48 protein-coding genes, 2 tRNA genes and 1 pseudogene (2 of these 51 running past the window's edge) are annotated in these 57,671 nt (G+C 65.2%); 33 read left to right on the top strand and 18 right to left on the bottom strand.

Annotated features, from left to right (window positions below):
• On the top strand, positions 1-744 hold the 3' portion of the coding sequence (gene phoR / locus C5F75_RS12525; RefSeq protein WP_059573863.1) for a phosphate regulon sensor histidine kinase PhoR. Its footprint begins 576 nt before the window's first position; 744 of the gene's 1,320 nt are visible here — the last part of the coding sequence; its start codon lies beyond the left edge, outside the window; the stop codon is at positions 742-744.
• Between the two features lie 88 nt (positions 745-832).
• On the opposite strand, the gene ppk1 is transcribed toward phoR, so the two are convergent.
• Positions 833-2,896 carry a polyphosphate kinase 1 gene (gene ppk1 / locus C5F75_RS12520; protein WP_059573862.1) on the bottom strand — a complete coding sequence of 688 codons (2,064 nt, stop codon included), beginning with the start codon at positions 2,894-2,896 and terminating at the stop codon, positions 833-835.
• A 278-nt stretch (positions 2,897-3,174) separates the two neighbouring features.
• On the opposite strand from ppk1, the gene ppx reads away from it, so the two are divergent.
• The gene (ppx, locus tag C5F75_RS12515) at positions 3,175-4,689 is read left to right on the top strand and encodes an exopolyphosphatase (RefSeq protein WP_060011517.1); all 1,515 of its coding nucleotides are present in this window, start codon (positions 3,175-3,177) and stop codon (positions 4,687-4,689) included.
• Positions 4,690-4,792: 103 nt separating this feature from the next.
• On the opposite strand, the gene C5F75_RS12510 is transcribed toward ppx, so the two are convergent.
• Positions 4,793-5,230 (bottom strand): hypothetical protein, encoded by a 438-nt coding sequence (locus C5F75_RS12510; RefSeq protein ID WP_060011519.1) that lies wholly within the window; start codon positions 5,228-5,230, stop codon positions 4,793-4,795.
• 923 nt (positions 5,231-6,153) lie between these two features.
• Here C5F75_RS12510 and C5F75_RS12505 point away from each other — a divergent pair.
• From C5F75_RS12505 to C5F75_RS12465, 10 genes and pseudogenes are all read left to right on the top strand, one after another.
• On the top strand, positions 6,154-8,919 hold the full coding sequence (locus C5F75_RS12505; RefSeq protein WP_059573860.1) for a type VI secretion system Vgr family protein: 2,766 nt from the start codon (positions 6,154-6,156) through the stop codon (positions 8,917-8,919).
• A gap of 28 nt (positions 8,920-8,947) precedes the next feature.
• Positions 8,948-10,663, top strand: a complete 1,716-nt coding sequence (locus tag C5F75_RS12500) for a glycoside hydrolase family protein (protein ID WP_059573859.1) — start codon at positions 8,948-8,950, stop codon at positions 10,661-10,663.
• 19 nt (positions 10,664-10,682) lie between these two features.
• A complete protein-coding gene (locus C5F75_RS12495) occupies positions 10,683-11,486 on the top strand; it encodes a lysozyme inhibitor LprI family protein (protein ID WP_230951118.1) in 804 nt (267 codons plus the stop codon).
• Between the two features lie 63 nt (positions 11,487-11,549).
• A complete protein-coding gene (locus tag C5F75_RS12490) occupies positions 11,550-11,831 on the top strand; it encodes a PAAR domain-containing protein (protein ID WP_081066583.1) in 282 nt (93 codons plus the stop codon).
• Between the two features lie 330 nt (positions 11,832-12,161).
• Positions 12,162-13,085, top strand: a pseudogene (gene tnpC, locus C5F75_RS12485) (IS66 family transposase); the annotation flags it as partial.
• Between the two features lie 38 nt (positions 13,086-13,123).
• On the top strand, positions 13,124-13,720 hold the full coding sequence (locus C5F75_RS12480) for a plasmid pRiA4b ORF-3 family protein (protein WP_060011521.1): 597 nt from the start codon (positions 13,124-13,126) through the stop codon (positions 13,718-13,720).
• A gap of 39 nt (positions 13,721-13,759) precedes the next feature.
• Positions 13,760-14,050 carry a lysozyme family protein gene (locus C5F75_RS36285; RefSeq protein ID WP_146075202.1) on the top strand — a complete coding sequence of 97 codons (291 nt, stop codon included), beginning with the start codon at positions 13,760-13,762 and terminating at the stop codon, positions 14,048-14,050.
• A gap of 10 nt (positions 14,051-14,060) precedes the next feature.
• Positions 14,061-14,588 carry a hypothetical protein gene (locus C5F75_RS12475; protein WP_230971915.1) on the top strand — a complete coding sequence of 176 codons (528 nt, stop codon included), beginning with the start codon at positions 14,061-14,063 and terminating at the stop codon, positions 14,586-14,588.
• A gap of 28 nt (positions 14,589-14,616) precedes the next feature.
• Positions 14,617-14,868 carry a PAAR domain-containing protein gene (locus C5F75_RS12470; protein ID WP_081066582.1) on the top strand — a complete coding sequence of 84 codons (252 nt, stop codon included), beginning with the start codon at positions 14,617-14,619 and terminating at the stop codon, positions 14,866-14,868.
• A 160-nt stretch (positions 14,869-15,028) separates the two neighbouring features.
• Positions 15,029-15,517: a hypothetical protein gene (locus C5F75_RS12465; RefSeq protein ID WP_060011523.1), complete on the top strand. Its 489-nt coding sequence runs from the start codon at positions 15,029-15,031 to the stop codon at positions 15,515-15,517.
• Positions 15,518-15,589: 72 nt separating this feature from the next.
• Here the strand turns inward: C5F75_RS12465 and C5F75_RS12460 are convergent.
• Positions 15,590-15,666 (bottom strand) — tRNA-Pro (locus C5F75_RS12460).
• Between the two features lie 161 nt (positions 15,667-15,827).
• On the opposite strand from C5F75_RS12460, the gene sixA reads away from it, so the two are divergent.
• Entirely contained in the window at positions 15,828-16,289 is a 462-nt protein-coding gene (gene sixA, locus C5F75_RS12455; protein ID WP_060011526.1) for a phosphohistidine phosphatase SixA, read from the top strand.
• Between the two features lie 170 nt (positions 16,290-16,459).
• Positions 16,460-17,266 carry a GNAT family N-acetyltransferase gene (locus C5F75_RS12450; protein WP_059573855.1) on the top strand — a complete coding sequence of 269 codons (807 nt, stop codon included), beginning with the start codon at positions 16,460-16,462 and terminating at the stop codon, positions 17,264-17,266.
• A 201-nt stretch (positions 17,267-17,467) separates the two neighbouring features.
• On the opposite strand, the gene C5F75_RS12445 is transcribed toward C5F75_RS12450, so the two are convergent.
• Positions 17,468-17,638, bottom strand: a complete 171-nt coding sequence (locus C5F75_RS12445; RefSeq protein WP_167351607.1) for a hypothetical protein — start codon at positions 17,636-17,638, stop codon at positions 17,468-17,470.
• A 136-nt stretch (positions 17,639-17,774) separates the two neighbouring features.
• Here C5F75_RS12445 and C5F75_RS36745 point away from each other — a divergent pair, with 136 nt between their 5' ends.
• Positions 17,775-17,951 carry a hypothetical protein gene (locus tag C5F75_RS36745; protein WP_181035414.1) on the top strand — a complete coding sequence of 59 codons (177 nt, stop codon included), beginning with the start codon at positions 17,775-17,777 and terminating at the stop codon, positions 17,949-17,951.
• Between the two features lie 18 nt (positions 17,952-17,969).
• On the opposite strand, the gene C5F75_RS12440 is transcribed toward C5F75_RS36745, so the two are convergent.
• From C5F75_RS12440 to C5F75_RS12420, 5 genes are all read right to left on the bottom strand, one after another.
• Positions 17,970-19,349 carry an MATE family efflux transporter gene (locus C5F75_RS12440; RefSeq protein WP_104012304.1) on the bottom strand — a complete coding sequence of 460 codons (1,380 nt, stop codon included), beginning with the start codon at positions 19,347-19,349 and terminating at the stop codon, positions 17,970-17,972.
• A gap of 10 nt (positions 19,350-19,359) precedes the next feature.
• Positions 19,360-19,683 (bottom strand): DUF2288 domain-containing protein, encoded by a 324-nt coding sequence (locus C5F75_RS12435; protein WP_059573853.1) that lies wholly within the window; start codon positions 19,681-19,683, stop codon positions 19,360-19,362.
• 72 nt (positions 19,684-19,755) lie between these two features.
• Entirely contained in the window at positions 19,756-21,375 is a 1,620-nt protein-coding gene (locus tag C5F75_RS12430) for an acyl-CoA synthetase (RefSeq protein ID WP_060011527.1), read from the bottom strand.
• 368 nt (positions 21,376-21,743) lie between these two features.
• Positions 21,744-22,445: a peptidoglycan DD-metalloendopeptidase family protein gene (locus C5F75_RS12425; protein WP_104012303.1), complete on the bottom strand. Its 702-nt coding sequence runs from the start codon at positions 22,443-22,445 to the stop codon at positions 21,744-21,746.
• Between the two features lie 133 nt (positions 22,446-22,578).
• Positions 22,579-23,490 carry an aldose epimerase family protein gene (locus C5F75_RS12420; RefSeq protein ID WP_060011531.1) on the bottom strand — a complete coding sequence of 304 codons (912 nt, stop codon included), beginning with the start codon at positions 23,488-23,490 and terminating at the stop codon, positions 22,579-22,581.
• A gap of 479 nt (positions 23,491-23,969) precedes the next feature.
• Between C5F75_RS12420 and C5F75_RS12415 the strand changes: the two genes are divergently transcribed.
• The 18 genes from C5F75_RS12415 (at position 23,970) to C5F75_RS12325 (ending at position 45,622) form a co-directional block, all read left to right on the top strand.
• A complete protein-coding gene (locus C5F75_RS12415) occupies positions 23,970-24,800 on the top strand; it encodes an undecaprenyl-diphosphate phosphatase (RefSeq protein WP_059644280.1) in 831 nt (276 codons plus the stop codon).
• Between the two features lie 191 nt (positions 24,801-24,991).
• Positions 24,992-25,068 (top strand) — tRNA-Arg (locus C5F75_RS12410).
• A gap of 629 nt (positions 25,069-25,697) precedes the next feature.
• Positions 25,698-26,060, top strand: a complete 363-nt coding sequence (locus C5F75_RS12400) for an aegerolysin family protein (RefSeq protein WP_059574313.1) — start codon at positions 25,698-25,700, stop codon at positions 26,058-26,060.
• 788 nt (positions 26,061-26,848) lie between these two features.
• Positions 26,849-28,084 (top strand): ABC transporter substrate-binding protein, encoded by a 1,236-nt coding sequence (locus C5F75_RS12395; RefSeq protein WP_059573847.1) that lies wholly within the window; start codon positions 26,849-26,851, stop codon positions 28,082-28,084.
• 42 nt (positions 28,085-28,126) lie between these two features.
• Entirely contained in the window at positions 28,127-31,828 is a 3,702-nt protein-coding gene (locus C5F75_RS12390; protein ID WP_104012302.1) for a response regulator, read from the top strand.
• A gap of 56 nt (positions 31,829-31,884) precedes the next feature.
• On the top strand, positions 31,885-34,464 hold the full coding sequence (locus C5F75_RS12385; RefSeq protein ID WP_104012313.1) for an EAL domain-containing protein: 2,580 nt from the start codon (positions 31,885-31,887) through the stop codon (positions 34,462-34,464).
• Between the two features lie 617 nt (positions 34,465-35,081).
• Positions 35,082-35,264, top strand: a complete 183-nt coding sequence (locus tag C5F75_RS12380; RefSeq protein ID WP_059573845.1) for a Flp family type IVb pilin — start codon at positions 35,082-35,084, stop codon at positions 35,262-35,264.
• A gap of 89 nt (positions 35,265-35,353) precedes the next feature.
• The gene (locus tag C5F75_RS12375) at positions 35,354-35,836 is read left to right on the top strand and encodes an A24 family peptidase (RefSeq protein WP_104012301.1); all 483 of its coding nucleotides are present in this window, start codon (positions 35,354-35,356) and stop codon (positions 35,834-35,836) included.
• A gap of 17 nt (positions 35,837-35,853) precedes the next feature.
• A complete protein-coding gene (cpaB, locus tag C5F75_RS12370; protein WP_104012300.1) occupies positions 35,854-36,891 on the top strand; it encodes a Flp pilus assembly protein CpaB in 1,038 nt (345 codons plus the stop codon).
• A gap of 63 nt (positions 36,892-36,954) precedes the next feature.
• The gene (locus C5F75_RS12365; protein ID WP_104012299.1) at positions 36,955-38,337 is read left to right on the top strand and encodes a type II and III secretion system protein family protein; all 1,383 of its coding nucleotides are present in this window, start codon (positions 36,955-36,957) and stop codon (positions 38,335-38,337) included.
• A 14-nt stretch (positions 38,338-38,351) separates the two neighbouring features.
• Complete coding sequence (locus C5F75_RS12360; RefSeq protein ID WP_099316278.1) at positions 38,352-38,735, top strand: CpaD family pilus assembly lipoprotein; 384 nt, start codon at positions 38,352-38,354, stop codon at positions 38,733-38,735.
• Between the two features lie 21 nt (positions 38,736-38,756).
• Positions 38,757-39,980, top strand: a complete 1,224-nt coding sequence (locus C5F75_RS12355) for an AAA family ATPase (protein ID WP_104012298.1) — start codon at positions 38,757-38,759, stop codon at positions 39,978-39,980.
• Positions 39,977-41,395, top strand: a complete 1,419-nt coding sequence (locus C5F75_RS12350; protein ID WP_059574311.1) for a CpaF family protein — start codon at positions 39,977-39,979, stop codon at positions 41,393-41,395. The genes C5F75_RS12355 and C5F75_RS12350 overlap by 4 nt, the downstream gene beginning before the upstream one ends.
• Positions 41,392-42,369 (top strand): type II secretion system F family protein, encoded by a 978-nt coding sequence (locus tag C5F75_RS12345; RefSeq protein WP_059573839.1) that lies wholly within the window; start codon positions 41,392-41,394, stop codon positions 42,367-42,369. Before C5F75_RS12350 ends, C5F75_RS12345 begins: the two co-directional genes overlap by 4 nt.
• The gene (locus tag C5F75_RS12340) at positions 42,366-43,310 is read left to right on the top strand and encodes a type II secretion system F family protein (RefSeq protein ID WP_059573838.1); all 945 of its coding nucleotides are present in this window, start codon (positions 42,366-42,368) and stop codon (positions 43,308-43,310) included. The genes C5F75_RS12345 and C5F75_RS12340 overlap by 4 nt, the downstream gene beginning before the upstream one ends.
• Positions 43,307-44,164: a tetratricopeptide repeat protein gene (locus C5F75_RS12335; RefSeq protein WP_059573837.1), complete on the top strand. Its 858-nt coding sequence runs from the start codon at positions 43,307-43,309 to the stop codon at positions 44,162-44,164. Before C5F75_RS12340 ends, C5F75_RS12335 begins: the two co-directional genes overlap by 4 nt.
• Entirely contained in the window at positions 44,161-44,589 is a 429-nt protein-coding gene (locus C5F75_RS12330) for a TadE/TadG family type IV pilus assembly protein (RefSeq protein WP_059573836.1), read from the top strand. Before C5F75_RS12335 ends, C5F75_RS12330 begins: the two co-directional genes overlap by 4 nt.
• On the top strand, positions 44,582-45,622 hold the full coding sequence (locus C5F75_RS12325; protein WP_104012297.1) for a TadG family pilus assembly protein: 1,041 nt from the start codon (positions 44,582-44,584) through the stop codon (positions 45,620-45,622). Before C5F75_RS12330 ends, C5F75_RS12325 begins: the two co-directional genes overlap by 8 nt.
• Here the strand turns inward: C5F75_RS12325 and C5F75_RS12320 are convergent.
• The 9 genes from C5F75_RS12320 to C5F75_RS12280 all read right to left on the bottom strand — a co-directional run.
• Positions 45,586-46,860, bottom strand: coding sequence for a glycosyltransferase family 87 protein (locus tag C5F75_RS12320; RefSeq protein WP_407641348.1), 1,275 nt, complete (start codon positions 46,858-46,860; stop codon positions 45,586-45,588). The two genes, C5F75_RS12325 and C5F75_RS12320, sit on opposite strands and share 37 nt — an antisense overlap.
• 16 nt (positions 46,861-46,876) lie before the next feature.
• Positions 46,877-47,953 (bottom strand): glycosyltransferase family 2 protein, encoded by a 1,077-nt coding sequence (locus C5F75_RS12315; RefSeq protein ID WP_104012296.1) that lies wholly within the window; start codon positions 47,951-47,953, stop codon positions 46,877-46,879.
• Positions 47,954-48,209: 256 nt separating this feature from the next.
• Positions 48,210-50,027, bottom strand: coding sequence for a glutamine--fructose-6-phosphate transaminase (isomerizing) (gene glmS, locus C5F75_RS12310; RefSeq protein WP_104012295.1), 1,818 nt, complete (start codon positions 50,025-50,027; stop codon positions 48,210-48,212).
• 49 nt (positions 50,028-50,076) lie between these two features.
• The gene (locus C5F75_RS12305; RefSeq protein ID WP_104012294.1) at positions 50,077-51,165 is read right to left on the bottom strand and encodes a hypothetical protein; all 1,089 of its coding nucleotides are present in this window, start codon (positions 51,163-51,165) and stop codon (positions 50,077-50,079) included.
• Between the two features lie 92 nt (positions 51,166-51,257).
• Positions 51,258-53,396: a polysaccharide deacetylase family protein gene (locus tag C5F75_RS12300; RefSeq protein ID WP_104012293.1), complete on the bottom strand. Its 2,139-nt coding sequence runs from the start codon at positions 53,394-53,396 to the stop codon at positions 51,258-51,260.
• A 332-nt stretch (positions 53,397-53,728) separates the two neighbouring features.
• Positions 53,729-54,499, bottom strand: a complete 771-nt coding sequence (locus tag C5F75_RS12295; RefSeq protein WP_104012292.1) for a hypothetical protein — start codon at positions 54,497-54,499, stop codon at positions 53,729-53,731.
• Between the two features lie 13 nt (positions 54,500-54,512).
• Positions 54,513-55,517 carry a YaiO family outer membrane beta-barrel protein gene (locus C5F75_RS12290; protein ID WP_104012291.1) on the bottom strand — a complete coding sequence of 335 codons (1,005 nt, stop codon included), beginning with the start codon at positions 55,515-55,517 and terminating at the stop codon, positions 54,513-54,515.
• On the bottom strand, positions 55,510-56,523 hold the full coding sequence (locus C5F75_RS37520) for a bactofilin family protein (protein ID WP_104012290.1): 1,014 nt from the start codon (positions 56,521-56,523) through the stop codon (positions 55,510-55,512). Before C5F75_RS37520 ends, C5F75_RS12290 begins: the two co-directional genes overlap by 8 nt.
• A 3-nt stretch (positions 56,524-56,526) precedes the next feature.
• Positions 56,527-57,671 carry the 3' portion of a glycosyltransferase family 2 protein gene (locus tag C5F75_RS12280; protein ID WP_099316285.1) on the bottom strand. Its footprint extends 424 nt past the window's final position, so 1,145 of the gene's 1,569 nt are visible here — the last part of the coding sequence; the start codon falls outside the window, past its right edge; its stop codon occupies positions 56,527-56,529.

Genomic DNA, 57,671 nt, shown 5'->3' with positions numbered 1-57,671 from the left:
CTCACGCAGGACATCACCGAGCTCGAGCGCACCGACGCGATGCGGCGCGACTTCGTCGCGAACGTGTCGCACGAGCTGAAGACGCCGCTTACCGTGCTGTCGGGCTTTCTGGAGACGATGCGCGAGCTGCCGCTGAACGAGGAGGATCGCGCGCGCTATCTCGACATGATGGAGCAGCAGGCGTCGCGGATGCGGCACATCGTGACCGACTTGCTGGTGCTCGCGAAGCTCGAAGGCGAGAGCAAGCCGCCGGTCGATCGCGCGATCGACATGCGGGCGGTGTTCGACCATCTGAAGGAAGATGCGAACACGCTGTCGAACGGGCATCACGACATCACGTTCTCGATCGACGAGACGCTCGGGGTCACCGGTGCGCAGACGGAGCTGTTCAGCGCGTTCGCGAATCTCGTCACGAACGCGATCCGCTATACGCCGGACGGGGGCAAGATCGCCGTGTCGTGGCGGCGCGACGGCGCGCAGGGCGTGTTTTCCGTCACGGACAGCGGCTTCGGGATCCCGGCCGCCGACCTGCCGCGGCTCACCGAGCGCTTCTACCGGGTCGATCGCAGCCGTTCGCGCGACACGGGCGGCACGGGCCTCGGGCTCGCGATCGTCAAGCACGTGCTGCAGCGGCACGACGCGCATCTGTACGTGCAGAGCGAGGAAGGGCGCGGCAGTACGTTCACCGCGCGGTTCCCGGGCTCGCGCGTCATCGCGATCCGGCCGGCCGCTTACGAAGCATGATCGCGTAGCGGCCCGGCGTTGAAAAAAGCAGCCCGCGGGCTGCTTTTTTCATTCCGACGCGACGCGCGACCCGCATCGCGCCGGCGGCTCACGAACAGAACTTCGCGAGCAATCCGAGCTGCGCGTTGCGGATCGTCTTGCCGGTGCGGCGGCGGCGATAGTGACCGTCGCTGTGCATCTGCCAGGCCGACTGGTTGTCGCCGAGGCACACCGACAGCCCTTCGGCGATCACGCGACGCTTCAGCCTGCGATCGCGGATCGGGAACGCGACTTCGACGCGGCGGAACAGGTTGCGGTCCATCCAGTCGGCGCTCGACAGATAGACGTCCTCGGCGCCGCCCGCGTGGAAATAGTAGATGCGGTGGTGCTCGAGGAAGCGGCCGACGATCGAGCGCACCGTGATGTTTTCCGACAGCCCCGGCACACCAGGCTTCAGCGCGCAGACGCCGCGCACGATCAGGTCGACCTTGACGCCGGCCTGCGACGCTTCGTACAGCGCGGCGATCACCGACGGCTCCAGTAGCGCGTTCATTTTCGCGACGATCCGCGCGCGCTTGCCGGCCTGCGCATTGTCGATCTCCGCGCGGATCGAATCGATGATGCGCGGATGCAGCGTAAACGGCGACTGCCACAGTTCGTGCAGCGTCAGTTCGCCGCCGATCCCGGTCAGTTGCTGGAATACGTGATGAACGTCCTCGCAGATCTTCTGGTCGGCCGTCATCAGCCCGAAGTCGGTGTACAGGCGTGCGGTGCGCGGATGGTAGTTGCCGGTGCCGAGGTGCACGTAGCGGCGCAGCGATGCCTTGCCGCCCTCGACGACGCGGCGCACGATCAGCATCATCTTCGCGTGGCACTTGTGACCGACCACGCCGTATACGACGTGCGCGCCGACGGCTTCGAGCTGCGATGCCCAGTTGATGTTGGTTTCCTCGTCGAAGCGCGCGAGCAGCTCGACGACGACGGTCACTTCCTTGCCGTTGCGCGCGGCTTCCATCAGCGCGTCCATCAGCGGCGAGTCGGTACCGGTGCGGTAGATCGTCTGCTTGATCGCGACGACGCTCGGGTCTCTCGCGGCCTGCTGCAGCAGTTCGAGCACGGGCTGGAAGCTCTCGTACGGGTGGTGCAGCAGGATGTCGCCGGCGTCGATCGCGTCGAACATCGTCGGCGCGTTGGCGATTGCCGCGGGGGTCGACGCGGTGAACGGCGTGAACTTCAGGTCGGGACGATCGACGAGGTCGGGAATCTGCATCAGGCGCACGAGATTCACGGATCCCGCCACGCGATAGCAGTCCTTGTCGCCGAGCTCGCTTTCGTCGAGCAGGCGCCGCACGATGTGCGCCGGCGTGTCGGCCGACACTTCGAGGCGCACCGCATTGCCGAGGTGGCGTGCGGGCAATTCGCCCTGCAACGCGACACGCAGGTTCGTGATTTCGTCTTCGTCGACGAACAGCTCGCTGTTGCGCGTGATGCGGAACTGATTGCAGCTCTTCACGACGAGTTGCGGGAAGAGTTCGCCGACGAAGCGCTGCATGAACGAGCTCAGCAGCACGAAGCCGTGCTCGAAACCCGACAGCGCGTGCGGCATGCGCACGACGCGCGGCAGCGCGCGCGGCGCCTGCACGATGCCCATCACGGCCTGGCGGCCGAACGCGTCGCGGCCTTCGAGCTCGACGACGAAGTTCAGGCTCTTGTTCAGCACGCGCGGGAACGGGTGGGCCGGATCGAGGCCGATCGGCGTCAGCACGGGCAGCAGTTCGTCGAGGAAGTAGCGCCGCGCCCATTCGAGCTGCTCGTCGTTCCACGTGTCGCTCGCGTGGAAGTAGATGCCTTCCTGTTCGAGCGCTGGCAGCACGGTTTCGTGCAGCATCGTGTACTGTCGATGGACGAGCCGCTGGGCGCGCTCGACGACGAGATCGTAAGCGTGCTGCAACGACATGCCGTCGGGCGTCAGCGCGCCGGGGTTGTCGCGAATCTGCTCCTGCAGGCCGGCCATCCGGACTTCGAAGAATTCGTCGAGATTGCTGCTGGTGATGCAGATGAAACGCAGGCGCTCGAGCAACGGGACATGCGGGTCGGCCGCCTGGGCCAGCACGCGCTCGTTGAAACCGAGGATGCCGAGTTCACGATTGAGAAGCGGGTAACGGACGGACATCGGCAGGGTAGAGGGTAATTCAGGCGATGATTCGAACAGACGCTCGGAAACTCTCACGGTACGATGACGTGCTGATGACAATAATGCCTTTATATCCGGAAATTCTACGCCGTAACCCTTTCGTCGCATAAATGTTTCGGCTATATGGAATCGAGCGGCGTGCATGCCCGTCAAGCGTGGCAACGGCAAGCGTTCCACGCTTAAAATGTCGCCTTTGATTGACCGCCCTCGGTTGCCGGAACGGCTGCCGCGGAAGAACGCGCACGGAGCCCCTTCTGATGGTTACAACTCCCCACTTGCTGGCTGCCGTGGATCTCGGCTCGAACAGCTTCCGGCTGATCGTCGGGCGCGTCGAGGAAACGCCGGCCGGCAGCCAGATCTACCCCGTCGATGCGCTGCGCGAGCCGGTTCGGCTGGCCGCGGGGCTGTCGAGCGACAAGATGCTCGACCGCGCGTCGCAGGAGCGTGGCTGGGAGGCGCTTAAGCGGTTCGGCGAGCGCCTGCGCGATTTCCATCCCGACCATGTGCGCGCGGTGGCGACCAACACGCTGCGCGTCGCGAAGAACGCCGCCGAATTTCTCGGCGAGGCCGAGGCGGCGCTCGGTTTCCCGATCGAAGTGATCGCGGGCCGCGAAGAAGCGCGCCTCATCTATGCGGGCGCCGCGCACTCGGTGCCGGCGAGCGCCGGCAAGCGGCTCGTCGTCGATATCGGCGGCGGCTCGACCGAATTCATCATCGGCTCGCACTACACGCCGATCGTGATGGAAAGCCTCTATATCGGCTGCGTGAGCCATAGCCGCACGTTCTTCCCGGCCGGCAACGTCGACGAATACACGATGCGGCAGGCCGAGCTCGCGGCCAAGCGCGAGATCCAGATCATTTCGAGCGAGTACAAGAAGGCCGGCTGGGACCAGGCGATCGGCTCGTCCGGCACCGCGCGCGCGCTCGCGGAGCTCGTCGAGGCGAACGGCTTCAACGATCCGGGTATCACGCACGGCATTTCGCGCGGCGGCCTCGAGCGGCTCAAGCGTGCGCTGATCAAGGCGGAGAACGTCAACCGGCTGAAGCTGATCGCGCTGAAGCCCGACCGCGTGCCGGTGCTCGCGGGCGGCCTCGCGATCATGCTGGCGGTGTTCGAGGAACTGGGTGTCGACTACGTCGATACGACCGACGGCGCGCTGCGCCTCGGCGTGCTGTACGACCTGCTGGGCCGGACGCAGCACGAGGACATGCGGGCGGTGACCGTCGAGGGTTTCACGCGCCGCTACGGCGTCGATCGCGCGCAGGCCGAGCGGATCGGTGCGCTCGCCGTGCGTTTCTACGACGAGCTCGAGGAAGGTGACGAGGAAGCGCGCGAGGAAGGGCGGATGTTCCTCGGCTGGGCGGCCGCGTTGCACGAAATCGGCCTGTCGATTTCGCACAGCGCGTATCACAAGCATTCGGCCTATATCGCGAGCAATGCGGACATGCCGGGTTTTTCGCGTACCGACCAGGCGCGGCTCGCGGCGCTCGTGCTCGGCCATGCAGGCAAGCTCGGCAAGCTGTCGCAGGCGCGCGAGGTCGAGTGGCCGCTGCTGTTCTGTCTGCGGCTCGCGGCGCTGCTGTGCCGGCGCCGGACCGATGCGGGGCTGCCCGACATCTCGGTTTCGCAGATGAAGAAGGGCGGGTACGAGGTGCGTTTGCCGAACGCATGGGTCGAGCAGAACCCGTTGACCGACTATAGCCTCAGCCAGGAGGCGGCGGAGTGGGAGAAGGTCGGTATTCCGTATCGGGTGGTGTATACCGGCGCGTGAGGGGGCGATAGCGGGCCTCGGAAGGCGCTCGAGGCCCGGTGGTCGTGGGTGATCCGCGGCGGCGCTCGTCAGGCGCGCGGGCGGGGTCGTGCTGCCGATTTGCTCAATCCGACGAGCAGACGATCGCTGTCAGGAACGGGAACGCCTGCTTGACGGTTGCGTCGCTGCCGGCCTTGCGTACGGCTTCCTCCACGGAACCCTTCGTGCCGCGTACGACGACGCCGTAGGCCCAGTCGCCGATCGGCGTGCCGTCGCCCGGACGGAAGATCGGGTCGTTCGCCTGATAGCCGAGCACGACATAGACGCCGAAGCCGTACGCCGTCAGCGGGTGGTTCGTGCGGAATGCATTGACCGAATTCGACTCGACGTGCATCGGCTCCGACTGGATGTCGCCGGCGGCGAGCAGCGGCGCGACGAACTTGTGCCCGGTCGAATGGCAGTCGAGCGCGTCGTCGAGCGCTTTCGCCGACGCAGTGCCGGCGGTGGTCGCAAGCACGAGTAGCGACGCACACAGGGAGGTTTCCAGAATGTTGTTTTTCATGCGCGGTTGCGGGTTGTTCACACGTATTATCGCGTGTTCCAGCAAGTTCCGTGCGCGGGCCTGGGTGGGGAGGCGCGGGCGCGTCGATGCGGCGGGTGGTCCGTGCCGGGCCGTACTGCCGCGGACACGGAAAACGGGTGTGCGATTCGAGGGCCAGGAAAAAAGCGCCCGTAAACGTAAATGGGGCTACAGCCGAAACCCCTTGATTCCTTGGTCGGAGCGAAAGGGTTCGAACCTGTGGCTCTCTGATTCCGAGTCGAACGATGAGCGATAGCGAGAAAAAGCAGCGGGCGGGCAAGGACGCTAGTTGTCGCCCCGCCAGTGCAGCCACGGGCCGTTTATCGGTAGCGGCGAGCGGCGACCGAGTCGCATTGCGGGTCAAGCGCCACGGCATCGATCGGTGTCCGGTGCGCGTGTCCCAAGATAATCGGACGCGCCCATATTCGCGCCTTCGCGTACAGGGCGTGGCGTGCCGCGACGGATACGATTGGCATATTCCGCGATGAGCAATTACTGAATTCCCCGCCCTACGTTATTGCTGATGCTCAAGCGCGACTCAGAGAATTTCTCACTAACGATTTACTGTCGCCGATTGCGTCTAAACGCGAGCCCCCGCATCACTAGCATCTGTCCGGTGCGGCCGCCGGAATCATGATTGCACGGACACTCGACTACACCGCGATTTGGAAATGTATATGAAAGGAAATTGTGTTGAATGAGTAATAAATGGCGGCGCTACGCGCATTAAGCCTGGCCTCTCGCAGACGAGTGTATGAATTTTTGTCAGATCATATTGTTTTCACGGTCAAGATACATTCTCAAGGCCTGTCGGTATCGCTAAAATTGCGGCGACATAACGGGAAGCCGTTCCTGTGAGAGCGCAGGCCATTGGGGCTTGCAAAAAACAACAAGATGGATAACGCATGAACATGACCGAAGTGGCTCAGGCAATTCGTGGCGGCCTGATCCAGCAAGATCGCCTGCTCAAGACGAGCATCCCATCGCTGCCGGAGAATGCGCTTGTCCCGCGTCGGGCGGTGACTTACTCCGAGCTTGGCCGTGACTTCGGTGTCACGCTCGACATGGTATCCACAGCAGGTGATATTGAGCTCAAAACGTTGATTGCTCAGCCGATGACCCTTTGGTTGCAGCAAGCGAACAAGTCTTATTTACCGATCAACGGATACATTCATACAGCTCGCAGACTCGGTGCTGACGGAAGCCTTTCAAGCTATCAGTTGGCCTTCGCTTCATGGATGCATTTCCTAAAGTTCCGCAGCGATATGCGGTACTGGCAGGACCAGAGCGTTGACGCCATCCTCACCGATGTATTCAATGCGCATCCACAAGCGCGGGGACAATTCGAATTCGCCTTGCTGAAGACGTTACCCTCGCGCTCGTACTGCCGTCAGAGTGAAACCGATTGGAATTTTGTCCATCGATTGATGGAAGAAGAAGGCTTGTTCGGTTTTTGGCGCCAGGACAACGAGGGGAAGTCACACAGGCTCATCGTAACCGATGACATTTACTCGCTTGATGAGGTATCTCCCAATCCAGTCGAGTTCTCCAAATCGGGCGCGACTGGCGAAACGGATGCTTTTACGCGATGGGCAGGCTCGCGGACGTTGCAGAGTACCGTACATACGACGCGTACGTTTGACTACAAGGCACCATCGTCTATTGCCAACCCGAAAGGTACGATGCTGCCGACGATGGCCGGTCAGGGAAATTTGCCGGAACAGACGGAAGTCTACGAATATACCGGCGCCTACACGTATCTGAACCGGGATCGCGGTGAACATCTCTCGAAGATTCATCTAGAGGAATGGGAATCGAGAGCGAAGAGATTTCTTGGTATGGGGGGCGTTCGGGCCATTGATGCCGGCCGCCGTTTCGTACTGACTGGCCATCCTGAGCACGATCGTGATCAAGCCGGGCACCGAGAATTCGCATCGATCAAAGTGCGTCGGTACGTCGAAAACAATCTGCCGCTATCGAATCACGAAGCGAGCTTTCCATATAGCTTGCAGAGCGAACTAGCACAGGCAAAGTTTGAGCAATCGGGTGAGATCGTCACTCATGAAGATGGCTCGGCCGGTTTTTATCTGGTCGAAGTCGAGGCGCAGCGTGTCACAGTTCCGTATCGGAGTCCCTTCGAACACAAGAAGCCGACGATGGAGTTGGAGACGGCAATCGTCGTCGGGCCGCAGGGCGAAGAGGTGTATACGGACGCATTGAACCGCGTCAAAGTCATGTTCGTGTGGGACCGCCAAAGTTCGGGGGGCGCGAATGCCTCGTGCTGGGTGAGAGTCGCACAATCGGATACGGGCGGTGGTTACGGGAGCGTACACGTTCCGAGAGTCGGAGAGGAAGTGCTGGTTGGCTATGTCGGAGGTGACTGTGACAGACCCATCGTGCTGCATCGCGTTTACAACGGGAGCGTTCAGCCGCAATGGCACAGCAATGGCATCCTGTCGGGCTACCGATCGAAAGAGTATGCAGGTGCTGGCTACAACGAGATGGTCTTGGACGACGCTACTGCGCAGAATCGTGTTCGGCTGTTCAGCAGCAGTTCGAACACGCTTCTCCACCTCGGCTATCTCATCGATCAGGATGGTAACACCCGCGGCCCCTATCTCGGCAGCGGTTTCGATTTGAAATCGGACGCTCACGGCGCAATTCGTGCGGCGCAGGGGCTTTTCGTCTCAAGCTACGACGCATCGGTCAAACAGCCCATGGATGCGCGTCACGCGACCAGCCAGCTCGTCAATGCGGAAAGCGTTGTCCAGTCGCTTTCTGATGCAAGTGCAGGGCATCGCGCTGAGAGTCTCAGCGCAGGCTATGATGCGTTGCGTGCATTTACCGACGCGACGCAGGCAAGTGTTGCCGGCACTTCTACCGGAGGTCGCACCGCCGGTGGCGGTACCGGCAGTGCGAACGGTTTCAAGGCCCCGATCATGTTGTTCGCGAGCCCGGCCGGTATCGCGACATCAACGCAACAGTCGACGCAGATCACGGCTGACCAGCATGTAAATATCGTCAGCGGTGAAAGCACGCATCTGGCTGCAGGGAAATCATTGATCGCAAGCGTGGCCGAAAAAGTCAGCCTATTCGTTAAGAATGCGGGGATGAAGCTATTCGCAGCAAAGGGTAAGGTAGAAATCCAGGCGCAGTCGGATAATGTCGAAATAATCGCCGATCAGGTTCTGAAACTGATCAGCGCAAAGCGTCGGATCGAGATCACCGCCGCCGAGGAAATCCTGCTCAACGCGCGCGGTAGCTATATCCGAATCAGCGGTGCAGGAATCGAGCATGGTACGCCCGCGCAATGGACCGCCTATGCAGGCAACCATGCGCTGCCGGGCCCGAAGTCGCTACCTGTCGTCGTACCCGGTTTTGACATGCCCAAAGCATTCAGCAACCGACTCGATGTCTATGATATCTACTGGCAGAGAGAATTCGGCGAGGTCGAATATACGGCGCGACGGGAGAATGGTGAGGTGGTCGCTCAGGGTACTCTCGATGAGCATGGTCGCACGCCACGCTTGACGACCGACCAACCCGAGACCCTCCAGGTACTCGTCGGCACTCAAGGGTCCTGGCTAGTCGAATCGGTAGCCCCATCGTCCAGCGATTCCGGCGAAGCTACTCCAGACGATCCGGACCATTACGTCAATCACAGCGCCTGAACGCCATTCGAGCCAATCCGGAAAATTCATGACCGCCCCGAATACCAACACTGATCCTCTGTCCGCCGTAACGGTCTATTTCAAGGATCACTTTGGCCGACCGATCCAGGATTTGAAAATCGAGATCAAGGGTATGGAAGACCGCGCGAATCAGGTCTATCACGCCGCATCGACAAATGCGGAGGGTGCCATCCGGTTCTCGGTTCAAATGGGCACTGCGCTATCTGTGCATGTGAAGCGTTGGACTAGCGATACGATGAAGGAAGTCGCGCGTTTGAACGCGTCTCTGTCCCAGGCCTACTTCAATCTGACCAGTCCGAAGACCAAGCATGAGTTGCCGACCAAAGTCGACGATACGGCGAAAGGCAATTACTGGCGCGGCACTTACGTTGTCAAGTCGCACGACAATCTGACGACAATCGCGAAGAAATATCATACGAGCGTTGATTTGCTCAAGCGGGTGAACGGACTGAAATCAGACCTCATCGTCGTAGGCCAAAAATTGAAGGTCCCCCCGGCCGAGACTCGGAAATCGGATGAGCCGACGCCAAAGAAACCAAATCCACCGGGTAGCCCACCGCAGAACGATCATCCGAACAACGATAGCGGAGCGCCGACTTCGGTACCTCGTCAGGGCGCTGCACCTATAATTTTTCCGATACAAACCCGCCCGCTAAATGACGAGGGTGGCGTATACGGAACGACGTCGTCGGACTATACATGGACCAAACCTTTACATGGCGGTGGTCATGATCAAGCAAGATTTGGTGCGAATCGCGCTGGCGGTCGGAAGCATGCGGCCCGCGACCTTTACGTGCAGGCACACACTCCGATCGTAGCGATTGCACCGGGTGTTGTTATCAAATGCGAATTTTTCTATTGCCAAACTTGGCAAATCAGTATTCATCACAAGACCTCTGATGGCCGAGAGTTTATCGCTTTGTACGGCGAAGTCGATCCATCGTCCACAAAGGTGAAAATCGGAGACACAGTAAGCCAGGGGCAAGTTCTTGCTAACAGCGGAGTGCTGTTGAAGGGCAACGGTACCCCGCTGCATGTCGTCGGAAGCGAAAATGTGTCGATGCTCCATTTCGAGACGTATTCGGGCGCTCTCGGATTCGATCCCCACTCGAAACTGAACGGATCATCGTTGGCCGCTCCGTTCCAGCGTCGCAGCGACTTGATCGATTCGCTTGCGATTCTGCAGGAGGGCTACAAGGCGACATTTCTCGATGCCCCTCCGCTCAAGCCTACTGGTCAACGGATCCCGATAGCGCAATTGAAAATTTCGGATCAAGGCAAGGCATTTATCAAGGGGTGGGAGGGTGTGCACTATGACACTGCGAAGGCAAATACTTACTATTACAACGACAGTAAGGGCTACTGCACGGTTGGCTGGGGTCACCTGATTGCCGAAAGCAGTTGTGCGGCGAACGGGTACATTGCAATGTCGAGCAAGATAACCGTTGCTGAGGCTCAGACACTTTTTGACAACGATGTCGCGGTGATCGAAGGTCGTGTCAAGAATGCGATCAGTGTACCCCTCTACCAGCACGAGTACGATGCACTGGTCTCGCTCGCCTTTAACATGGGCAGTCTGAGCAAAGCGCCAAGTCTGTGTCGTAAACTGAACAACGGTGACTACACTGGAGCACCTGTCGAATTCCTGGATATCGAAAACAAGACGCGCCGCGAACGAGAGCACGACATGTTTTGCCTTGGCACTTACAATTCAAACCATTAAACGAACGATTTCTTTTTTTATGAAGAAAATCACACTGAGCTTAATCCTCCTGATGTCGGTGGTCTTTGGGCCGGCGCATGCATCGGCCGAGGAAATATATCGAATGATAGGTGCAGCGCAGTTCGAACAAGGACATGACACACACCAGTTGCCCTTTCCGGTCAATCCCCAGACCGCAGCTTTTCTCACTTTCGATGACAGTGCGTTTGCACTTCATTACACCGGGCACAGTTGCAACGTAAAGATCGACAAGAAAATGAACTTCTATGTCGACCCGGTCATCTCTCACTCGTTCGGTTCCAGAGACAAATTCAATGCCTTTCTGAGCGCGAAGTTCCATGCGAAAGGCGCGGCGCTGACTGATACCTATATTCTGGGTGATGTCGACGCACCGCTCTGCTCGGGCCTCCGATCCGCGATGATCTATCGATCGCAGGACGAGATGGTGTTGCTCGACGGTTCTTGGGCGTACGCCTTCGCGCGTCAGACCCATGCGCCAGCAAATGCGGAGCAAAGTTTCGACTGCAGTAAAGCCGCAACGAATGTCGAACACCTTATATGCAAGAATCCAGATCTGATTAAACTCGATGCGACCGTCAATCGTGGCTACGTTGCGATGATGCTGACCAATTCGAAAGAAATTTCATACCAAGATCCAGTGAGACTGAATCAAATCAACTGGATCAGGACAGTACGGAATTCCTGTAGTGATAACGCTTGTTTGATGAAAGCATATAACGGCCGCATAGCCTACATCAAAGGTAGGATAGCAAACGCCTACCCGTCTTATCCCGACGAGGAATCCAATCAAGAAGGTGATTGATGCACGCGCACCTCTGTCCAGACAACACGCAGAAACTCGTTCTCAACTTTGTTGAGGTGCAAAATGGCACTAGCTATCATCGTGGTCGGAGATATGACATCGCATGGGGGGCGCGTGATCAGCGGCTCGGATATCCATACGATTGGAGGTAAGGCGATTGCTCGTCTGCATGATCTCGTTGACTGCCCAGAGAAATATCCCGATGGCAAATCGCACGGCATTAACAAGATCATTGAAGCACATCCAACATTGACAATTGGCGGCGAGCGTGTGGCGCTACATGGCCACCACACCGAATGCGGTTGCATGTTGATTGGCAGCACCGCTACGCAGGTCGGAGACTAGTGTCACCTCGGTGATCGACTTAGCTCGGATTTACATGCCGGATTGTGGACCGTGAGCAGGCGTGCGAGCCCGATCCGGTGTGGCGTCCGGTCTGCAGTAAGCGAGTCTCCAGCACCGTCTCGACGGCCTGACCAGAAATTGCCAAAGTAGTCCCCACCACTTCAAGTAGCGGGGACTACTTTGACAACAGAAGCACCAAAGAGGATTGGCCGCAAAGGCATCCCGAATCACCCGCTCGAATTCCGGCGCGAGATGGCCAGGCTGGCATGCGAGCCCGGCGTGTCGGTCGCGCGCCTGGCAATGGAGCACGGCCTGAATGCGAATCTGGTCCGAGAAGGCGTGGAACTGGATCGCTCGTTGCTGGCGAAATGGGTGGGGCACAGTGCCAAGCTACTGCAACCGCTGGTCGATGCGCTGCGCCTGCATGTAATGGCAGCCACGAAGCTGCACGCCGACGATACGCCCGTTCCGGTGCTCGCGCCGGGCAATGGCAAGACGAAAACCGGGCGGCTGTGGGTCTATGTGCGCGATGACCGATACTCGGGCGACAAGGCGCCACCGGCAGTCTGGTTCGCCTACACCCCTGATCGCAAAGGCGAGCATCCGCAACAGCATCTGGCCAAGTTCAAGGGGACGCTGCAGGCCGATGCCTATGGCGGCTATCAGAAGATCTACGAGACCGGCAAGGTACTTGAGGCGGCTTGCTGGGCGCATGCCCGGCGCAAGTTCTACGATCTGTACGCGGCGCGGCCCAACGCGCTGAACAAGGAAGCGCTGGAACGCATCGGCGCGCTCTACGAGGTCGAAGAAGCGATCCGGGGCAAACTGCCAGACGAGCGGCAAGCGCACCGGCAGACGAACGCCAAACCATTACTCGAACAGTTCCATGTGTGGCTAAACGCCGCGCTGGCAACACTCTCGCGCAAATCGGACACGAGTCAGGCCATCCTCTATGTCCTGAACCGGTGGGAAGCATTGACTCGCTACTGTGACGACGGACAATTGGAAATCGACAATCTGCCGGTCGAACGGGCACTGCGCGGCGTTGCCCTGGGCCGACGAAACTACCTGTTCGCCGGCGCGGATTCCGGCGGCGAACGTGCGGCCGCGATTTACAGCCTGATCGGCACGGCCAAGCTCAATGGTATCGATCCCGAGGCGTACCTGCGTCATGTCCTGGCGCGCATCGCCGCTCACCCGATCAACCGAATCGACGAACTGCTGCCCTGGACGGTGACCCCTCCCACGCCGTGAAGGGATAATGCCACTGATGCCCAGACCTCGGAGATCAGATGGCCAAGTCGTTCCAGCGCTATACCTTGCACGTGCAATTACTGTATATCCAACCGCCTATCTGGCGCCGGATCACAGTCGAAGGACCCGACTCGCTGCGCAAGTTACACCACATTCTGCAAGCAGCCTTCGGATGGGAAAGCACACACATGCACGACTTCCTGATCGACGGCAAAACCTACGCCATGTTCGATGTCGATGCGGCACTAGAGTTCATGGATCGATCGAAGACATTCGACGACCGGAAAACCAAACTGAACAAAGTCCTGCGACCTGACTCGCGCATTCTCTACCGCTATGACTTCGGAGACGGCTGGGATCACCAGATCGTGGTCGAAAGCGTTGAGACGATTGCAGACGAGTCGTGGGGCGAGTCCAGGGTGATCGATGGTGCTCGCGCTTGCCCACCGGAAGACGTCGGCGGTGCGCCAGGGTATGAAACGTTCCTGACCACGTTGCGCGACAGTCCTGACAGCGAAGAAGCGGATAACTATCGTCAATGGGTCGGCCCAGGATTCGACCCGGAGCTATTCGATTTGCGTGCTGCCAACGCCGCGTTGATGCGACTCGCGACCAATCGATGGGGTAATCGATAACTCCGTCACGACGGTGCTGGTGACGCGCTTACCAGAAGATTGGCAAAGGTTAAAGATTTCTCTCCAATTTCTCAAGATAGATATATTGTTGCGATCATGAAATACAAAAGAAATTGTCTTGATGACGTGAAAAATGCTGATTTGGAGCGAGCAATCTTCACGCATCATGCTAATAACGAGTGGGCCAGCCTGCCAGGCGATCAGTATGGTCAAGGCGGCGTCAACATCAAATCAGTGAAGGAGCATTTTGAAAAATATGTGGCGGACGAGCTAGCGGGAAATAGTGATCTTGCAGTTCCTGTTGGTGGTCTTGATGATTTGATTAAATAAAAAACGAACAATGAAGAGCGATATTTTACTGAAATTTGCCATTGTAGTTGCAGCAATGAGCCATGCCTTGTGCTGGGGGCAGGATGTCGATTTCGCAAATCATCCTTCCACTCTTTATCGAGGTGCCCTCCATATACCGAAGTATTACAAAAAAACCGATTCCGGCTGGCGGGATGATGATGGCAAGCTAGTGGGGCCTCCAGTAATAAATTTCGCGGGAAAATATCACATCGGGGTCCATAGTTGCGGCATGGAGTGTCGTTACTACACTTTATCAGACCTTTCGACGGGAAGGGATTTAAACTCCCTGGATATGTTTTCGTCAAACGGCAAAGCGCCGAACAAAACCCAGGATGGCAGATCATATATCGCCGAATTGCTAAGCAAGGCAGAGAGTAAGATGCTTGTCGCAAAATACTATATCGACGCATCAAACGGAAAGCCTACCGAGTGCCGGCAGCGGAAATTCATTGTCGACGACAATATTAAGATAGTCGCCATCCCAAATTCATTCTCCTCTTGCAAAACAGAAAATTAGAGTCATTTATTCGTCACGACGAAATATCATGATAAATTTAATCCGCCTTCACGATGACACTGATCACGAAGGCAAGGTCATTACAGCCTCTTCGACAATGTCTTTTGACGGCCGTTACGTCGCGCGAAAAGGCGACTATGTGTCGTGCCCTCGGCATCCTGACGTATCACCCAACGTCATCGAAGAGGGTGGCGGATCGATGATGGATGACGGCCTTCCAATCGCGCGTCACGGTCATCGCGCCACGTGTGGCTGCCATCTGATATCGAGTCTCGTATGACCGCTACTGAACAAGGCACGGATCATTGGAGGTATCTCCGGGATGTGCGCGAACTAGGTAGCGCCGGGCGAGGATCCGGGCCAGAGCGATCAAGATCGACAGTTTTCGGGATCTGTACCACTGGACGCCGTGGAAGCCGCAGATCCGTCAGGACTACGACGTGCCGATCGTCGGCTACGTAGACGACCAGTTCAAGCCGCTGATCGCCAACTTCGGCTTCCTGCCGCGCGCGATCCAGAAGGAGCGGATTGAAGCGGCCAGGGCGGCCGGCAAGACGCCAGGCGTCATGCGCACCGTGATGAACGTGCGGGACGACAACGTGGGGAAGTCGCGGCTATTCGCTCCAGCGTGGCGAGCCGGGGGCCGTTGTTTAATCCCAGCCAAATACGTCGGCGAGCCGTCGTATCCGCAGGCATGTCAAGACGAGGATGGCGAAGGGGCGCTCGGGCCATGCGTGTGGCGGCACATCGGCATGATCTGCGGTCAGTATCTTTGGCGTCGCAGCCCCGGACTGCACTCTGGTGGCAATCGGAGTTTCCGGCCCCATAAACGCTGGAATCGCATCGAAAACTTGGCTGGATCGTTCCGAGAGGAGGAGAGCAGGGAGGAAATTGGCCGGGCCGAAATGGATCAATGTAGATTGACCTAGGCTGGATCGGGTTACCTAGCGTGGACCGAGTAAAGAAAAAGGGGTTAGCATCAGCTAACCCCTTGATTCCCTTGGTCGGAGCGAAAGGATTCGAACCTTCGACCCTCTGATCCCAAATCAGATGCGCTACCAGGCTGCGCTACGCTCCGACGAGCCAGAGATAATAACGTTGAACGACCTATTCGGTCAATCACGATATGCGGGTAAATGCCGCGGCGGCGAATCTGCCACGATTTGCGACAATTCCCTTGATGATCGGCCGCCCCTCACGCATTCGCGCGCGGCCGCCTGCCGATGCAAGGAGAACATCATGATGAACCTGATCCTGTGGCGCCACGCCGAAGCCGAAGACTACGCGACGAGCGATCTCGCGCGCCAGTTGACCGTGCGCGGCCGCAAGGACGCGCAGGCGATGGCCAAATGGCTGCGCGGCCGCCTCGAGACGAATACCGTGATTCTCGCGAGCCCGGCGGCGCGCACCGTGCAGACCGTCGAGGCGCTGACCGACCAGTACCGGACCGTCGACGCGCTCGCGCCGGGCGGCAGCGTCGACGACGTGCTCACGGCGGCCGGCTGGCCGGAAGGCATCGCGCCGACGGTCGTGATCGTCGGCCACCAGCCGACGCTCGGCAGCGTCGCCGCGCAGCTCGTCGCCGGCGGCGGCGACGGCTGGAGCGTCAGGAAGGGCGGAATCGTGTGGCTGGCGAGCCGCACGCGCGACGGCAGCCCGCAGGCCGTGCTGCGGGCGGTACTGACGCCCGAACTGGTGTAAAGCCCGACTGAGCAGGTTTGAAGGGATTGGTCATACGGTTTTGCAAGCTTTCTGCTAAAGTCAATTCGGCGACACGTCATTGAAAGGACACGGTCGTGCCACATAACGGTCACGGCCGGTTACTACATTGGCGGGCATGTCGTCCTATTCCTTACGATCAGGAAAGCCTAATGCGAGAACTGCCGACGCCTACGCTCCCTTTTGCCTCGCTGCCCCTGGACACGTCGCGGCGCCATCTGCCGCGCGCCAGTGAAACCGTCACATCGGAGTATCGCCTGCGCGCCGCATGGGCGCGTACGGAAGACGAATTGCGCGAAGCCCAGCGCCTTCGCTACAGCGTGTTCGCCGAAGAGATGGGCGCGCAGGTCAGCGGACCGTCCGGTCTCGACGTCGATCCGTTCGACGCGTATTGCGATCATCTGCTGGTCCGCGATCTCGACACGCTGAAAGTCGTCGGCACGTACCGCGTGCTGCCGCCGCACCAGGCGGCCCGTGTCGGCCGTTTGTACGCGGAAGGCGAATTCGACCTGTCGCGCCTCACGCATCTGCGCGGCAAGATGGTCGAGGTCGGCCGCTCGTGCGTGCACAGCGACTACCGGAGCGGCGCCGTTATCATGGCGCTGTGGGGCGGCCTGGGCGCGTACATGATGCAGAACGGCTACGAGACGATGCTCGGCTGCGCGAGCGTGTCGATGGCCGATGGCGGCCACTATGCGGCGAACCTGTACCAGTCGCTGTCGGCAGGCGCGCTGACGGCACCCGAGTATCGCGCGTTCCCGCACACGGCGTTGCCGGTCGACGAACTGCAGACGGGCACCGTCGTCGCGCCGCCGCCGCTGATCAAGGGTTATCTGCGTCTCGGCGCGAAGATCTGCGGCGCCCCGGCCTGGGATCCCGACTTCAACTGCGCGGATTTCCTGACGCTGTTCCGTCTGTCGGACATCAACGCGCGCTACGCCCGCCACTTCCTGGGCTGAACGGTCCGAATCGCGTCGCGCCGGTCAGGTGCGGCGCCCGCAAGCGAACGCCGTCGCACGCTAGCCGCGCGACGGCGTTCGTGTGTCCGGCCCATGCATGCATGTCCGGCCCTGATAATTTCCGCGGCACGCAACGATCGCCGTGCCGCAGAGCGGCACGTTCGCGACGGCCCGAGGCGGGACCGAGCGGCAGCGGCGCGCTCAGTGCTTGCGCCGCCAGTCGAGCAGGTGGTGTTCCGTCATCCAGTGATGGATCATCCCTTCGCCTCCGTGGCTGCGCTTGTATTCGCGCGACTCGAAGTACGACAAGGCAACCAGCACCATCAGACCGATGATCAGGCCGATCAGGCCCGCAATTTCCTCAGACGACATGGCAGCCTCCTTTCGACGGCACAGCGCCATGCGTACATAGTAGGACATGCGCGGCGCAACCCCGAAACCGGATTTCCGCTAGACTCGGCGCGGTTCCGGCGCGCGATGGGCGCGCCGTTTTCCGGAGCCCTCCCTGATGACCCGTTTCCTGCTGGCCGTGCTGGCCGCATCCCTCCTTGCCGCGTGCAGCAGCGATCCGCGCCAGGCGCGCCGTGGCCACCCGCCGGAAGACCCGGCCGACTATCACGGCGTCCCGACCGACATGACGCCGCCGTCGATGCTCGACGCGCCGTCACCGAAGCCGGTGCAGTAACGGCCGGCGGCCCCGCCGTCACGCACGGGCCGCGGAAGCGACCGGCGGGTCGGCGCCAATGCGCCGCACCAGCGCCGGCAGGTGGCGCGCGAGCGTCGCACCGCGCGCCGCCATGAACAACAGTAGCGCGAACCACAGGCCGTGATTGCCGAACGGGCCGACGGCGGCGAGCGTGGCCACGATGAAGATCGACAAGGACACGACCATCGCGCGCATCAGCGATTGCGTCTGCGTGGCCCCGATGAACACGCCGTCGAGCAGGAAGCCCCAGACCGACACGATCGGCGAGATCGCGGCCCACGGCAGGTAGCGCAGCGCGACGGCGCGGATCTCGGCCTGATCGGTCAGGCGCGCGACGATCCAGCCACCCGCCGCCCAGTAAACGAGCGCGAACAGCAGCGCGCCGAGTGCCGACCAGAACAGTGTGACGCGTACGGCTTGCCGAAATGCGCGGCGGTCGCGCGCGCCGGCCGCCGCGCCGACGAGCGCCTCGGCCGCATGCGCGAAGCCGTCGAGGCCATACGCCATGAACGTCTGGAAATTCAGCAGCAGCGCGTTCGCGGCGAGCGTCGCGTCGCCCTGTTTCGCGCCGAGATGCGCGAACCACCCGAAGGCGCCGAGCAGGCACAGCGTGCGCAGGAAGATGTCGCGGTTGAGCGCGATCAGCCGCTTGAGCGCGACGCGGTCGGCAAGCGCGCGCATCGCGAGCGGCGCAAGGCCGCTCGGCCGCAGCCGCCACAGCATCCACGCGCCGAGCGCGAAGCCGCATGCGTCCGCGGTGGCGGTCGCGGCGCCGATGCCGGCGATACCCCAGCCGAAACCGTACACGTAGAGCAGCACGGCGCCGATGTTCACCGCGTTGATGAACACCTGCGCGACGAGCGCGAGCCGCACGCGCTGCACGCCGAGCAGGTAGCCGAGCACCACGTAATTCGCGAGCGCGAACGGCGCGCTCCAGATCCGCGCGTGGCTGTATGCGAGCGCCGTCGTGCGGACGGCATCGCTGCCGCCGAGCGCGGACAGCGCGAACGACAGCAGCGGCACCTGCAGCGCCAGCACCGCGGCGCCGAGCGCGAACGCGACGATCAGCGCGCGCAGCAGGTTCAGGCGGATCCCGGCGGCGTCGCCGGCGCCATGCGCCTGCGCGACGAGCCCGGTCGTCCCCATCCGCAGGAAGCCGAAGCCCCAGAACACGAAATTGAAGAAGAGCCCGCCGAGCGCGACGCCGCCGAGATACTGCGCGCCGTCGAGGTGGCCGGCGACGGCCGTGTCGACGGCGCCGAGGATCGGCTGGGTCAGGTTCGCGACGACGATCGGGAACGCGAGTGCGAGGACGCGCCGATGCGTGACTGCGGCCGACGCGCTGCCGGCCCCGTGCGGTACCGCGGATCCGGACATGGCGGACGCGTCAGGCGCGTTCCTGCACGCACACCCACGGCGAGACGACGACCGCCCACAGCTCCGGATTGCGCGCGGCGTAGTCGGCAGCCGTTTCGGCCGGCATGCGCGCGACGAGGCCGGATGACAGCCAGCGCGTGACCTGTTCGGCATCGTCGTTGGCGACTGCTTCGGCGACGCTCACGAGATCGAGGTCGCGCGCGATCGACAGCAGCTTGCCCTGCGCGAAGAAGCGTTCGAGATCGCACCAGTCGATCTTGGCGGTTTCGCCGAGGAGTTTGGCGTAGAGCGGGCTGTGCGACGCGCCCGCGGCGGGGTGTTGATCAGAGGACATCGGTTTCTTGGAAAGACTGCGTGGCGCCACTATAAACCATCCGGTCGGGAGGGCCGAGCGCGGGCGGGCGGCTCATGCGTCGCGCAGCGCGCGGCGCACGATCTTGCCGGTCGCGGTCATCGGCAGGCTGTCGACGAACGCGATCGCGCGCGGATACTCGTGCGCGGCGAGCCGCGTGCGCACATGTGCCTGCAGCGCGCTCACGAGGGCGTCGTCGCCGACGTGGCCGGGGTTCAGCACGACGAACGCCTTGACGATCTCGGTACGCGTCGCGTCGGGCACGCCGACGACGGCCGCCATCCGCACCGCCGGATGCGTGAGCAGGCAGTCCTCGATCGGCCCCGGGCCGATCCGGTAACCGGCGCTCGTGATCACGTCGTCGTCGCGGCCAACGAAGCGCACGAAACCGTCGGCGTCGATGGTGCCCGTATCGCCGGTGAGCAGGTAGTCGCCCGCGAACTTGTCGCGCGTCGCGGCGGGGTTGCGCCAGTATTCGAGAAACATCACCGGGTCGGGGCGGCGCACCGCGATGCGGCCCTCGACACCCGGCGGCAGCGGCGTGCCGTCCGCATCGACGATCGCGACCGTGTGACCGGGCACCGCCTTGCCGATCGCGCCGGGCTGCGCATCGAACAGCGCCGCGCACGACGACAGCACCATGTTGCACTCGGTTTGCCCGTAGAACTCGTTGATCGTCACGCCGAGCGCGTCGCGGCCCCACGCCGTCAGTTCGGTGCCGAGCGATTCGCCGCCGCTTGCGACCGATTTCAGCGACAGCGCGTAGCGTTCGCGCGGCGCCGCGACGGTGCGCATCAGCTTCAGCGCGGTGGGCGGCAGGAACGCATGGGTGACACCGTGCCGCGCCATCAGCGCGAACGCCGCTTCGCCGTCGAATTTCTCGAAGCGACGTGCGAGCACCGGCACGCCGTGATGCCATGACGGCAGCAGCACGTCGAGCAGCCCGCCGATCCATGCCCAGTCGGCGGGCGTCCAGAACAGGCGTGCGTCGCACGGGAAGCACTGCTGCGACATCTCGACGCCCGGCAAGTGGCCGAGCAGCACGCGATGCGCGTGCAGCGCGCCTTTCGGTTTGCCGGTCGTGCCGGACGTGTAGATGATCACGGCCGGATCGTCGGCGGCCGTATCCGCCGGCACGAAATCCGGCGCTTCGGCGGCGAGCGCCGCGTCGTAGCGGAGCACGCCGGGCGTGTCGGGCGCGTCGTCGCCGATGCAGTAGACGGTATGCAGCGCCGGCAGCTGCGCGCGCAGCGGCGCGATCTTCGCGTAGCCGGCCGCGTCGGTGACGAGCGCGGCCGCCTCGCTGTTCGCGAGCCGGTACTCCAGCGCGTCGACGCCGAACAGCGTGAAGAGCGGTACCGCGATCGCGCCGAACTTGTACGCGGCGAGATGGGCGACGGCCGTTTCAGGGCCTTGCGCGAGAAAGATGCCGATCCGGTCGCCGCGCCGCAGGCCCGCGCGCGCAAAGCTGTTCGCGAGCCGATTAGAAGCATGCTTCAGTTCGTCGAACGTGATGCGGGAAACGTCGCCTTGCGCCGTTTCGTGGATCAGCGCCATGCGTCCGCTGCCGTCGGCCCATTTGTCGCACACGTCCACGCCGATGTTGTAGCGCGCCGGAATGTCCCAGCGGAAGCGGGAGAGGAGCAGGTCGTAGCGGTCGGCGGCGGGCAGCATCGCATGGTCTCCTGGGTGTCGAACGTGGCGCTGGGTGAACGGCTTACATCAGGATTTCACTCGGACGCATCCACAATGGTGTTTGCTGATAGGGAATGTTCGGACTCGTCCAATAGGCGGGGCTCAGTGCACGATTCCACAATGACGCATAAGATCAAGACAAAACAGTGGTGTGATCATGGATTTGCTTCTGATAGCTGCGGGGTTCAGCCTGATTGGAATCGGCGGGCTGGTGGCGTTTGCCCGCCACGTCGATCCGTTGTCCGGCCGTTTCACCGGACGTCTGCGCAAGCGCTGACTCGATTTTTTCCGTTTTCGCCGTGACGACACGCGATGCGCACCGGCATCGTGTGTCGTCTGTCGTGCGCTCAACGCGGCGGCAGGTAGCGTGACGGATCGATCGAGCGGCCGCCATAGCGCAGTTCGAAATGCAGCGCGACGCGATCGCTGTCGCTGTTGCCCATCTCCGCGATCGATTGCCCTTGCGTGACCGACTGGCCTTCCTTCACCAGCAGCGCGCGGTTGTGCGCGTAGGCCGTCAGGTAGTCGGCGTTGTGCTTCAGGATGATCAGGTTGCCGTAGCCGCGCAGCCCGTTACCGGCGTAGACCACGACGCCCGGCGCGGCCGCCACCACCGGCGTGCCCGGCGAGTTCGCGATGTCGATGCCCTTCGATTTCGAGCCATCGAGCGTACGCACCACGTTGCCGGCTGCCGGCCAGATCAGCGCAATGCTCGTGGCCGGCTTCACCGCCGATTCGACCGGCGCGGACGGAGCCGGCCGCGCGCGACCCGCGCTGCCCGTGCCGGTGGTCGACGGCGTCGATGCGGTGGCCGAGCCGGGCGGCGGCGCGACGCGCAGCACCTGCCCGACTTCGATCGCATCGGGGTTCGTCATCTGGTTCCAGCGCACGATGCTCTGGACCGACGTGCGGTTCGCGCGCGCGATCTTGTACAGCGTGTCGCCACGCTCGACGCGATAGAACCCGGGGCCGACGGGTGCGGAGCCGCACGCGACGAGCAGGGCGGCGCAGGCGGCTGCGAAGAGTCGCTTCGTTGTTGTTCCGAACATTGAACCTCGCAAAACCCTGCCGCGCGTGACGCGGCAGGCAACACAAAACGTCCGATTTTAACGGGTTCGACCCGCACGCCGCAGTTTCGGCTGCGGGCGCGGCCGTAGCGGCCCCGGTCCGATGCGTGTCGAATCAGCCGGCGAACGGGATCACGCGGATCCGCAGCGTCGCCGTTTCCGTCGCGCCCGGCGCGAGCATGCGCAGCCCGCGGCCGTTGTGGATCGCATCGGGCAGACCGAGCCACGGCTCGACGCAATAGAAGTCCGAATCCGGCTTTTCGGTCCACGTCGTGACTGCGTACCACGGGATCGAGCCCGGCACGTCCAGCGCGATCTCGACCGTGCGGCGGCGGCCCGGCATCACGAGGCGCACCGGCGTGGACGGTTCGCCGTCGAGGCAGTGGAAGCGGTCGAGGATGTCCGCATCGTCGAGACGGTAACGGGCCTCGCCCGGTTCGAGCGGGCTGATCGAGCCGTCGGCACGCTGGTGGCAACGGTGGGTGGGCGGCAATTCGAGGAGGGTATCGGCCCGCTCGCCGTGCGGCAGCGCAAAGTAGAAATGGTGGCCGGCGTAGTAAGGCAGCGGCGTGTCGCCGCGATTGGTCGTCGCCAGCGCGACGTCGAGCGTATGCGCGTCGGCCAGCCGGTAGGTCGTTTCGAACCGGAAATCGAACGGGTAGCTCGCGCGCAGCGCGTCGTTCGCGTCGAGCGTCATCGACAGCGCGGCGCCGTCGGCCGACGGGTGTGCATCGAACGGCAGATCGCGGGCGAAACCGTGCATCGGCAGGTCGCGGACCACGCCGGCGGCATCGCGCCAGCGGCCGATTTCACCGTCGACGCGGTGGCGGCCGAGGAACGGGAACAGCAGCGGATTGCCGCCGCGCACGCGGGCGAGATTGCTCCAGTCGGCGGTTTCCGGCCAGAAGATCACCGGTTCGCCATCGACGTGCCAGGACAGCAGGCGGCCGCCGAATTGTGGGGCGACCCGGACGAGCGACGGGCCGGCATGAAGTTCGTGAATGTCGTGTTGCTGGAAGATCGGCATGGCGAATCGGGTTGGGCGGGTGAGGGGAGCAACGTGCATTCCATTATCGGGCCGCGGGCGGTCCGGGAAAACCCTTCTCGGGAAATTGCGAGTTTTTAACGCTGTCAACCGTCGGGATAATGCCTCTAAACCGGTGATGTTGCCGGGTCATGACACTTCGTGGAGGGGGCCATGGATCTGGCAATGGCAATGGGAATCGCACTGTTCGGCATGTTTACCGGCAGCACGGTACTATTTTTCTATCAGCTCGGCCGCTGACGGCAATTTCTGCCGAAACCGACAGGCCCGCCATGCAAATGGCGGGCTTTTTGCTTTCTGAGTGCTTACAAATTGCAAGCGTTTGTGTGCATTGCCGCAATATCCTGCCAAATGCCTTGGCGCGGTAATCCTGGCTCGGCATAATCGGGGCGCGTTTTTCAGGACGCGCATCGCGTCGTCCGCCTTCCTTCCCGCTTAATCTTCACTGAAAGGACCGACGCGTGAGCCTCTGGTTTCTGGTATTCCTGAGCGTCCTGCAGGGCGTCACCGAACTCTTCCCCGTCAGCAGCCTCGGCCATACGCTGCTCGTGCCGGCGCTGTTCGGCATGCACATCGACAAGCATGCGCCGCAGCTGTTGCCATTCCTCGTCGCGCTCCACCTCGGTACCGCGTTGGCGTTGCTGTGGTACTTCCGCGCGCGGTGGATCGCGCTGATCGGCGGTTTCTTCGCGCAGCTCGGCGGTCGCAAGAACGACGACGGGCACCTGATGTGGGCGCTGATCATCGGCACGATCCCGACCGGCATCGTGGGGCTGCTGCTCGAGAAGCGCATCGAACGCGTGTTTCACGACCTGCGGATCGTTGCGATCGCGCTGATCGTCAACGGCGTGTTGCTGTGGCTCGGCGATCGCATCCAGCGTAGCCGCGCGCACCAGCCGCCCGAGAAGATGACGTTCAAGCAGGCGTTCTTCGTCGGGCTCGCGCAGATCGGCGCGCTGATTCCAGGCTTCTCGCGCAGCGGGCTGACGATGATCGCCGGCAACGCGGCCGGGCTGACGGCGGAGAAGGCGGCGGAATTCTCGTTCCTGCTCGGCACGCCGATCATCTTTGCCGCGGGCGTGCTCGAACTGCCGAAGCTGTTCCATGCGCGCGACCAGCTCGCCGATGCGCTGCTCGGCGGTGTGCTGACGGCGATCGCCGCGTACCTCAGCGTGCGGTTCCTGATGCGCTATTTCGAAGGGCGCGGCCGGCTCGCGTCGTTCGGCGTGTATTGCGTGATCGCCGGGGTAGTCTGCCTCGGCTGGTTCATGCTGCATCCGCAGCCGGTTTGATGCGGCGGGCGCCGGTATCGCGTGATCCGGCGCGATGATCGGGTATAATTTCGGGCTCGGCTTCGTGCCGGGCCCGTTTTGGTTTCGGGATTTGAGTTGTCGTGGGGCAGTGGGCGGTGTTGCTGCTGCTTCGTTACTCAGAGCCCGATGCCGAATGCCGGTCCGTGTCCGGCCGTGTCTTTTCTCCCCGACCGCCCTTAGCTCAGTTGGATAGAGCAACGGCCTTCTAAGCCGTAGGTCACACGTTCGAATCGTGTAGGGCGGGCCAATGAAATCAGCGCGTTGGCTGATGGCTTTCAAATTTCCCATCGTCGTCTGTCGGTATGCTCTTGTAGGCAGCGTGTAGATGTTTGCAGTCAGTCCGGAACACAACAAATCCATGTGAGACCGGAAGTTTTCACTGAAAAATGCTTATTTTGATGGCGCCGTACGCCGCAATGTCGAGCCGGTCGCACGACACCACCAAGACAGGGCCGCAGATTTCGTATCCACAGGGCGGGATTGTCACGAAAGTGGAGCTGGGCCAGCCACAAGCGCTTGCCAGTGCCCATTCACGGTTGGTCTCCCGCAGCGAACCGTTTGACACCTGAAGTGCCATGCTCTCAACGCGGCGCGGTGTCGTTGTCATGAAACCGTGGTGTTTCGTGCGATTTTTAAGGAAGCAATGCGGTTAATTTTGCGAATCAAATGCTGCTCGATTCTATTTTTGTGGTTTTTGCGTTGTGATTTTTGATGTCACAATTGTTTGAATAATTTCTTCAACTATTCCATAAAATTCGACTGTCATAAGTATCAGCTTTCGGTGCCGATGTTCGCGTTCTATGTTTGAAATGCATTGCGGGGTATGCATTCAAAAACGGCTGCGATGCGTAATCACACTTTATTGTGGAGAACGAAATGTCCGCACGAAGCACTGTTGTGAAGCTGCAAAACAACTCGGGCAGCACGTTGTTTCTGGACTCGGCATCGATCAATCTGCTGCATGGCGAATGGGTCACGTACCCGCCGGAGAAGATCCCGAATGGACAAACGGGGGAATGGGAGAGCGATTCCGACGGCTTCATGACCGGAACCGAGGGGAAGCTTCAATATCAATTTGCCGACGGTGGCGGTATCGAAAACTTGCGGATCTACTGGGACAACCCGTATTACGGCGGAAACGGATACTCGATAACCGTGAGCGCTGCCGGTTACAAAGTCGGTTACGACGGAGGCTCAGGAGACAATGCGACGGTCACTTTCTACATCAAGCAGGCCTGACTTGGTGTGATCGGCTCGCGCCCATTCCGATGGGCGCGAATGACGGCCAGGAGTCTGTATCCCAGGAGTAGGCTGACGGAGTGCGGGGGAAGCCGATGATCAGTATTAAGCGGAGCGCGCGGCCTCTGAAACTTGACGCACGAGTTGAAGGATCACGGCTTGAGAGCGGGAGATTGCATCGGAAACCGATGTCATATCCAAGGTAGATGGACTCTATTGCTACCGTCGTGCCGGAAATCATCCCATCGGTCGATAGACACCGCACGGACGAACCGCATCAGCCTCGTCCATTTGTTTTGCATTCCTTTGCTTATTCCAACTGGACCGAATCGCGGCAGTCAACCCGAAACGCTGGCGCGTATTCATCCATCGTCACGGATACGGCACAGCGCACTAGTTGTCGAGGACATCGACATCGAACCGGGCGCCCCCGAAATCCGCTTGCCGCTCGGGCGGTCCGGACACGACAAGGCCACGACGTTCACGATGCTCGCAACGCGCGAGATGATCGCCGCGCCGTGCCCTGGCGCATCGATTTCCGCAACAAATCACCGCACTGACGACTGTATCGAAATGCTGGAAGGCGATCCCGCCCGACCGCGTCCACCCGCATTCCGTCGCCCCAGCGAAACGATCTCGACAAACGGCGTCGATCCGCTCCTCTGGCTTGCAGTCGCAAGGGATGCCACCTATATATATGACTAATTGACTCGTACCACGGCAGCGGTGCGGCATGCGGCGGGGCGCACCATCGAATCAGAACAACCGGTGCCGAACGGGAGCCCAACATGGACGAGGGTGTGTCAGTCGCACGGATGTGTTCCGGCATCTGGTTCTCGAACGTACTGCACGCGCTCGCGTGTCCCGGCGGCCGGCGCGTGCTGGTGCTGTTCGCGTGCTGCACCGCACTGAGCGGCCAGGGCGCGGGCTTTGCATCGGAACCCGGCGTGACCGACGACACGATCCGCCTGGGCATGGTCAACGCGCAGTCGGGCAATTCCGCCGGCCTCGGGCGCGGGCTGTTGATCGGTGCGCAAGCCGTATTCGACGACGCGAACGCTCACGGCGGCGTGCACGGGCGGAAAATCGATCTCGTCGTCGCCGACGACCGCTACGAACCCGACCGGACGGTGGACAACACGCTGGAAATGATCGAGCGGGGCAACGTCCTCGCGCTGTTCGGCTACGTCGGCACGCCGACAACCACCGCGGTGCTGCCGATGATCCGGGACGCCGGCATCCCGCTCGTCGGTACATTCAGCGGCGCGATGGCGCTGCGCAGGCCGGTGATTCCGGAGGTCTTCAACATCCGGGCGAGCTATGACGACGAAACGCGCGCGCTGGTCGATCATTTGATCGCGCACGACCGCGCAAAGCGTTTCGCGGTGTTCTACCAGGACGACGGCTTCGGGCTCGCGGTGCTGGCCGGCACGCAACTGGCCCTGCGTCGCCATGGCCTCGACGTGGTCGCCACCGGCACGTTTCGCCGCGGCACGACGGCGGTCGACACGGGGCTCGCTGCCGTACTCGACGCGCGGCCCGACGTCGTCGTCATGGTCGGCCCGTATACGCCGGTCGCCGCATTCATTCGCGCGGCGCACCGCGAAGGCTTCGCGGCCCGTCTCGCGGCGGTGTCGTTCGTCGGCACCGACGACCTGTTGCGCCTGATCGGCGACGAAGCGAACGGCACGGTGATCTCGCAGGTCGTGCCGCTGCCGCAGAGCGAGCGCCCCGTGATCCGGGACTGTGCACGGCTGATCGCGCGGCGCTTTCCGGACGAGCACATCGGCGTGGTGCACATCGAGGGTTGTCTCGACGCGAAGGTCGCGCTGATCGGGCTGGAACGCGCGGGGCCGGCACCCACCCGGGCGACGCTGAAGCAGGCGCTCGAGTCGATCCGGCATCTCGATCTCGGCGGTCTGGTGGCCAATCTGAGCACCGACGATCACCAGGCGCTGAACGACGTGTTCCTCACCGAAATCGCGCACGGCCGCGTCACGCCGCTCGTCGTGCCGGCGCAATGAGCGGACGGATGGCCGCCGAGCCATCCCGATCCTGGAGGCTGCATGGACATCAAGGCGAAACTCGTCACCAGCACCAGCCTGATGCTGCTGGGGGCGGTGGCGATTTCGGTGACCAGCCTGATCGCGGTGCACGGCATCGCGTCCGGCGTGCGCACGCTGACGACGGAATCGCTGCCGCTGCAGATGCGCAGCAACGAACTCCAGCGCGCCTATGCGGAACTTGCGGTGGAGTTCGGCCGGCTCCAGCACGCGCAGGATGCGTCGGAGCGACAGCAGTCGTCGTCGGAGATCGAAACGCAATTGCAGCGGATTGCCGGCATCACGGCCGCCGTGCGCGCGATCGACGGGCACGGCATCGCCGAACCGTCCACCGACCTGCGGACGATGTTCCGTTCGATGAACGAAGGGATCGACAAGCGCCTGCGCGGCGATGCGCAGCTCGTCGCCGAGCGCCGGCTGATCGAAGGCCTGCAGGCACGGGGCGCCACGCTGCTGACCGAGATCGGCAAGGAAATCGAGCGGCTGGACGACGATGCCGATGCGGCGGTGAGCGGCGCGCTCGCGGCCAACACCGCCTACAACCGGACGATTCATGCACTGGATCAGGTTCGCACGAACGTCAAGGACATCATGACGATCGCCGGCCGCGTCGACGTCGCGCCGAACCGGTACCGGCTCGCGCCGCTGCGCGAGCGCATGCAGGCGTCGCTCGACGGCGCACGCAATGCGCTCGCGATCGCGGCGCCGAACCTCGATGCCGCAACCGCACAGGGGGTGACGAGCGCGCTGGGGCGCGCGGCGGCCGACATCCTCGACGGCCAGGACGGCCTCGTCGCGCTGCGCGGCGCCCTGTTCGCCGAATCCGCCGTCGCGCCCCGCTACCGCGCGAAGGAGGACAGGGTGCTGCAGTCGCTCGATGCGCTGGACGCGAAGCTCGCGGAGATCGCGGACCCGTTCGCGTTGCAGATCGTCAAGGCGCGATGGCGCCTCGACGACGCGATCGAATTCCGGCGGCGAGCCGCGCGGGTTGCGTCGCTGTCGGCGGTCGTGAGCGGCGGCATCAACGCATTGGCGTTCGACCTGCGCATGATCGCGCAAAGCGACAGCGCCGACCGTCTGAAGCGCGCCGACGACGAACTGCGCAAGAGTATCGGCGCGCTGACCGCATCCGCCGGCGCGCTGCGCGATGCGCTCGCCGCGGACGGCCCGGGCAACGCGAAGCGCGCGCAGGATGTCGTCGGGCTGACCACGGCGCTCGGTGGATCCGCGCGCCGCATCCTCGCCGTGAAGTCCGACATGCTGTCCAACGACGTGGCCATGCAGCGCATCGTCGCGGACGTCGACACGACGGCCAATCGCCTCGCGGCCTACACGGAGCAGGAAGCCGTGCGTGTCGATCTTCAGCAGCGCGGCATCGTATCGGACGTCTACCGGGCCGTGGCGACCGCGATTCTGATGATCGTGGGGGTATCGTTCCTGCTCGCGATCGGCGGGCTGGTGATCAGCCATCGGCTCGGCACGTCGATCTCGCGGCCGCTGTCGAACCTGACGCGCACGATGGCCCGCATTCGCAGCGGCAGCGACTTGTCGTTGCGCATGACGCACAAAGGCAGCGACGAAGTCGCCGTGCTGATTGCCGGCTTCAACATGATGCTCGACGAAATCGAGCGCCGCGACGTCGCGTTGCAGGCGGCGATCGCCACGGCCGAAGCCGCGAATTCGGCGAAATCGGAGTTTCTCGCGCGGATGAGTCACGAGATCCGCACGCCGATGAACGGCGTGCTCGGCATGACCGAACTGCTGCAGCGCACGCGGCTGACGTCGAAGCAGCGCAAGTTCGTCGACACCGTGTATCGATCGGGCCAGACGCTGCTCGTCCTCATCGACGACATTCTGGATTTCTCGAAGATCGAGGCGGGCAAGCTGACGCTGGAGCGCATCGATTTCAATCTGCATCAATTGCTCGACGATGTCGTCGCGCTGCTGGAGCCCAACGCGCAGCGCAAGGCGCTTGCGCTCGAGTTCCGGCGCGGCGACACCGTTCCGGAGTGGATGCGCGGCGACCCGGTGCGGTTGCGCCAGGTGCTCACGAACCTGCTGGGCAACGCGATCAAGTTCACCGAGCACGGGCACGTCGCGCTCGGCGCATCGTATTCGGACGATGGCCGCATCGTGTTCACGATCGCCGACAGCGGCATCGGCATCGCGCCCGAGGTGGCCGCGCAGTTGTTCCGGCCGTTCCAGCAGGCCGACAACTCGATCGCGCGCAAATACGGCGGAACCGGGCTCGGTCTGGTGATTTCCCGCCAGCTGGCCGAGATGATGGGCGGCGAGCTCACGCTCGAATCGACGCCCGGCAAGGGTTCGGTGTTTACCGTGACGACCCGGTTCGAGCCGGCATCCGGCGAGGTCGGCGTAGCAGCCGATGCGCGGCCGTCGCTCGCGGGCCTGAAGGTGCTGATCGTGGACGACAGCGAGACCGATCGCAGCGTGCTGCTCGAACACGCGATCGAATGGCAGCTGTGCGTCGCCACGGCGATCGGCGGCGACGACGCACTATCGCAGTTGCGCGCGGCGGTCGCCGACGGCGCGCCGTTCGATCTGGCGATCGTCGACGTGCGGATGCCGGGCATGGATGGCATCTCGCTCGTGCAGCACATCCGCCGCGATCCGTCGTTGCATGCGCTCAGGATCATCACGCTGACCGCGTTCGAGATGATGGACAGCGTCCTGGTCGCGCACGAGCTCGACATCGCCGCCCGGCTGACGAAGCCGCTTCGTGGCGCCGCTCTCCATACGGCCATCGCGTCGGCGATGCACGTGATGCCGCCGCGGCTGAATTCGCCGGAACCGCTATCCGACGACGCCGGCGCCGACGCCGGCGCCGGCCCGGGCCGGCCGCTCGATGCGATTTCGGCGCGCGTGCTGCTGGTGGAGGACAACGTCGTGAATCAGCAGATCGCGCTCGCGATGCTGGAGGACACCGCCTATCAGGTGGCGGTGGCCGACGACGGCGAGCAGGCGTTGAATCGGCTGGCCGACGACGTATTCGACGTCGTGCTGATGGACTGCCAGATGCCGCGGCTCGACGGCTTCGAGGCGACGCGGCAGTTGCGCCGTCGCGAAGCCGAAGCCGGCGCGCCGCGCATGCCGGTCATCGCGTTGACGGCCAATGCGCTCAGCGGCGACCGCGAGCGCTGTCTGGCCGCCGGCATGGACGACTATCTCGGCAAGCCGTTTCGCCGCGATGCGTTGCTGCAGATGCTCGCGCGCCATGTCGGCGGCGCGGCGTGCGCGCCGGCTACCGGAACCGATGCGGCAACGACGGGCGGCGGCGTCGAAGCGAAGCCGGAAGCGACGGGGGGCGCCGCCATCGATCCGGATGACGAAGCAAGCGTGATCGACCATAAGGCGCTCGATGCGTTGCGCGCGCTGCAGCGGCCGGGCCGCCCCGATGTCCTGACGCGGATCATCGATCAATTCACGGCGGATGCGCCACGGCTGATCCGCGACATGCAGGCGGCGGTCGAAGCGGGCGACGCCGATGCGCTGAAGCTGGCCGCTCATACGCTGAAATCGAGCAGCGCGAACGTCGGCGCGCACTTGCTGTCGGCGCGTTGTCGCGAGATCGAGCGGCTCGCGCGCGCCGCCGACGTGGACGCGGCGGTGGAACTGGTCGCCGGCACGGAAGCGGAGTTCGGGCACGCGCATGCGGCGTTGATCGCGGAGCGCGTGGACGGTTGAAGGGACGCCGGCCGATCGCCATGACGATCGCGCGGCAGTACAACAGGAGGACGGTCGTGAACGACGAGCATGCCGATGTACCGACGATTCTGATCATCGACGACGATGCAATGACGCGCCTGCTGGTCGTGGAAACGCTCGAACCGGAAGGCTTTCGCGTCGAGGAAGCGACGGGTCCGCAGGCGGGTATCGATGCGTTCCTGCGTCATCGTCCGGTCGTCGTGCTGCTCGACGTCGAAATGCCCGGCGGCGACGGATTCGACTGTTGCCGGGCGCTGCGCGCGTTGCCCGAGGGCCGCCGCGTGCCGATCGTCATGCTCACGGGCAACGACGACGACGCGTCGATCGCCAGCGCGTTCGACGCCGGCGCGACCGACTTCGTGTCCAAGCCTATGCGGTGGAAACTGCTCGGCTATCGGGTCCGTTATCTGTTGCGCGCGGCCGCGGCGGTCGAAAAGCTGGCGACGACCGAAGTCAGCCTCACGCATGCGCAGGCGCTCGCGCACCTCGGCAACTGGGAATACCAGGCGGGGCGGACCGACGGCTACTGGTCGCCGGAGCTGTACCGGATTCTCGGGCTCGACGCCGCCCACACGCCGCCGACGTTCGAACGCCTCGTGCAGGCCGTTCCGCCCGACGAGCAGCCGCTCCTCGTGCAGTCCTACGCGAGCCTGCGCACCGAAGGCGTCGCGTTCTCGATCGAGCATCGGCTGATCCATGCGGACGGCACCGAGCGCTACGTGCTGCATCAGGCGGAGTCCGGCCGCGATCCGAATCACGCGATCATCCTGCGCGGCATCGTCCAGGACATCACCGAGCGCAAGATGCAGCAGGGCCGCATCGAATACCTCGCCAATCACGACGCGCTGACCGGCCTGCCGAACCGCAACCTGCTCGGCGACCGGATGGAGCAGGCGATGTCGCAGGCGCGGCGCACCGGGCAACTGATCGCGGTGATGGTGCTCGACCTGGACCGCTTCAAGCACATCAACGACAGCTTCGGCCACTCGGCGGGCGACGGGCTGCTGCGGGTCGTCGCCGCGCGGCTCAAGAGTTCGGTGCGCGACGGCGACACGGTCGCGCGGCTTGGCGGCGACGAGTTCGTCGTGATGCTGGTCAACCTGTCGACGGCGTCGGACGCGGACGCGATCGCCCGCAAGATCCTGGACACCTTCGTCGCGCCGTTCGTGCTCGACGGCCACGACCTGCACGTGACGACGAGCGTCGGCGTCAGCCTTTACCCGACCGACGGCACCGACGCGGAGACGCTGCTGAAGACGGCCGATGCCGCGCTGTATTGCGCGAAGGAACACGGACGCAACTGCTACAGCTTCTATACGCGCGAACTGGGCGCGCGCGTCGAGGAGCACGCCATCCTCGAAAACGCGCTGCACCAGGCCGTGTCGAATGGCGAACTCGAGCTGTACTATCAGCCGAAGGTCGATCTCAAGACCGGCCAGATCAGCGGCGTCGAAGCGCTGATTCGCTGGCGACGTCCGGGAATCGGCGTGATTCCGCCCGACCGCTTCATCCCGATCGCCGAAGAAACCGGGCTGATTCTGCCGATCGGAGAATGGGTGTTGCGCACCGCGTGCGCCCAGGCCGTCGCGTGGCGCCGGGAAGGGCATCCGCCGATCCGGATTGCCGTCAACCTGTCCGCGCGCCAGTTCCGGCAGCAGGACGTGGCCCACCTGGTGCGCACCGCGCTCGCGGAAACCGGTCTCGAGCCGGACTCGCTCGAACTGGAACTGACCGAAAGCGTGTTGATGGAGGACTCCAATGCGATCGCCCATACGCTGCGCGAACTGAAGGCGCTCGGCGTCGTGCTGTCGCTGGACGATTTCGGCACCGGCTATTCGAGCCTGTCCTACCTGAAGGAATTGCCGATCGACGTCGTCAAGATCGATCGTTCGTTCCTCAGCGACGTCACCACCAGCGCGGAAGGCGCGTCGTTGACGCGCTCGATCATCGCGATGGCCGAGTCGCTGCACATGGAGACGGTGGCCGAGGGCGTGGAGACGGAAGCCCAGCTGTCGTTCCTGAACCGGCATCGCTGCCATGCGATGCAGGGCTACTACTTCAGCCATCCGGTCACCGGCGACGAGATCGCCGACATGCTGTCCGCCGGCTCGGAGCTGCCCGAGCACTGCCGGCAGCGCGAACTGCTGCACCGCACGCTGCTGCTGGTGGACGACGACCGCGCGGTGCTGCAGATGCTCCGGCAGGCGCTCGGCCGCGACGGCTACGAGATTCTCGACACCACCGATCCCGACGAAGCGCTCGACCTGCTGGCCCAGCATCGCGTCGGCGTGATCGTGTCGGACTTCCGGATGTCGAGCGTGTCCGGGCTCGACCTGCTGCAGCGGGTCAAGGCGCTGTACCCGGACATCGTGCGCATCCTGCTGTCCAGCTACGGCGACGGCGCGTCGATCGCCGACGCGTCCGGCAACGGGTCCGTTCAGAAGCTGCTGATCAAGCCATGGGACGTCGCGCTGCTGCGCAAGCACATTGCCGAGTCGTTCCAGCGGTTCGAGCACACGTCGCTGAGCGGCGGGGATCTCGGGGTGGCGCGTCTCGGCATTCGCCGGTCTCCGCCGCGGTCTCTCGACGTGGCGGAACCGCGCAATCGCCCTTGACCGGAAGGCGCCGCCGCGCGTTATTGTCCGCAGTCGTGACGGCACGTGAATGGACCTGGACAGTGCAATCGTGGATCACGCCGTGCGACGCCGATCGAGCAGCACGTGGTGCCCGGATCGATCGCCAAGGATCGATACCCAGGTAATAAGGAGGATTGCGCGGCGGTCAAAAATTGAACAAATGCGTAAATTGTTCCCGGTTCCGGAAATCGCCCATACGAAGCAGTAAGGATTCTTAATCGGGCTCACGATGACATCATGGAGGGCGCAGTAATTACCCCGCGCGTCGAGTTCCGGATTCACTTGTGCACGGGCATTTTCATAAATACATTTCGACGCTAAATTATTGGAAAACGCCGAAAAAATTGTCTATACCCTAGACGAATCAGGCTGATCCGCATCATGCCGATGCGGGCACGCAACAAGCGGGCGCGGGCAATGGCCGACGCCAGCAACCGCGCGTTGCAGCGATCGAATGGATTCCGGGGGATGCGAACGGCCCGTTGCCCGGGCTGCCGCATGAGTCGTGAATGGGCGAACGCAGTGCGCGCCACCGAAGCAACACCGCGTCTTTACATTCAACGGTCGATCAACGACCCCGTCACACGGAGGTTGTCATGCTGCACTACGTCAAATCCCTGCTGCGTGATGAACGCGGCGTCAGCTCGCTCGAATACGCGGTACTCGCCGGCATCGTGGTCGTCGCGCTGGCGGCGGTCGGGGTGATCCTGAGCAGCAACACCGGTGGCCTGCCGGCCGTGTTCACGTCGCTGATGAACAAGGTCACCGCGCTGATCTGACCTCCCTGAACCCGCGCGCCGCCGACGAATACACGGATCCGCAGCGGTACGACGTATCCAGCCGGGGCGCGCCGACGGACGGCTCTCCGATGCTCCATCTCGTACAGTCGGCGGCGACGCTCGTGCTGATGTCGCTCGTGCTGCAGGACGTGCGCACGCGGCGCCTGTCGAACCGCGCGGTGCTCGCGTTCGCGATGCTGTATTTCGTCGCGGCCGCGCTCGCGCGCGAAGGGCTCGCGCAGCTCGCGGCTCACGTGGGGACCGCGGCTGCGATGCTGCTGCTGTTCGCCGGACTGCGTCACGCCGGCTGGATCGGCGGCGGCGACGTGAAGCTGGCGGCGGCCGTCTTCCTGTGGGCCGGGCCGGGCCTCGCGCTGCCGGTGCTGACGATCGTCGGCGCGAGCGGCGCGGCGTGCGGTCTCGCCGTGCTCGCGGCCGTCGCATGGCAGCGCTGGCGCATCGCACCGGCGCGCACGATCGACACGCGCGGCGTGCCGTACGGCGTCGCGCTTTCGCTCGGCGGCGCACTGGCCGTCTGGGCGCCGTTTCCACACGCGGTTTCGCTCACCTAGCGGGGACGCACGCCGCCATGCCCAAACCTCTGAGAATGGCCGTGCTGATCATCGCTGCCGCCGTCGGTGCGTTCGTCCTGCGCCAGCTCTATGTCGCCGCGTCGACGCAGGCGGCGCCCGGCGCGGCGAGCGACGTCAACGTGCGCGTCGCGGCGGCCGACCTGCCCGAAGGGCTGCTGCTGCGCGACAACGATCTCGCGTGGAAGCGCATCCCGAGCGCGCAGGTGCCGGCCGGTGCATTCGTCGAGTCCCAGCCGGGCGCGGAGCTCAAAGGTGCGCTGCTGCGCAACCGCGTCGACGCCGGTACGCCGATCCGCGCGGACAACGTGATTCCGGCCGGCGCGCCGGACTTTCTCGCGGCCGCGCTGCAACCGGGCATGCGCGCGATCTCGGTGCCGGTCGACGACGTGTCGGGCAACGCAGGGCTGATCCAGCCGGGCGACTTCGTCGACGTCGTGCTCACGCAGCAGATCGGGGGTTCCGCGACGACACCCGGCACGTTCGAAGCGGAGACGGTCGTGCGCCGTGCTCGCGTGCTCGCCGTCGGCTCGGAATTCCAGCGCGCGAAGGCGCCCGCGAGCGCGCCCGATGCGCCGGTGCGCGCGCGCACGGTCACGCTCGAGGTCGCGCCGCGCACGGCGCAGGTCGTGCTGGTCGCGACGCGCCTCGGTTCGCTGTCGCTCGCGCTGCGCAGCTTCGCGACGAGCGACCGCCGCGATGCGGCGGGCGGCGCCGAACAGGAGCCCGATACGCCGCCGGTGTGGGCCGGAGACGTATCGCGCGCGTTCCGCGACGCGGCGCGCTCGCCGTCCGCGAAAGCCGACACGGGCGCGCGGCCGGCACCGCAGGGCAATACGGTGGTGATCTATCGCGGTTCGTCGGTGGATGACGGCTCGCGTGGCGGCGGCGGTGGTGTGGGTACGCCGGGCCTTCCGCCGCTGCCATCCGGCTGGCCGGGCACGCCGGTTGCGCCGGTTGTGCCGGCCGCGCCCGCAGCGGGCACTGCCGCCGCCGACGCGACGGCGCAGGTGCCGCGGGCGGCGGTCGCGCAGTGACGCGATGACGAGGTGTCGATTCGGAACCGGCCGCCCGGCGGCCGGCATTTGACGGGAACACGAATGGTGCGCACGGTTCGTTGGATCGCTTTCTGGTGCGTGGCCTGCGTCGTCGCGCCGGAGGCCGCGCTCGCGCAGCGCGCGCAGGCGGCGGACGCCGGCGCGGCGCTGTCGATCGCGACCGGCAAGGGCGAGATGCTGTCGTTGCCGGAACCGGCGACCGCGATGTTCGTCGCGGACCCGAGCATCGCGGACATCCAGGTGCCGTCGCCGCGCACCGTGTTCGTGTTCGGCAAGAAGGCCGGCACGACCTCGCTGATCGCGCTCGGCGCGAATCATCGGCCGATCCTGCGCCGGACCGTGATCGTGCAGGTCGATACCGCATCGCTGCAGACGGTGCTCGACAGCCGCTTCCCGCAATTGAAGCTGTCGGTGTCCGGCGCGCCCGGCTCGCTGATGGTGTCGGGCAAGGTGCCGAGCGCGGCCGACGCGGACGCCGTGATGCAGTCGCTCGCGCCTTATGTGAGCGACAAGGAAAAGATCGTCAACCGGCTCACGCTGTCGCGCCCGATCCAGGTGAACCTGCGCGTGCGCGTGACGGAAGTGAGCCGCAACATCACGCAGCAGCTCGGCATCAACTGGAGTTCGCTCGGCGCGGCAGGCAACTTCGTCGGCGGGCTGTTCAACGGACGCACGCTGTTCGATCCGACGAACAAGCTGTTCAACCTGTCGCCGAGCGGCGCATATTCGGTGCTTGGCGGCTTCCATACGGGGCGCTGGTCGATCGACGTCGTGCTCGATGCGCTCGACCAGGAAGGGCTGATCACGATGCTCGCGGAGCCGAACCTTACCGCGATGTCCGGGCAGACCGCGAGCTTCCTCGCGGGCGGCGAGATTCCGATTCCGGTCGCGCAGGCCGGCAACACGACCGGCGCGATCACGGTCGAGTACAAGCCGTTCGGCGTGTCGCTCGACTTCACGCCGACCGTGCTCGCCGACAACCGGATCAGCCTGAAGGTGCGCCCGGAAGTGAGCGAGGTCGATACGAGCAACAGCGTGACGACTGGCAGCATCACGGTGCCGGGGCTCTCCGTGCGGCGCGTGGAGACGACGGTCGAGCTGTCGAGCGGGCAGAGCTTCGCGATCGGCGGCCTGCTGCAGAGCCAGACCGCGGATACCGTGTCGCAGGTCCCGGGGCTCGGCCGGCTGCCGATCATCGGCCGGCTGTTTTCATCGAAGAACTTCCAGGACCACAAGACCGAGGTCGTCGTGATCGTGACGCCGTACATCGTGCAGCCGACCGGGCCGGGCCAGCTCGAGCAGGCGCTCGACACCGTCGCGCGGCCGAGCAGCGACCTCGAGTTCGCGATCCAGCGCAATCTCGGGCTGGACCTGTTGTCGGGCGACACGCCGCGTCTCGTCGGCGCCGCGGGCTTCGTGTACTGAGCCAAGGAGCGCGCATGCGAGTTCGAACCCTGTTCACCGCACCGTTGCCGCTGGCGCTCGCGGCCTGCCTGTCGGCGCCGCCGCCGATCAACCTGCCCGATGCGCGCGCGATCGGCTTCGACGGCGTGCGCGCGGTGCCGCCCGACTGCGCGAAGCTGATGCAGCCGTCGCATCTCGTCGATGCAGGGTTCGGGCGGCCCGGCGTGCCGTTCGGCTGCGCGACCTACACGAATCTCGCGACGATGCTCGCGCGGCCGGAAGACCTCGTCGCGCCCGTGCCGTACGGCGGCGCCGATGCGCAAGTGGCGGCCGACGCGGTGCGCCGCTACGTCGAGGACCGCGTGAAGCAGCCCGCGCCGGGCAAGACGCTGACGACGACCGGCTCGTCCGGTCATTGACCCACTGACGATGCGATCGCGATGCCGCCCATGAACGTCCTCGACCGCCAGAACGCCAAGCGCGCCGCCTCCGCCGGAGCGGCGGATCTCCTCGCGGTCGTGTCCGATGCCGGCAGCGAGGACGTGATCCGCCGCGTCGCGCAGGATCTGTCGATCGCGCGCGCCCACGTGCACCCGGGCGACTGCGACGACGCGATCCGGTTGCTGCAGCAGCAAGAGCGTTCGCCGCGCCAGTTGATCGTCGACGTGTCGGATTCGGTGCTGCCGGTGTCGGACCTGATGCGGCTCGCGGACGTGTGCGATCCGTCGGTGCGGGTCGTCGCGATCGGCACGCAGAACGACGTCGGGCTGTTCCGCAACCTGCTCGGCATCGGCGTGCAGGACTACATCGTCAAGCCGCTGACCGTCGAGCTGATGCGGCGCGCGCTGACCACGACGGAGTCGGTCGTGCAGGTGCGTACCGGCAAGATCGTGAGCTTCGTCGGCGCGCGCGGCGGCGTCGGCGCGACGACGATCGCGGTCAGCCTCGCGCGCTGCCTGGCGGGGGAGAAGCGTCGGCGCGTCGCGTACGTCGACCTGAACCTGCATGGCGGCGGCGCGAACTCGATGCTCGGGCTGTCGAGCAACAACGGGCTGATCGAATTGCTGAACATGGAGCTGCGCCCCGACGACGCGCTGTTCGACCGCATGTTCGTCACGAAGGGCGACCGCCTGCACGTGCTGTCGGCCGAACTCGCATACGGCGAAGACGCGCTGCTGCGCGACGATGCGATCGCGCAGCTCGTCGACATGCTGAAGGACCGCTTCCATTACGTGCTGTTCGACGTCGGCTACCGCGCCGGCAAGCTGTTCGAGGATGCGCTGACGGCGTCCGATCTCGTCTATATCGTCGCCGACCGGTCGGTGCACGCCGCGTACGAGGCCGCACGGCTTGCGCGCTTCGTGAAGGAAATGCCGGGCGAGCGGCTGCTGTCGATGGTGCTGAACAATCCGCTCGAGCCGGTCAAGGGGCGCGTCGCGCAGTCGGATTTCGAGGATGCGTTCGGCGGTGTGCAATTGCGCGAGCTGCCGCACGAGGCGCAGTCGCTCGCGATCGCGGAGAACCTGGGCGAGCCGATCGAACGCTCGAAACGCCGCGGCTTCCTGGACGAGATCCGGCTGCTCGCGAACGGCATCACCGGCGAATCGATGGCCGTCGCCGAGCCGTGGTATGCGCGCTTCATCAAATGGAGGAAGGGATCGTGACGTTCGGTACCCGCAAGCAGCCGACACCGGACCCTGCGCCGGCGGGTTCTCGCACCGCGCCGCACGACACCGCGCCCGCGCCGGCCGTAAGCCCGGTGCCTGCGTCCATGTCCACGTCGGCGCGTGCGGCCGCGGCGGCCGATACCCAGGAGGCGCTCATCCGCTCCGGCAAGTTCGACGCGATCCGCTCGGCGGTGTTCGCGTCGATGAACATGTCGGCCGCGCTGATGAAGACGCGCGACGAAGTGCGGGCCGGCATCGAACAGGTGGCCGCGCACACGGTCGAGCGCGAGCGCCTGAAGATCACCACGGGCGAGCAGGTGCTGATCGTCGACGCGATCCTGAACGACATGTTCGGCGTCGGGCCGATCGAGCCGCTGCTTGCCGACGACACCGTGTCCGACATCCTCGTGAACGGCCCCGACCAGGTGTACGTCGAACGCGCGGGCCGGCTCGAGCTCACGCCGCTGAAGTTTCGCGACAACGCGCACGTGACGAGCGTCGCGCAGCGGATCGCGGCGGCGGTCGGGCGCCGCGTCGACGAGAGCAGCCCGATGGTCGATGCGCGTCTTGCCGACGGCAGCCGCGTGAACGTGGTGCTGCCGCCGATCGCGATGCGCGGCGCGTCGATCTCGATCCGCAAGTTCGCGAAGCGCGACATCACGCTCGCGCGGATGGCGCATCAGGGCAACATCTCGCACGGGATGCTGCAGGTCCTGAAGATCGCATGCGCGTGCCGGCTGAACATCGTGATCTCGGGCGGCACCGGGTCGGGCAAGACGACGCTGCTCAACGCGCTGTCGCAGCACATCGAGGAGCACGAGCGGATCGTGACGATCGAGGACGCCGCCGAGCTGCAACTGCTGCAGCCGCATGTGGTGAGCCTCGAGACGCGGCCGGAGAACACGGAAGGGCTCGGCGGCATCTCGCAGCGCGATCTCGTGCGCAACGCGCTGCGCATGCGGCCCGACCGCATCATCCTCGGCGAAATCCGCGGCGCGGAGGCATTCGACGTGCTGCAGGCGATGAACACGGGCCACGACGGCTCGATGACGACGATCCATGCGAACTCGCCGCGCGACGCGATCAGCCGGCTCGAAAGCATGGTCATGATGGCGAACGCGAACCTGCAGCTGCTGTCGATCCGGCGCCAGATCGCGAGCGCCGTGCATCTGTTCGTGCAGGTCGAGCGGATGCGCGACGGCGTGCGCCGCGTGACGCGGATCACCGAGATCGTCGGGATGGAAGGCGAAGTCGTGATCACGCAGGACCTGTTCGCGTTCCGCCAGGAAGGCGACACGACGCGCGACGCGGTGAAGGGCGTGTTCGAGGCGTCGTCGCTGCGGCCCGCCTTCGCGCCGCGCGCCGCGTATTACGGCGTCGAGGACGCGCTTAACGAGGCGTTCCGGCAATGAGGACCGCGGACCTGTTCGCCCTCGGCGCCTTCGTCGTCATCCTCGCGGTGGGGCTCGGCCTGTCGGCGTTGCTGGACCGTGCGCGCCAGACGCCGGAGCAGCGCATTCGCGCGCGGATGCAGCGCATTGCGCCATCGCTGACGGGCCGGGCCGCCGGTGCGGCAGCCGGGGCCGGTGTCGCGCTGTTCAACCTGCCGCGCCGGCAGACCCGCGTGCGGGCATGGGCGCAGCGCTACGTGACGCGCGTGCGCGCGGTCGGCGGCGAGCGCGGGCTGCGGATCGTCGTCGCGAGCATGATCGCCGGCGCGATCGCGGGGATCGTCGTGGTGAAGCTCGTGGCGCTGCCGCGTGTGGCGCATCCGGCGATATACGTCGGGCTGCCGCTGATCGCGATGCGCGCGAGCTATCGCGCGCTGGTCGAGCGCTTCCGGCTGCGCTTTCTGGAGGGGTTCCCCGACGCGATCGACCTGATCGTGCGGGCGGTGCGCGCGGGCATTCCGGTCACGCAGGCGATCAGCACGGTCGGCGACAGCGCCGCCGAGCCGGTGCGCTCGACCTTCCGCACGATGGGCGACAGCCTGCGCGTCGGCGCGGATCTGAAGGACGTGCTGACGCACGCGGCGGACCGGCTGATGATCGCGGATTTCTCGTTCTTCACCGTCTACCTGCTGCTGCAGCGCGAGACCGGCGGCAGCCTCGGCGAGACGCTCGACGAGTTGTCGAGCATCATCCGCACGCGCCGCGACATCCGCCTGAAGACGCGCGCGCTGACCGCCGAGGGGCGGATCACGACGAAGATCATCTCGGCGGTGCCGTTCGTGATGATCGGCGCGCTGTTCCTCGTGAACCGCGCATACGTGATGCTGCTGTTCGATACGCATGCCGGACGCGTGATGCTGACGATCGCCGCGACGCTGCTGACGATCGGACTGCTGACGATTCGCAAGATCTCGAAACTGGATACTGCACGATGACGATGTCGATGCTGGCCGCCCGCGGCCTCGAACTGTTGCTGCTGCTCGCGTGCGTCGCGGCGGCGCTCGCGACGCCGGGCGGCGGCACGCGCCGGCGCATCGCCATGCGCGTGCAGCAGGCCGCCGGACAGCGGTCGCCCGCGCTGGGAGCGGGGCGCCTGCAGCCGGGCGACGTGCGTCGGGACCTGACGCGGCGGCTCGCGCAGCTCGGCGAGCGGCTGCCCGTGCTCGATCCGATGCAGCGCGCGAAGCTCGGGCTGCAACTGGCGCGCGCGGGCTTTCGCGAACGGCGCGCGGTGTCGTCGATGATCGGCATCAAGCTCAGTTGCGGCGTGCTGCTCGCCGGCGTCGCGATGGTGTTCAGTCCGTATATTCCGCGCTTCGGCGAATACTTCGTGATCCGGGCGGTGGCGATGGTCGCCGCGTTCGTGGTCGGCGTGATCGTGCCGGAATACGTGCTCGGCGCGATGATCCGGCGGCGCCGGCGGATCATCGCCGCATGCTTTCCGGATGCGCTCGACCTGCTCGTGATCTGCACGATGGCCGGCAACAGCCTCGTGTCGGGCGTGCGGCGCGTCGCGCGCGAACTCAGGCGTATCTGCCCGCCGCTCGCCGACGAGCTGACGGTGTGCGCGGACGAGCTGACGCTGAGCGGCAACGTGTCCGAAGCGCTCACGCATTTCGCGATCCGCGTCGACTTCGCGTCGGCGCGGTCGCTCGCCACGACGCTCACGCAATCGCAGCGGTTCGGCACGCCGATCACGCAGGCGCTGCGAACGCTGTCGCGCAGCGAGCGCACCGAGCAGATCGTCGCGCTCGAGGAGCAGGCCGCGAAGCTCGCGCCGAAGATCACGCTGCCGATGATGCTGTTCATCCTGCCGACGGTCGGCCTGATCGCGGCGGGCCCGGCGGCCATCCGTTTGCTCGAGGTGTTCAAATGACAGGCCCCGCGCTCCGTGCGTTCGCCTTCGCGGCCGTGCTGCCGCTGCTCGCCGGCGGCTGCGCGCCGGGTATCCAGACGCGGCCGGCGCTGTCGCACAAGAGCGACGACCCGCAGGCCGAATTGCGCATCGCCGACAGCGCGCTGGCCGGCGGCAACGTCGATCTCGCGTCGACGCTGTACGCGAAGGTGCTGGCGCGGCATCCCGATTCGCTCGCCGCGCAACTGGGGCTTGCCGACGTGAACTATCGCGCCGGCGATCTGGAGCGCGCGCGTATTCTGTACGAGCAGGCGCGGCAGCTTGCGCCGGCCGAACTGGGCCCGCAGGTCGGGCTCGCGCGCGTCGCGTTGCGACAGCGGCGACTCGACGAGGCCGCGCGCCGCTATCGCGACTTGCTTGCCGCGCAGCCAAACCTGCCGCTCGCGGCGCAGGGGCTCGGCACGGTGCTCGATCTTCAGGGCCGCCACGAGGACGCTCAGACCGTGTACCGGGACGCGCTGAGCGCGCATCCGGACGCGCAGGGGCTGCGGGTCGACCTCGGGCTGTCGCTCGTGCTGAGCAATCGTCCGCGCGAAGGCGTGAACGTGCTGCTCGACGTGGCCGGGCTGCCCGATGCGCCGTGGCAGGCGCGCCAGAACCTCGCGTTCGCGTACGGCGTGCTCGGCAACACCGATTCGGCGAAGAAGCTGCTGTCCGCGGACCTGCCCGCGTCGGCGGTGGCCGACAATCTGCGCGTGTACCAGGCGGTGCGTACGCAGCTCGCGGCGCGTCCAGTCGGCGATGCGTCGCGGCCGTCGAAGGGCGCCGCGCTCGAGCCGCGCGCCGTGCCGCCCGCCGCGGGGGCCGTAAAATGACACGCGGGGCGACGGGCGCCCGCCACGCGCGCGGCGTCGTATCCCTCGAATTCGTATTGATGCTGCCGTTCCTGCTGATGGTGCTGATCGGCATCATCGACACGAGCCTGCTGCTATGCGACAAGGCCGTGATCACGAACGCGAGCCGCGAAGCCGCGCGGGCCGGCGTCGTGCTGCGCGTGCCGATGCTGACCCCGACGCAGATCGCCAACGTCGCGCTGAGCTATACGCAGAACAGCCTGATCACCGGCGGCACGCCGACGACGCCGACAGTGACCGTGACGCAGGCGAACGGCACGACGGCGGGCACCGCGCTGACGGTCACGGTGACCTACACGTATGCGGGGCTGGTGCTCGGTTCGGCGTTCAGCGCGCTGACCGGCCCCGTGACGATCTCGGCTACCTCGGTGATGCTCTATGAATGACGCGGCCGGCACGCGATGCATCGGCGCCGCGCGCGAACGCGGTTCCGTTGCGCTGTTCTTCCTGATGTTCCTGATCCCGCTGCTGTCGTTCGGCGCGCTGGCGATCGACATCGCGTGGATCGCCACGGTGCGCAACCAGTTGCAGAATGCGGCGGACGCGGCCGCGCTCGCGGCGGCCGACGCGATGATGTCGCCGACGGGCGGGCCGCTGAACTGGTCGCAGGCCGCGCCGGCGGCGAACGGCGTGATCGCGCTGAATTCGGCGGCGGGCGCGCGGCTCGCGAGCGGCACCGTGACGACCGGCTACTGGAACGTGACGCGCACGCCCGCGTCGATGCAGCCGACCACGATCACGCCCGGCCCGTACGACGTGCCGGCGGTGCAGGTGACCGTGTCGCGCGCGCCGGGCATCAACGGCGGCTCGATTCCGCTGCTGCTCGGCGGCCTGCTCGGCATCCCCGGCGCATCCGGCGGCGCGACCGCGATCGCGGTGCTCGCCGCGCCGGGCGGCGTCGCGGCGGGCGGGCTGTTTCCGATCGCGATCGACCAGTGCGTGTACAACCAGTACTGGAACGCGCAGACCAACCAGCCGCTGATCAATCCGCTCACGGGTCTGCCGTTCCAGTTTTCGATCACGAACGGCCAGACGTATGGCGCGCTGTGCATGGGCGGTCAGTGGACGTCGTTCCAGTCGACCGCGACCGACACGACGACGATGGGCGGCCTGATGGTGACCGGCAACCCGACGACGCTCAATATCGGCGACAGCATCTATCTCGCGACCGGCGTGAAGGCGACGCTCTACACGTCGGTGCCGGTCGGCGCGACGGTCGTGCTGCCGGTCGTCACGCAGACGTCGAGCAGCACCTACGTGCCGATCGTCGCATTTGCCGCGTTCCACATCGACGTGTCGCTCGGCGGCGCATACAAGTACATCCAGGGGCACTTCGTCGCCGGGGTGAAGATGACCGGCGTCGCGACGGGCGTCGGGCCGTACTACGGCGTGTACGTGCCGCCGCGGCTTGCGTTGTGACTATTGCGAGCATCGTGGCGGGCGCGGCGCAGCAGCACCAGCAGCGCGAAGAGCGTCACGGCCGGGCCGATCTGCGGCAGTTGCAGCCACGGGTTCAGGTATTCGACGATCGGCAGCGCCCACATCAGCGCGATCGCGGCCTGTTCGCCGCGCAGCCAGCCGTCGCGCCAGCCGATCGACAGCATGCACGCGATCGCGATGGCAAGCCACGCGAGTTCGTAGTGCCACACGTACGGGTTCGCCACGAGCGTCGCGACCGTCAGTACGGCCGCACGCACGCGGGTGTCGCGCGACTGCATCCATACGACGCAAGCGGCGTAGATCGCGATCGCGGCGATGCACGCATGCGCGGCGTACGCGGCGCCGAGCGGCACGTCCGCGAGACGAAACGCCGCGAACGGCGTGGGCGACGCGAACCAGAACCCGACGCCATGCTCGATGACGATCGAGCGGGCGATGCCGGCGCTGGCGACGAACAGGCGCGGCGACTCGACGCCGCAGACGAGCACGCTCGATGCGGCGAACGCGCCGGTCGCGAGCGCGGCCCACATGATCGTGCGCCATGCGCGCGCGGCGACCAGCACGAACGGGAACAGCAGCGCCAGCTGCGGCTTGACCGACAGCAGCGCGATGCAGAGGCCGGCATATATCGGCCGCCGATCGGCCCAGTAAACGGCCAGCGCCGCGCACGAGGCGGTCAGGAACGTGTTCTGCCCGAGCGTCGCGGTGACGAACACGCATGGCGCGGCAACCAGCGCGAATGCGCCGGCGTGCGATGCGCCGGGTATCGTACGGAGCCCGGATACGCGCCACGCGGCGAGGCCGAGCATGAGCACGCCGAACGCGACGAACAGCGGATAAGCAAGCGCGAACGGCAGCAGCGCCAGCGGCGTCACGAGCAGCAGATAGGTGGGCGGGTACAGCCACGGTGCGAAGACGTCGCGGGGAAGGGTCGGAAACAGCCCGGTCGTCAGCCGCGAGAATGCGGAAAAATCGTATGCGTGCGAGGGCGTGCCGTGCAGCATCACGTACGACGCGGACCAGAACACCGAGAAGTCCGCCCCCGGGCGGGGTATGACGCCGCTGCCGGACGCGTGACGAACGACCGCGATCCATATCGACATGAACAGCGCGTACGACACCAGCATCAGCGCGCTGTACAGGACGACGCGTCGCGACGTGAGCCACGCGACGACGGGCCGCGCCGTCGGCCGCGTCGATTGCCGGAGGATATCCAATTGACGTGGCCCGGGCTTACTTGATCGACGCCTTGCGAGCGGCGATGCCCGCGGCCGCCGGCGTCGCGCCCCGGCGGCGCGCCGGGTGCGCGCGCTTGAGCGGGAACTGAAGCAGCTTCGATGCCGGTCGCGCGGCCGCATCGCGCTCGGCGCGGTAGCGCCGCCGCACGAGATAGACGGGGCGTTGCTTGGACTCGTGATAGATGCGGCCGAGATATTCGCCGATCACGCCGATGCCGATCAGCTGGATGCCGCCGACGAACAGCACGACGGAAATCAGCGACGGGTAGCCGTGCACCGGATTGCCGTACAGCAGCGTGCGCATCACGATGTACGCGCCGTAGACGAACGACAGCGCGGCGAACGCGAGGCCGACGTAGGTCCACACGCGCAGCGGCACCGTGCTGAAGCTCGTGATGCCCTCGAGCGCGAAATTCCAGCGCCGCCAGCCGGAGAATTTCGAGCGGCCGCCGCTGCGCGGCGCACGCGTGTATTCGACGATTTCGGTACGAAAGCCGACCCACGCGAAGAGCCCCTTCATGAAGCGCCGCCGCTCGGGCAGCGCGCGCAGCGCGTCGACGACTTCGCGGTCCATCAGCCGGAAATCGCCGACGTTCTCGGGCATCTCGACTTCGGAGAGCCGGTTGTGCACGCGGTAGTAGAGCGAGGCCGCCACGCGTTGCATCAGCGGATCGCACATCCGGTCGGTGCGCTTCGCAGCGACGACCTCGGCGCCCGCGTGCCAGCGTTCGAGCATCGCGGGAATCAGCGCGGGCGGGTCCTGCAGGTCGGCATCGATCAGGATCACGGCCGCGCCGGCCGCCTCGTCGATGCCGGCGGTGAGCGCCGCCTCCTTGCCGAAGCGGCGGGTGAGATCCACGACGTGCACGCGCGCGTCGCCGGCGGCGACCGAGAGCAGCCGGTCCAGCGTGCGATCGCGGCTGCCGTCGTTGACGCAGACGATCTCGAAGCGCACCGAGCCGACCGACTCCAGAACCGGCAGCGTTTCGGCAAAGAATGCGTCGATCGTTTCTTCTTCGTCGTGAAAAGGCACGACGAGCGATATCAGCGGCTTCCTGGCATGCGTCGACACGTTGAGGCCCCCGGAGAGATTCGGCCTGCGTTGCGCGGTAGGTTTCCGTTGTCGTTCGCCGGGCGGGCGTTACCCGATTCGGGGCGAAGGCGGTCCTGGCCAGCCTCCCCACCGTGGACGGGACGACATAGGGTTTAAGTATTGTACGAAGTATTCGGGATTCGACAAGGCGCGAATCGACGGCGAATCGTGCAGGGCGGGCCGGCTCGATCGGTTGACGATCTTCACCGGCCCGCGCGTGTCGAGCGACCGCCCGTCACTCCACCGTCACCGATTTCGCCAGATTCCTCGGCTTGTCGATATCCGCGCCCCGCAAGCACGCCGCGTGATACGCGAGCAACTGCAACGGCACGACGTGCAGAATCGGCGACAACAGCCCGTAGTAATCCGGCATCCGAAGCACCGACACGCCTTCGCCGTTGTCGATCCGCGTATCGGCATCCGCGAACACGTAGAGCTGCCCGCCGCGCGCGCGCACTTCCTGCATGTTCGACTTGAGCTTTTCGAGCAGCGCATCGTTCGGCGCGATCGTCGCAACGGGCATCGTATGCGTGACGAGCGCGAGCGGCCCGTGTTTCAGCTCGCCGGCCGGATACGCTTCCGCGTGGATATACGAGATCTCCTTCAGCTTCAACGCGCCTTCGAGCGCGATCGGGTAGTGCAGCCCGCGCCCGAGAAACAGCGCGTTTTCATGCTGCGAGAATTCCGCTGCCCAGCGCGCGATCTGCGGCTCCAGCCCGAGCACGTCTTCTAGTGCGCGAGGCAGGCGCCGCAACTGCAGCGCATAGCGCGCGAGTTGCGCGTCGTCGACGTAGCCGCGCAGCCGCCCGAGCGTCACGGCGAGGATGAACAGCGCGACGAGCTGCGTCGTGAACGCCTTGGTCGACGCGACGCCGATCTCCGGCCCCGCTCGAGTCAGGAAGCGCAGGCTGGTCTGGCGCATCATCGCGCTGGTCGGCACGTTGCAGATCGCCAGCGTGTCGATGTGGCCGAGCGCCTGCGCGTACTTCAGCGCGGCGAGCGTGTCGGCGGTCTCGCCGGATTGCGACACGCTGACCACCAGCGTGTTCGGCGTCGCGAGCGCGTCGCTGTAGCGGTATTCGCTCGCGATCTCGACCTGCGCGGGGAGGCGCGCGATCGTCTCGAGCCAGCGGCGTGCGGTCAGGCCCGAGTAGTGGCTCGTGCCGCACGCGAGAATCAGCACGTTGTCGATCTGTTCGAACGCGCGCGCGGCGTCCGGGCCGAATACGGCGGGGTCGAACAGCCCGGCATCGGGAATGGTCGCGGCCACGGCCTGCGGCTGCTCGAAGATCTCCTTCTGCATGAAGTGCCGGTACGGCCCGAGCTCGACCACGCCCTGCGTGGACGAAACGGTCTGGATCGCGCGTTCGATCGGCGCGCCGTTGCGATCGAGCACCCGTACGCCGCCCGGCGTCAGCTCGACGATGTCGCCTTCCTCGAGGAAGATGAAGCGGTCGGTGATGCCGGCGAGCGCGAGCGCGTCGGACGCGAGAAAGCATTCGCCGTCCTTCACGCCGACGACGAGCGGCGAGCCGGCCCGCGCGCCGATCAGCCGCTGCGGCTCGTGCTTGCTGAACACCGCGATCGCATACGCGCCGTGCAGTTGCGAGGTCGCGTCGCGCACGGCGGCGAGCAGGTCGCCGCGATACTTGCTGTGGATCAGGTGCGCGACCACCTCGGTGTCGGTCTGTCCGTCGAACTCGTAGTGTTCGTCGGCCAGTTGCCTGCGCAACGTTTCGTGGTTCTCGATGATGCCGTTGTGTACCAGCGCGATTTCGTCGCGCGAGAAGATCGGATGCGCGTTGCAGGTGGCCGGCGCGCCGTGGGTCGCCCAGCGCGTGTGCGCGATGCCGGTGCTGCCGGTCAGGCCGGCGCTGCGCACGTGGGCGTCGAGGTCGGCGACGCGCGACACGCTGCGCTCGCGGCGTGCCTGGCCGTTGACGACGGTCGCCACTCCGCATGAATCGTAGCCGCGATATTCCAGGCGGCGCAAACCTTCGATCAGAATCGGGACGATGTCCCGTTGCGCGACCGCGCCGACGATGCCACACATGACACGTCTCCTTCCCTGTAGATTCCCCCGGACCGTGCGCACGCGTGGATCAGCGTGACGCGGTCTCCGTTGTCGCCGCCGTCGTGAAGCCGCATTGAGCGGGCGCGACCGGGTCGGCCATCCGGCTTTCGAATGCCAGGTAAAGCGCTTCCTCCAGTACGTTCCAGTGTGCGCCGTGCCGGTACGGGCCCGATCGCGCATGCCAGCACGCGACCGTGTTCCTGTCGTTCATCTTGAGTGCGACCAGTGCGATCAAGCCCCATGGATAATCGGAGCCGGCGAGTTGCAGCCAGGTCTTGCCGTACTTTTGCATCCACTGCGCGTAGATCGCGTCGTTCGATTGTTCGGGTACCTGAATGCCGGACAGCAGCGGAAAGATTTGCGCGACTTTCGCGGGGTAGAACGTCGTGTCGCTGATGCGCTGCGTGCTCGCGCGAAAGCCGGACTGCGTGCCGCGCCAGAACACCTTCAGGATCGCGGCCGCGAGCCGGTCGGCGCGCTGGCTCCACGGGCCGGCGTGCGTGGAGTCGGCATGCCGGACGTAGTACGCCGCGAGCGCCTGGAACGCGCTGTGTACCTCGACGTTGTCCATCAGCAGCGCGACGCGCAGCGTCGACGAGATCTGATAGACGCCCGTGGGCTTGGCGAGCAGCGTGTCCAGGTGCGCACTGGCGCGATTCAGGCTGAGCTCCCATGCGGCGGGCAGGCCGTCGGGCGGCGCGAAGCGGGCGAGCAGTTCGATCCAGGTCGCCATCATCGCGTCGTCGGCATCGGCTTCGGCGCATGCGCTGTACTGGCCGCTTTTCATGCAGTAGCGATCGAAGCCGCCGTCCGGACGCTGGCGCGGCAACAGCCACGCGATCCACGCGAGCGCGGCCTGATGGGCGTCGAGCCCGGCGTCGGCGGCGGCGAGCAGCGCCTTCGACGCGAAGTAAGGATCGATGCCGGCGCCGTTCAGGCGCACGGTGATCGCGCCGTCCGGGCGTTGGTAGAGTCCGTTGAGCTGGAGTTCGGCGGCGCTCGCGTGCAGCGCGACGCCGCACGCGGCGACACCGCAAGCGACGCACCACAGGCGGCATAGCCGGGCGATGGCCGTCACGCGTGCGCGTGCGGCCGGGAACAGCGCGGGCCGGTTCATGATGGGGGGCTCCTGCGCGGTGGTCCTGCGCAAATCCCGCCGGGCGCGGCGTTGGCCGCGTCGCGCGCCGGCGGGTATGTCGATGTCGCGGCTCAGTGCACCTTGGCGCTGGTGAACTTGAGACTGGTGCCGCTGTTCGCGGTCACGAGCCAGTACGTCGAGTCGGTGATGACGACGCTGCCGAAGCCTTGCGTGATGACCGGCAGTGCGAAGCCCTTCTTCGGCAGCAGCCACGTCATGTTCGCGAGACTGGTCGGATGGCTGGCGGCGAACGCCCAGCCGCTGCCCGTGTCGGTGGCCGACCACGTGACGTTCAGGCGTGCACGATCGAAGGTCGTGATGTCACTCATCGTGTACCACTTGAACTGACCGAGCAGCTTCAGCGTATTGGCTTGCGAGAAGATCGCGGACAGCGTCGACGTATAGGACGACGCGCCGAGCGGGTGCGCGTAGATCAGCCGGCTCGTGCGGTTCGCGACGACGAAGTTCATCAGCGATGCATACCAGTTGTTCACGTCGGCCGTCGGCACCGCGAACTGCTGGAACTCCTCGAAGGTCGCGTACTTGCCGAACGGCATCACCGGGTAAGCCCACAGGCCCGGGTTCAGCATCGCGCCGTTGCGGTATGCGCGGGTCGGCGCCGAGCCGGTGTGCCCGGTGAAGTAGTAGCCGTTGAAGCCGTTGCTTTCGAGCCAGTTGACCGACCAGGTCGGCGTGTTGCCTTCCGGCGCCGCGTACTCGACATCCGGCACGGCCGTCACGGCCTGAACGGCCTGGTGATTCATCACCAGGTACTGCGTGAACGTGCTCGCGTTCGATTCACTCGCATTCGCGCCCCAGTAGTCGTGAATCCAGCCGCCGTGGCTACCGACGCGATGGCCTTTGTTCACGAAATACTTGAGGAGATTCTGCGCGGGCGGGTTGTTGGCGAGATTGAGGCCGCCACCGTCGCCGAACGCCGCTTCATCGGGGCCGGCCGTGACCACGAGCGAGAACGGCCCGTTGTTCCACACGCCGAGGCTCTTCAGGTAGAGCGCCGGCTGGAGCTGATCGCCCGCGCAGAAGTGCCAGTTGAATACGAGGCCGGCCATCGCTTTCGGCAGCGGCGACAGCGACGGCAGGTTCAGCATCTGCGTGCCGAAATAATGCAGGTAGCCGTGGATCAGCATGCCGTCGGTCTGGCCGTCGAGGTAGGCGAGCGGCAGGTTGACGAACAGCACGCCGCCGTTGCCGTACGTGTTGTAGCCGGACACCAGCCCGAAGGTCGGCGAGGTCAGGATGGTCGTGCCGGTATACGTGCCTTGCGTGACGAAGCTCGGATAGGTGAGGAAGCCGTACACGTAGCCGGAGATGCCTTCGAGCGTGTCGGTGGTGGTGGCCAGCGTCGATGCGAGCGTGTTGGCCGTGTTGCCGGTCGATGTGCTCAGCAGCGAATTGGCGGTATACGTCGTGGTCTTCTTCAGCTTGCCGGTCACGGTGCCGGTCAGCTTGGGGGCCGTCTGGTTCAGCACGCCGCTGCCCTTGGTCGACGTCGCGTACTGGAACCATGCGCCGTGGTTGTAGTTGGCGAGGCCGCCCGGGTTCGACGGGCTGGCGGCCAGAAACTGTGCCGTGCCCGACGTCGATGTCGTCGTCGTGCCCGAGGTGGTCGTCGACGCGAGTGCAGTCGCGGTGGTGGTGCTCGACGAAGCGGTGGTCCACGGCATCGACTTGCCGGGGGGCACCTGAAGCGTGCGCAGCCAGCTGCTCATGCCGGTCACATTGCCGAGGCCGATCATGTTGCCGCCATATTGGTCATACAACACGTAGTCCACCCCGACCATGCTGCTGAAGCGCGATTTCGGGCTGACGTAGAAGCCGGCCGAATTCAGCACGCCGAAATCGTAGACGAGCATCACCTTGCCGCCGTTCAGCGCATAGTTCTGGATCGCCGTTACCAGCGAGTCGGCCGCCGTCGTATGCACCTGATCGGGCAGGATCAGGCCCGGATACTGCGACAGCGACGCGCCGGCCGCCATGAACTGGCTGTCGGTCATCACCTTGATCTGCAGCCCTTCCTCCTGCGCACTGTCGAGCCATGCGGATACGCGCGGATCGGGCAGCGTCAGCGTGTCGGGCACCAGCAGCAGAAGCTGGTTGGTGGCCGCCTGAACGCCGCCCGGACTGAATGCGAACGCGAGCGCGAACAGCGCGAACAGGATCCGCAAGAACTTGCCTGACTTTGCCAACATGGTGTGCTCCTCGCTCAAGGAATGGGGGCGTGCGGCAGCGTGATCCGCGTGCCGCCAGGTCGACCAATCCAGCCCCGTAGGTGTGTGCGGCTGTCCGGTTCGTCGGGTATCGAGCGGTGCGTGTCGACGGCAGCCGGTCGCGCACATGCGTCGGTGCGCGGCGCTGCCTTCGCCGACGAGAGGACTCGATGCGACGCATTGAAAGAAGCGAACAACGTGCCATTGGCGCAGGAGGCCCGGTCCTGCTGGCTTCCTGCGACGCACGTCGCACGGCGCGGTCGCAAACGCGGTGGATTCGTTTCATCGCTGATACGGCGCGTTTGACGGCGCTATCAGCAGACGGAATCGCGATCGCGCGTCAGTGCGCCGGGCCAGCTCGCGCAGTAGGTATAGAGCGTGACGAGCAGCCCGATCAGCAGCGGCCCGCCGAGCAGGAAATAGCAGAACGGCAGAAACAGCAGCGAGCCGTGATGGATGATCGTCGCATGCAGCAGCATCACGAACGGCAGCGCGACCACGAAGTAGCCGAGCACCAGCAGCGATGCGGCGGCCTTTTGCAGCAGCGAGAAATCGAGCGGGTAGTACAGCGCGGCCATCACCAGCGGGATCAGCGCGATCGCCGCGCCGTGCAGCACGAACATGTCGCGCAGATGCAGTTGCGGGACATACGGGAACGTGCCCGGCGTGAGCCAGAAGTACGCGCAAATCAGCAACTGGGTGAAGCTCGCGATACGTAACAGATATGCAACAGGCAGCCAGTTCGCGCGCCGGATGAACGATGCGGCGAAACCGATCGCACAGAGCGCGGCGGTGGCGGCCAGCAGCATGCCGCCCGGCAGGCGGGCCGCGACGTCGATCGACAGCAGCGGCACGCGTGGCGCGTCGGGCGGATAACCGATCACGATCACGTGAAGCGCCGGATCGATCTCGCGCGCGCCCCACGCCATGACCGCGCGCCAGTAGCGCCACGCCAGCGGCAATCCGAACCACAGCGACGCGTACAGCGCGGGCGTCAGCAGCGCGATCGACCACAGCCAGCGCTGCGGATGCGCGTGAATGCGCAGCGAACGGTCGACGGGAGGACGGACGGGATGCGTGTGCACGGCGTCCGCCCGCCTACCAGCGATAGAACACGCTGAGCTCGCCGCCGATCCGCGAGTAGTACGGGTTGTGGTAGTAGGCGAATTCGAGCTGCGTTCCCCACTTGCGCGTGAACCAGTAGCGCCATTTCGCGGTGATCTCGTGGCTGCGGAAATCCGCGATCTGCGTGCCCGAGCCGGTGACCTGATACGCCTCGCGGCCGATCCCGCCGCGCAGCACGATCACGCTCTTGCCGGCTTCGCCGTAGGTGACGGCGCCGTAGTAGCCGGGCGCCTTCACCGATCCGGGCGAATCGACCGTATAGTTCGCACCTGCCTCGAAAATCCACTTCGGCAATGCGTACCAGATCACCCCGGCGTGATAGAGCTGATCGCGGTGACCGCTGCGGTTCCATGCGTAGCCGGCGCCGAGCGATACGACCAGCGAACGATCGGGCAACAGCTTGCGGTTGATCGACGCGTCGATGCGCGCACTCGGCAGGATCGTGCCCGACGTGGTGCCCGAAAAGCCGATCCCGCCGAACCAGTCCGGCCCGAGATCCTGCACGTAGGTCAGCGCGCCGAGCTGCGTGTTCTCGCCGAAGCGGTGCAGTTGCGCCAGTTCGCCGAGGATGGTGCGGCCGCCATCCTGATAGACGCCGCGCAGGTGGACGCCGTACCAGTCGCCGTAGCCGTGCGTCAGGTGCGCGCTCGAATAGCCGAGCGTCAGTTCGGTATGCGTTTCCCGCGGCGCCTGCACATGCGCGACGACGGCATCGGGCAGCGGCGGCCGGTTCGTATCCTCAGGCGTGAATTCGGCGAGCGGCACGCCGTCCGGCAGGCCTTCGGCGTCCACACGCACGAACATCGACTCGTCGCGCATGCGCGGCGTGATGACGGTCGCGGGGGGCGGAGGCTGCACGGCGGCGGCATCGTCCGGCTGCTCCGCCAGCGCCGCGGGCGCGCCGAAGGCGACGCCGCACAGCATCGCGAGGGTGGCAACCGGCGCGCGCGGGCCGCGATGGCTGGGGCGATCAGACATGAGGCGCTCCTTGACGGGATGTATGGAACCAGCCGCTGCGCCACGCGACGAGGTCGCCATGCACGCAGGCATGATTGACGATCGACACGTCGCGCGCGCACGCGCTGACCGGATGACCGGCGACACCGATGCGCGCACCCGTGAGCCGCAGCAGGCCGCCGGCCGACACGACGCCGTCGATGCAGCTCGCGCTGGCGAGCAACACGTCGTCGCGCGCGAATACCGCGCCGTGCAGCAGCGCGTGACGTTCGAGCTCGACGCGATGCGCCTTGACGCTGCCGCGCAGCACGCAGCCTTCGCCGAGGACGAGCGTCCCGTCGACGATCAGATTGCCTTGCACGACCGTATGCGCGGGCAGGCGAACGTCGCACGGCAGCAGGTACCGACCGTGCAGGAAGCGATGCGGCAGCGACGCGAAGTGGCGGGTGAGCGAGATCGCGCGGCGCGGAGCGGCCGCCGTGTCCGCGGGCCGCGGGTCCGGCGCCGCGCCGAAGACGATCGGCTCGCCATACAGGCACGCGAAGCCGCCGGCGCCGCGCAGGCGCACCGTGCCGCCGACCACGACGCCGCGCAGCACCGCGCCGTCGACGTCCACCAGCGGCGCATGCGCGAGCGTGCCGATCGTCGCGCCGCCACGGATGTCGATGCGCTCGTCGGCGAATGCGTACGCCGCCCGCGCGCCGTCGTCGAGCGTGATCGTGCGATCGGCGTGGAGCACGTCGTCGCGATGCGCGTCGCGTGCGACGTGGATCGCGTCCGCGTGCTGCACGGCCAGCCCGAGCGCTTGCCACGGCGGGGCGACGGACGCCTCCGCCGGCGGCGTGCCGGCCACGTGCACGCGCAGCGCGTCGTGCCAGCGCGCGGCGAGCAGCGCCTGATCGACGAACGGCCCGTCGCCGATCGGCAGCGCCGCGACGTCGCTGCGCCGGATCAGTTCATGCAGCAGCGGCAGGAACGGCAGGGTGAGCACGCCGGCCACCGGCACCATCACGTTGAAGGTCGTCATCGCTCATCGCTCCGGTTTCAGTTGCCGGCGGAAACGCTCGGTCTTGTCCCATTTCAGTTCGCGGCGCAACGCGGCGTCGAGCAGGAGCCCCCAGAGCGCGGAGACGACCGCCGCAATCGTCACGCAAAAGCCGACGACGTTGACCGGCACGAGCCGCAGGCGCGTCGCGCGGCCGTCGAGCCGCGCGGCGACGACGATCTCGAAGAACACGCCGAAGTTGCCGAAAGTGCTGAACGAGAACAGCGCGAACAGCGACAGCAGCAAACCGAGCGCGGTCGAGTTCACGCCGTTGAACAGGTAGAGCGCGAGCGCGGCGCTCCAGGCGATCGCGAGCAGCGCGGGCATCGCGAATACGCCGAGCAGCAGCGCGCCGTCGAGCCGGCAGCGCCGCGAAATCAGCGGATTGCGCAGCACCGGCAGCAGATAGCGCAGCATCGTCTGGTTGTGGCCCTTCGCCCAGCGCGTCAGTTGCCGGGCGCGGACGGCCCAGCGCTCCGGCACTTCCTCGTAGCATTCGGCGTGGTTCAGATAGACCGTGCGCCAGTCGCTGAGCAGCAGGCGGTAGGTCATGTCGGTGTCTTCGGCGAGCGTGTCGTCGCACCAGCCGCCCACGGCGTCGAGCGCGCTCTTGCGGATGCCGCCGACCGTGCCGCCATATTGCGGCACCAGATCGAGATTGTTGCGGGCTTGCTGGTTGACCTGGTAGCCGCCCGCGCGCTCGAGATCGAGCAGCCGCGCGAGCAGGTTGCTGTCGGCGTTCTGCGGCACGACGCGGCCCATCACCGCGCCGACTTCCGGGTCGAAGAACGGCGCGACGAGTTCCTTCAGCAGCCCGGGGCGCGGCAGGTAGTCGGCATCGAATACCACCATGATGTCGCCGCGGATGAAGCGCAGCGCATCCTTCAGCGCGGCCGCCTTGCCCGGCTTGCCGGTCTCGCGGTGAAACGGCTGGATCAGCTCGGGCGCGAGCGCCCGGACTTCCTCGATCAGCGCGCGCGTGTTGTCGGTCGAGCGGTCGTTGACCGGAATGATCGTCAGCCGGTCGCGCGGGTAGGTCGTGGCCAGCAGCGCCATCAGGCAATCGACGATGACGGTTTCCTCGTTGTGGGCGGCGACGAAGACCGTGAGCCGCGGCCAGTCGCCGTGGG

The organism is Burkholderia anthinoferrum, from assembly GCF_002925705.1.
Lineage (GTDB): Bacteria > Pseudomonadota > Gammaproteobacteria > Burkholderiales > Burkholderiaceae > Burkholderia > Burkholderia semiarida.
This window is presented reverse-complemented; position numbering and strand designations above follow the sequence as displayed.

Excerpts from the sequence above, each read along its gene's own strand:
- C5F75_RS12360 (WP_099316278.1), top strand. The coding sequence starts at position 38,352 with ATGCGAGTTCGAACCCTGTTCACCGCACCGTTGCCGCTGGCGCTCGCG.
- C5F75_RS12420 (WP_060011531.1), bottom strand. The coding sequence starts at position 23,490 with ATGCCGATCTTCCAGCAACACGACATTCACGAACTTCATGCCGGCCCG.
- C5F75_RS12435 (WP_059573853.1), bottom strand. The coding sequence starts at position 19,683 with ATGTCCTCTGATCAACACCCCGCCGCGGGCGCGTCGCACAGCCCGCTC.
- C5F75_RS12500 (WP_059573859.1), top strand. The coding sequence starts at position 8,948 with ATGACCGCCCCGAATACCAACACTGATCCTCTGTCCGCCGTAACGGTC.
- C5F75_RS12365 (WP_104012299.1), top strand. The coding sequence starts at position 36,955 with ATGGTGCGCACGGTTCGTTGGATCGCTTTCTGGTGCGTGGCCTGCGTC.
- C5F75_RS12330 (WP_059573836.1), top strand. The coding sequence starts at position 44,161 with ATGACACGCGGGGCGACGGGCGCCCGCCACGCGCGCGGCGTCGTATCC.
- sixA (WP_060011526.1), top strand. The coding sequence starts at position 15,828 with ATGATGAACCTGATCCTGTGGCGCCACGCCGAAGCCGAAGACTACGCG.
- C5F75_RS12470 (WP_081066582.1), top strand. The coding sequence starts at position 14,617 with ATGATAAATTTAATCCGCCTTCACGATGACACTGATCACGAAGGCAAG.
- C5F75_RS12390 (WP_104012302.1), top strand. The coding sequence starts at position 28,127 with ATGGACATCAAGGCGAAACTCGTCACCAGCACCAGCCTGATGCTGCTG.
- C5F75_RS12345 (WP_059573839.1), top strand. The coding sequence starts at position 41,392 with ATGAGGACCGCGGACCTGTTCGCCCTCGGCGCCTTCGTCGTCATCCTC.
- C5F75_RS12380 (WP_059573845.1), top strand. The coding sequence starts at position 35,082 with ATGCTGCACTACGTCAAATCCCTGCTGCGTGATGAACGCGGCGTCAGC.
- C5F75_RS12510 (WP_060011519.1), bottom strand. The coding sequence starts at position 5,230 with ATGAAAAACAACATTCTGGAAACCTCCCTGTGTGCGTCGCTACTCGTG.
- C5F75_RS12335 (WP_059573837.1), top strand. The coding sequence starts at position 43,307 with ATGACAGGCCCCGCGCTCCGTGCGTTCGCCTTCGCGGCCGTGCTGCCG.
- C5F75_RS12290 (WP_104012291.1), bottom strand. The coding sequence starts at position 55,517 with ATGTCTGATCGCCCCAGCCATCGCGGCCCGCGCGCGCCGGTTGCCACC.
- glmS (WP_104012295.1), bottom strand. The coding sequence starts at position 50,027 with ATGTGTGGCATCGTCGGCGCGGTCGCGCAACGGGACATCGTCCCGATT.
- C5F75_RS12505 (WP_059573860.1), top strand. The coding sequence starts at position 6,154 with ATGAACATGACCGAAGTGGCTCAGGCAATTCGTGGCGGCCTGATCCAG.
- C5F75_RS36745 (WP_181035414.1), top strand. The coding sequence starts at position 17,775 with ATGACCCGTTTCCTGCTGGCCGTGCTGGCCGCATCCCTCCTTGCCGCG.
- C5F75_RS12300 (WP_104012293.1), bottom strand. The coding sequence starts at position 53,396 with ATGTTGGCAAAGTCAGGCAAGTTCTTGCGGATCCTGTTCGCGCTGTTC.
- C5F75_RS12490 (WP_081066583.1), top strand. The coding sequence starts at position 11,550 with ATGGCACTAGCTATCATCGTGGTCGGAGATATGACATCGCATGGGGGG.
- C5F75_RS12495 (WP_230951118.1), top strand. The coding sequence starts at position 10,683 with ATGAAGAAAATCACACTGAGCTTAATCCTCCTGATGTCGGTGGTCTTT.
- C5F75_RS12430 (WP_060011527.1), bottom strand. The coding sequence starts at position 21,375 with ATGCTGCCCGCCGCCGACCGCTACGACCTGCTCCTCTCCCGCTTCCGC.
- C5F75_RS12340 (WP_059573838.1), top strand. The coding sequence starts at position 42,366 with ATGACGATGTCGATGCTGGCCGCCCGCGGCCTCGAACTGTTGCTGCTG.
- C5F75_RS12325 (WP_104012297.1), top strand. The coding sequence starts at position 44,582 with ATGAATGACGCGGCCGGCACGCGATGCATCGGCGCCGCGCGCGAACGC.
- C5F75_RS12475 (WP_230971915.1), top strand. The coding sequence starts at position 14,061 with ATGAAGAGCGATATTTTACTGAAATTTGCCATTGTAGTTGCAGCAATG.
- C5F75_RS12445 (WP_167351607.1), bottom strand. The coding sequence starts at position 17,638 with ATGTCGTCTGAGGAAATTGCGGGCCTGATCGGCCTGATCATCGGTCTG.
- C5F75_RS12480 (WP_060011521.1), top strand. The coding sequence starts at position 13,124 with ATGGCCAAGTCGTTCCAGCGCTATACCTTGCACGTGCAATTACTGTAT.
- C5F75_RS12395 (WP_059573847.1), top strand. The coding sequence starts at position 26,849 with ATGGACGAGGGTGTGTCAGTCGCACGGATGTGTTCCGGCATCTGGTTC.
- C5F75_RS12450 (WP_059573855.1), top strand. The coding sequence starts at position 16,460 with ATGCGAGAACTGCCGACGCCTACGCTCCCTTTTGCCTCGCTGCCCCTG.
- C5F75_RS12440 (WP_104012304.1), bottom strand. The coding sequence starts at position 19,349 with ATGTCCGGATCCGCGGTACCGCACGGGGCCGGCAGCGCGTCGGCCGCA.
- C5F75_RS12425 (WP_104012303.1), bottom strand. The coding sequence starts at position 22,445 with ATGTTCGGAACAACAACGAAGCGACTCTTCGCAGCCGCCTGCGCCGCC.
- C5F75_RS12355 (WP_104012298.1), top strand. The coding sequence starts at position 38,757 with ATGCCGCCCATGAACGTCCTCGACCGCCAGAACGCCAAGCGCGCCGCC.
- C5F75_RS37520 (WP_104012290.1), bottom strand. The coding sequence starts at position 56,523 with ATGACGACCTTCAACGTGATGGTGCCGGTGGCCGGCGTGCTCACCCTG.
- ppx (WP_060011517.1), top strand. The coding sequence starts at position 3,175 with ATGGTTACAACTCCCCACTTGCTGGCTGCCGTGGATCTCGGCTCGAAC.
- ppk1 (WP_059573862.1), bottom strand. The coding sequence starts at position 2,896 with ATGTCCGTCCGTTACCCGCTTCTCAATCGTGAACTCGGCATCCTCGGT.
- C5F75_RS12400 (WP_059574313.1), top strand. The coding sequence starts at position 25,698 with ATGTCCGCACGAAGCACTGTTGTGAAGCTGCAAAACAACTCGGGCAGC.
- C5F75_RS12375 (WP_104012301.1), top strand. The coding sequence starts at position 35,354 with ATGCTCCATCTCGTACAGTCGGCGGCGACGCTCGTGCTGATGTCGCTC.
- C5F75_RS12305 (WP_104012294.1), bottom strand. The coding sequence starts at position 51,165 with ATGAACCGGCCCGCGCTGTTCCCGGCCGCACGCGCACGCGTGACGGCC.
- cpaB (WP_104012300.1), top strand. The coding sequence starts at position 35,854 with ATGCCCAAACCTCTGAGAATGGCCGTGCTGATCATCGCTGCCGCCGTC.